This is a genomic window from Dawidia cretensis, from assembly GCF_018598175.1.
Lineage (GTDB): Bacteria > Bacteroidota > Bacteroidia > Cytophagales > Cyclobacteriaceae > Ohtaekwangia > Ohtaekwangia cretensis.
Genome location: NZ_JAHESE010000045.1, coordinates 1 through 42,252 on the forward strand (window position 1 = coordinate 1; position 42,252 = coordinate 42,252).

Genomic DNA, 42,252 nt, shown 5'->3' on the forward strand with positions numbered 1-42,252 from the left:
CAAGATCCGAGACCGGCGATGCGCATAACATCGTCGCGGTTGATGCGCATATTGTCCGCGAACTTTTTGCGGTTCCAGTGATAGAAGATCGAGATGTAGACAGCGAAATGCACGGATGTCATGTTGTCATCGTCTCCGAATACGTCACAGGCGCTTTTGAAGTGAAGGATAAAGTTTGGCATGGTTACGTGTGTAAGGTTTGTTATAGGCCAAAGCAACGGTACAGGCTTTTGAAAGTCCATGGTGTTTCGCAGGGGATTTCCCCGATTTCTCGGGGGATGGGTTTTGGCCGTTAAACCGAAGATTTTTCTTCATATTTTTTGATCTGGACTTTCAAGTGGCTCCCGAGCTTTTCCACATAGTGCAGAGCCTTGCGGCAGGCTTTCTCTTCGTTGAATGCACGGAGTATCGTTTCGGCCGAGACGCGTTTGCTGGGTGACGGGATCTGCGATATCCGTTCTGCCCGCTGTTTGTCATTGTCTCCCAGATGGATAACCCGCAACTCATGCGCAGCGTTGGCGATCGCGCCGAATACGGCCGGGTGCATGTAGTGCGTTAGCGCGTTCGCTACCGACATGCCGTCGGGTATATCGTAGTCTTCTGCATCTGAAGAACGCTGAAGAGCGCTAACAGCATTGTTTATCGGTAGCACGGGCGCCGTGGCGGCAATGAGCGCATCGAGCGATTCCATGATTTGTTGGCGCACGCTGTGTTGATGAGGATCGGGATGCCAGGCTAACCGGGTGCTAGAGAAAGAAAGCACCAGCCGGCTTTTGTATTCGCGCAACCGCAATAGGCGGGCTTCCGGTGACGTACAGGTTTCCAGTTGACCTTCCATCACCTCGAGACAATAGGTGACGAATGCCGGCTCATTGAAGTTATGGGCGACCAGCAGCCGCAATACGTCGCCATCACCCGTTGATTGCTGCTTTCCACCGGCAAGCGCTTGTAGTTCCTTTTTAAGCGCGCGCAGGTAGACAGCGTGATAGAATGTGATATAGTCTTTGTGCCGGAGTTCTTCAAACGGTTCGAGAACAATATCGATCAGGCGTGGACTGACATGCAAGGCTGCGAACCGATCGCGCAGGGCGACTAGGTCGCCTCCGAGCATCTGCTGGTACAGCATGCAGGCTGCCGGGGGTAAGAATAGTCCCGGATCGATCTGTCCATTAGCCAGGATCTCCACCGTATAATTCAACAGACTTTCCAGGCTTCGGTACAGATGCCGGCAAATGTCATCCGTCAACGTGCGGTGGGAGAGAGTACTATACAGCTGGATGGGCTGGGTATGTTCCAACAGGTGGCCTACCAGTTCCAGCACGGTGAGCTGGCGCAACGCGAGGTAGCGCGTGTGCGCATGCGCGTCGGCGTGGGCGAGATGTCCTTTATAAATCTCCTGACGGACCTGGTAGAAGCGCTCGTCTATGACGGTGGCGAGCGTATCCGCGGAGGGCGATTCTTTCAGTATGACCGGCACCTCTACTGCAATAAACTTTTGTAGTGCCGCCAGGTGCTTGCCTGGTTCTTCTATAGCGTGTTCCATCGTTGGCTGGCGATTAACGGTAAATCCAAACAACGGCGACCAGGCGGTTTAACTTCCGGGTGATCAGCCGGGTAAGACGTAAAAAGTAAAAGCGGTAACGATGGGGTTATGTGCGGCGGGGGTACGGTGTCAATGCCGCAAAGAGATCATTACGAAGAGAAGAGGGGACAACGAAATAAATAAAAAATGGCCTCATGGCGTCTATGATTGAAGTTTAGGTGTCAGGCAATCATAGAGGGGGTCTGTATACTATGTGAGGGGTAATATATAAAAAAAATTAAAATTTTTGGATGAAAGCACGAAAAACGTGCATGATTCAATAAACGACCGCGTCGTACCTCACCCCACGACACATCGTCAAGGATCGACTGCGCTGTTAAATTGCCCGCCTATGCCACGCGCTGATAAAAGTTTTTTTAAAAAAGTTTCCTGTTCATTTCCTGACAGTTTCCGAAACGCCCGAATCACGATTTAATGCCCCCGCTGACAACGCGCATATTCCACGCAGCTGCTATGCCCAACCGATGCGCTAAGACGTACCGCCGGCCCCGTAGCCAACGCTATACATATGTTTACTAGCTGCATGTTTAATCAGTCAAAGCATCCGTCTCCTCTTACGGTATGATTCCAAGCCCTTCCTGCAGTGGCTTAAGTTAACCGAACGTGAGCGCATCCTCATGATTTTACGAAACACTTTGCAGATAATGCGTGACAAGTTGATCTACGGTACAACGAAAATCGGTGACGTCCTCACTCGTTTTGGCGTAATCCCGGTCTTTTTTATTCCGAAAGACAAAATAATACGGCAATGTGAAGAAATTGTGATCATTTCTTTGCCCGAACACTTATACCACAATCTTAAATCATGCTCTCAGTATTATAGAAGCTACTTAACTGCATGGGCACTCCGTCGGATATGGTTCCTACACAACACCAAATCCTCGAAAGAGAGCTATGAATCCTAAAAGTGCCTGGTTAAGGCTTTTCTGCCGTACCTGATGGTTAAATACAGTTCGCGAAACCGAGACTACGAAAAGGCCGCAGCTTCAGGCTTTCGTCAGACAGATTTCATTTGTTTATCCAACCCTAATCCTATGCATTTACATTTTACTCATTCGCAGAGGCGATTGACAATTCGCATTTTTGCAGTTTTGGTACTATATCTTACGATGGGTTTACAATTACTAAACGCTAATGTCATCAGCACACCTATCGATATCGTAACCTTACAGCTAGCATCAGAACAACAGTTATTAATAATGCCTCTGAAGCTGATTAAAGATCAAAATAACATGATGTTTTTTTTTCCTTCGCAATTGACTGCAAAAAATAACAGTTTGGATCTAACAAGGCGGAGTGAATGTGTACCTGAGCTTTTTACGACTGCATCTGTGAGCGAAAACGCCGTCAACTTTGAGCGGTTTAAAGAGAATCGGACCCCAACCTCTTTGAACAATGGTAAAATTCAGTCGCAAATTGTGACAGGTAACGTGACAGATGCTGGGTCAAAAACTCCACTGGCGGGCGTGAGTGTTTTAATTAAGGGTACAGCAGATGGAACAACTACAGACGCAAACGGCGCCTTTTCTATTTCAGTGCAAAATACTGATGTGCTCATTTTTTCTTTTATCGGATTTACTACCGTTGCCGTTCCCGTCGTAAACAGAACAACAATTGATGTTTCTCTGGTAGAAACTGCTGAGGCACTGAAAGAAGTTGTGATTAATGCTGGATATTACGAAGTTACAGACCGCACCAAAACAAGCAACATTGGCAAAGTTAGTGCAGATGCTATCTCTAAGCAGCCGCTGAACAACATTATGGGTGGCTTGCAAGGCCGTCTTGCCGGCGTGTATGTGCAACAGCCTAGCGGCGTGCCAGGAGGTGGATTTAAAGTGGAGATTCGCGGTCGAAACAGTCTTAGGTTGAATGGAAATGACCCGCTTTACATTGTGGACGGCGTGCCCTACACATCAACATCTATCAATCAGGTATTAGGTGCGCTGACAGACGGTGTCAATCCCCTGAATTTTATAAATCCCGCCGATGTCGAAAGCATCGAGATATTAAAGGATGCAGATGCGACATCGATTTACGGATCAAGAGGTGCAAACGGTGTTGTGTTAATCACCACAAAAAAAGGCAAGCCGGGGCAGGTAAAGGTCGATGTGAATATGTACATTGGTTTCGGAACCGTGTCTCGCAAGATGGAATTACTGAACACGCAGCAATACCTAGAGCTAAGACGGGAAGCGTATCGAAATGACGGCACCACGCCAGCGGGTAATGCCGCCCGGGACCTATTGCGCTGGGATACAACTCGGTACACGGATTGGCAAGATGAGCTTCTGGGGGGAACAGCCAGAATGTCTAACGCACAGATATCCCTGTCGGGTGGTGCTAACAATACACAGTTTATGGTAGGGGTCGGTTATTTCAAAGAGACCACAGTGTTTCCTGGTGACTTTGACAACCGTAGGGTGTCGTCACACTTTACATTAAATCACGTTTCCGATAACAATAAGCTGAGGATTCAGTTCAAAGGGGAATACACCGAAGCGAAGAATACGCTTCCGGCAGATGACCTAACGGCGATTGCACTTTCATTGCCTCCGATTGCACCAAGTGTGTACAACGACGACGGTTCTCTGAATTGGCAGAGCAGTACTTGGACAAATCCGCTGAGGAACACGCAGATCACTTATATCAATAATTCTAATAATTTCCTGGCTAATCTGGTCTTAAGCTACGAATTGATTAGAGGGCTGACTGTTAAACTGAACGGTGGCGTTACCAATGCAACATCGGGTGATCTTCAGCTAGCACCGACTACAGCGACAGACCCGGCTTTCAGTCCAACAGGCAACTCCGTGCAAGGAAATGGGAGTTTAAAGACTTGGATAATTGAGCCGCAGCTTGAATTCAGAAAAAAAATCGACGAGTCAAACGTATCTTTTTTAATTGGTTCAACTTTTCAGGAAAATATCAATGCAATCAGCTCGGTAATGGGATATGGTTATACCAGCAACGCATCCTTAAGAAATTTGCTTGCGGCGCCCCAGATCTATGTGTTGGCGTCGGATGAGACTCAATACAAATATCAGGCATGGTTCGCCCGGGTTAACTACAATTTTAAAGACAAGTATTTCATCAACGGTACATTCAGGCGCGATGGGTCGAGTAGGTTTGGTCCCGACAAGCGCTACGCGAATTTTGGTGCAGTTGGTGCCGGATGGATTTTTTCTGATGAGAGCTTCTTTGAAGCGGTGTATCCGGTGGTTAGCTATGGTAAGATGCGTGCTAGTTATGGGACCACAGGTAGTGACCGCATTCCCGATTATGGTTATATGGATACATATTCGAACACTATGTACACCTATGACGGTGTTCCCGGCCTTATCCCAACACGCCTGGTAAACCCTGACTATGCTTGGGAGTTGAATAAGAAGTTTGAAGTTGCCCTTGAACTAGGCTTTCTTCGCGATCGAATTTTTCTGAATACCTCCTGGTATCAAAATCGCTCATCCAATCAATTGGTAGGCTACGATCTGTCGGTCGTTACCGGTCAGCCAAGTGTACAATATAACCTTCCAGCTACTGTTCAGAACACCGGATTAGAGATTGAGTTGAATACCAGCAATGTAAATCGAGGCATCGTGAGCTGGTCTACGGCATTCAACTTAACTATTCCAAGAAATAAGTTGATTGAGTATCCTAACATCGATGCCTCCAGCTATGCCTCTAGCTACGTGGTTGGACGTTCCTTGAATATCAGAAAAGTGTATAACTTTTTAGGCGTAGATCCAACGACCGGTGTTTATCAGTATGAGGACGTGGATGGGGACGGTCAGATCACAGCGGACAAAGACCGGAATACAATTGTGGAAGTAGGACAAAAATTTTATGGCGGTTTCCAAAACGTGTTGCGTGTCGGCAATATTGAGCTGGACTTTCTCTTTCAGTTCGTCAACCAACGAGGCGATAATGTTTTCTCTGCAGGCAACCTCGCGACGGCCCCTGGGCGTATAAACAATCAACCAGTTCAGGTGTTGGATCGCTGGCGCAATGAAGGAGATCGGACCGATATTCAAAAGTTTACTGCGTCCGGGAATTCTGCTGCGAGCGTTGCATATAGCAATGGGAAAAATTTCGGCGAGCAATCCATATCAGATGCGTCTTTTGTGCGCTTAAAGAATGTTTCTCTATCTTATAATTTGCCCACCTCGCTGCGCGATCGTCTGAAGTTGTCGAGTTGTCGATTTTATACACAATGTCAGAACGTGTTCACGATAACCAATTACAACGGCTTTGATCCTGAAAATATGAATATTAAACTGCCGTCTTTACGGGTATTTACCGTCGGTATTCAAGCAGCATTTTAGTTGTTGATGTTTAGCATGTATGTACATAAATAAAGTTTATGAAATTAAAATCGGCCGTATTTTTAGTGTTTTGTTTTGCATTTTCTTGCAATGATTTTTTGGAGGTAGATGAGCCTGCTTCGCAAATTACCAGCGATATTGTATATGATAGCGATGATACGGCGCTGTCGGCTCTGGCTGGTGTTTATAGCGAAATGATGGGCAATGCATTATTCGCTGGTGGCGGGTTGGCGGGTATCTCGCTTATTTCCGGTATGTCGTCAGACGAATTTATCAATCATAGTGATGATATAGATCGGTCAGAATTTTATACCAATTCGTTACAAGCAACCAATTCCTTAGTCAGTAGCTTTTTCTGGGAGCCAATGTATAAATACATCTATTATTCTAATTCGATTTTAACAGGCCTGGAAAATAGCAACGTTTCCAAGACCGTAAGTGATAGAATTGAAGGCGAGGCCAAGTTTATTCGTGCTTTTTGTTACTTTTATCTGGTCAATCTCTTTGGCGAAGTCCCGATAGTTACTTCCATTGATTACCGGCAGAATAACACCGTAAAACGAAGTGCGGTTTATGAAGTATACGATCAGATAATAGCTGATTTGTTGCAGGCCGAAAGTCTTCTTTCAGAGGACTATCCTACGGCGGAGCGGGTGCGCGCCAATAAATATACGGTAAAAGCTTTGCTGGCGCGTGTTTATTTGTATCAGCGAGATTGGGTGAAAGCAACTGAACAGTCTTCTGCCGTAATCGAGTCCGGCACTTATGCGCTTGATACTGATTTAGATGTCGTTTTCTTAAATACTAGTCAAGAGGCCATCTGGCAGCTAAAACCTGTTGTTGCCGGTTTTAATACACTTGATGGAAATGTGTTCATACTAGAGCAGACACCGTCCAATGTCTCCATTTCTGAATCACTAAAAAATGCCTTTGACGATGGTGATAGAAGGTTTGACCATTGGGTAGGTAGTTTTAATGATGGCCAGGATACATATTACTTTCCCTTTAAGTATAAAATCAAAGTGGGCGAAGAACCGTTTGTTGAATATTCTATGGTCTTGAGACTCGCTGAACAGTATTTGATCCGCGCTGAGGCAAGATGGCACGAAGGCGATATAGATGGAGCGATTGCTGATCTTGATGTAATTCGGGAGCGGGCCGGTCTTTTAACGGTCAAAGAGGCGTTCCCCGGAATTTTAGATGATCAAATAATAGACCTGATTGATAAGGAAAGACAGGTTGAGCTCTTTTCGGAGTGGGGCCATCGCTGGTTAGATCTCGGGAGACGTGAAACTATAGACGAAGTAATAGGGGCATACAAACCTGATGTGTGGCAGGTTACTGATAGGCTATACCCTATTCCTCAGTTAGAAAGAGAAAGAAATAGAAATTTGGGTCAGAATGACGGCTATTAGTCGACAATTAAAATATTGATAGTGAAAAAAAATACATATCTTTTTTTCTTTTTCTGCTTGTTTGTGACAAATGTTAACAGTCAGGATCATGGCCGTTTTAGCATTAAATTAGCAGAAGAATGTCCCGAATTCGTTTTGCAAGACGTAAATTTTTATGACAAAACTACTGTGAAAGTAAGCGAATTCAGAGGTGAATGGCTGGTGCTTGATTTCTTTACAGTGGGTTGTGCGTCCTGCTTTGAAAGCTTGCCGAAGATCAATAAATATCGATCAGACTACAAAGGCAAGGTTGAATTTATGATGATAGGCCTTGATGAACGGGGATTACGTCCGTTGTATGAAAAATTCAGAAAGAAACTCGATCTAAAATTGCCGGTGGCCTATGTTGAACGGGGCTTTTGGCAGAATTTTGATATCGTTGGTGTACCGCACGTCATCATCATTGATGAAAAAGGTCAAGTACGAGCGATCGTAAATGCAGTGTCAAAGGAGATCATCGATGCACTTATAGATGGCCACGATTTGGAGTTGATAAAAAAGAAGGGAGAGTATGAGCTGGAACGCGCTGATTCTCTGTATAACTATACGAGACCCATTTTGGTGAACGGAAACGGTGGGCAGGATGCCGATTTTTTGTTCCGCTCTTTACTTATGAAGTGGGATGGGCAATTTTTTAGCGGTTTTAATCCCGATTGGGTGGAGCGAATACCCTCAGATTCGAATTTCGCACGGTTTGAGGTGGTGGCCTATGATTTGGCGAGGCTTTATCAGATCGCATATGGTGACACGGTCTATACCGCTCCTTATGACGTCCCAAATAGTTATGGGCGGTTCTGGCGGCGGCCTTTACTTGAGGTAGAGGATTCATCTGCTTTTATGTTTAATTATAACTCAACAAGAAACCTTTATAATTACAGTGTATCAGTACCACTCAAAATAGGTACTCGAAAAAAAATACAATCCATCATGCGACGAGATCTCGATAGCTATTTTGGCTATGATGTGAGAGTGGAGGACAGGATGATGCCATTCTGGAAGCTTACTTGTGATGCGTCAGATGGTGAAAAATTGCGCGCGAGCGGTAAAAAATTCGAACACAAGCATCCAACCGCGCGAACGGATATTCGGCTGCTCAATGGTTCTATCGATGATCTGATTGGACGGATGTATATGTATTTTCCCTTTCAGTATCCCATTATTGACAGTACGGGGATTGACCATAAGATCGACGTGTACGTGGAAGGATTAAGGTCTGATTTTGAAGATATGAGGAGAGGTCTTAGTAAGCAAGGCTTGAATTTGATTAAAGGCTACAAAAATATGAAAGTCGTTGTTATCAGAGATCGAAAAGACGTTTAAGAGCATACAGTTTTGCTAAAACACTCGTGAATTGCAGTATAAGATCAATTGCACAATATGTTTGTCGTTGATTTAATCCCATTCGGCTCCAAGCGACTAGGGACGACCGAGGCGATTCGATACTTTTTGATCTTTAGCTTCGATTATCGTCGTATATAGAAAGTGATCTTTTTCATCAATTGTTACTGTACATGCGGTTTCGGGATATTTCCTACACTCATCGTATACTACAGATATAGCGGTAATTACTCCATCCACATTGGCATATGCAGTTTGGATATGGAAACTCTTGTAGGCGACGCCGCTTATAGCGGCTAGGGAAAATGCAAGAGTTGATAAAAGAACTTGGACTCTATTCATGGAGATATGCCGATATTCTGCTACTTAGAGAGGCTTAGTATTGTCTGGTAATCAAATATTAGCGGTCCCGTTATATCAACGGGACCGCTAAACAACATATTATCGACTAAGGATGTCTCAGCCGATTTGCAGGAAGGTTTGTTGTAGCTTCGGCTTGATTAATGTATACCGGGTAAGTAACTTCTTCGATTTCAACTTGGCAAAGTGTTCCAGCTGCTTTTACGCAGTTGTCAGCTACGGTTACGGGCGTGATAGTTCCGCTTACGTTAGCATATGCGGTTTTTACCAGCAGGTTGTTAGCAACAACACCACCGAAAGCGGCAACAGTGAACGCTGCGGCTGTCAAAATAACGCGTGTTTTTTTCATGATTGTTTGATTTTAATTTTAATTGATTGCTTACTTTTTTTCAGGTTTCAGCACCTCCTGTTTGTTCCAAATTTAAGGGTGCACCAGGATAGGAACAGTTTCTTCCATTTGTAGGACTCGAACGTATCGTGTCCCGTCCATTATGTTCTGGACCACATGGGTCCCGATGTTTTCCGTGATTCCAATTTATGAATGGTCATTGCAATGATGCCGAGTATGAGGAACACGATATTGAAGATGAAGTGTTGTGTCCAAGTCATGCTTTGCAGGACACCGGAACAAGCACATGGTATGTGACTGGCAAATTGAGTGATGATGATAATATAGAGCGTAAATATGATCATCAGGCTTGTGGCCATAAAAAGTCCACGTAGTTTCGCTTTTGGAATGGCAATCAGCACGGCTATACCAATTTCCAACAACGGTACTACGATGGCGACTGGCCAGCTAATGTCGCGCAATACAGGTGAGTCCTGAAGTTGTCGTTCAAAGTTCGGGATGTCAGTTAATTTTGCTACACCCGTGTAAACAAAAACGATGATAAAGAGATATCCAATGATGTCTACAATGGTTTCTTTTTTCATATCGTGTATTTTTGCGGTTATTGACGCATAGCATTCAGTGCATTTGCGAATATTTATGAGTCAAAAATACAAATGAACGTTTCCTAGATGTTGACAAAAGTTTACGTTTGCAGGAGCATTTTGTCATGTGTGAACTGAGGAATCAACCGACCACGACAGGCATCATGGGGTAATTATATTTCATTTGATGCAAATTAGTGTTACTAAAAACGGCCCCGTAGAAACTGCGGAGCCGTCGGCGTTTTATCTTGCGGGGCGCTTTAACCTGTTGGCGGGTAGAAGCGTTAGAGCTTCTGCTGGCGTCGCAAACGTGTAATAGTCAGAACCATCAAAGTGCACTAGACAGTATACCACTGAGCCCTTGACGCAAGAGTCGGAAACGGTTACAGGGGTAACTGAGCCCCCCACGTTGCAGTAAGCAGTTTTAAGAAGCAGGTTATTGGCAAAGACGCCTCCAATTATAGCGCCACCAAAAACAAGGGTTGTAAGAATGTGTCGCATTTTATTCATTGTTTTGTTGTTTTGGGTTATGACTTGCGTGATTAAATTTTCGCGGTTGTTTATTATACTTCAAGTTACAAAATGATATTTCCTAAAAGGGGACAATTATGTGGGAAACATATATTTACAAGAGGCGATAAACTGAAAATATAGGGAAATACTGTCCTATATCGCCCGAGGACATCTCACAGTGGAAGCACTTCCAATTCCCGGTCTCGATGATATACCACGTACCTACCAACACGCCTTCCATTTCCGCGAGATAACGCATGAAGTATTTGCTATCGCGCCCGGGTTGTCACCGTATTTGTTAGAGACAAAGGCAGATATGGACGCACACTTGGCGATATCCAATTACACGATGGGAAATTCTAAACCAAGAGCTCGTCCGAGGTGGTCTTGCATGGCACTACAAATACGATTCTTCAGATTCTACCTTGGCTGCGCTTGAGGCCGGCTCGATTGCTAGTAAACTATCCATTCGGTCTGAAAAAGGCCCGATGCCCCCATGGCAGGTAGCCAGCAGAAACGTATGCGCTTCGATACAAGTCAATTATCTTGCAACGATAGTTCGTAATTATCTTGATATATTATCATTAGTATAGTCCAGTTGTAAAGATCTGTGAATGACAAATGAAGAATAGGCACAGATATGCGCTACGCTAAATCGAATTCACCCTGAATTTCAAATAGCGTATGGCACGACGATTAATCGTCAAAATTGATGCGCTTGCTCACATTCTCAATGTGTATACGGTGATTTTTCTCTTCGTCCCGGAGCCTATTCCTGGCTCCCACGATGCGATTCCACTCCTGATTGGCCTGCTCAATGGCGATCTTTAATGTATCCTTGTGGTATTTTTCAACCTCCTCAATAGTGGTTTTGTTCAGGAAGATCGTGTTGCCAATAACAGAAGCAATACCAGGTCGGTGCATCGTTGAAAATGGTCTGGGGCGGTTCCCGCCTGAAAATACATCCGAAGGAACATATCATGTTTATAAAAGATGTAACTTAGCTACCGAGCCTATCTTGTTTCTCGGCGCATAAGTATGCAAGGGAAAGATGGGCTTTTTTATCGTCTAACCTATTTGATTTAAGAAGCTATGGCCAGCGACACCCCCGAGCGTGACCTTGTAAGAGTATTGTCGGCGCTTACCGACGGTACACCGAATTGTGTATCAGACATCCTGTTCGGCTTCCAAAGATATCCCATGTCGGGATCTGAGAATGATGCAAGAGTTCGCGACGTGGAGGAGAGTTTAATCAAACGCGGGTTTGTAACCGTCACGGAACCCAGGGGGACAAATAAAACCCATAACGGCTACGCCTATTTTGTCATTTCCCCACAAGGCAAACGGTATCTAAAAGATCATGAACGGTCTACGAGACCAAAATTTGCAATAACAAATAACCAGTTTGACGATAATCTTGAAGCAGAGGGATTATCGAATTGGGGGTTATTAGGCTATGTCGATAATGAGAAAGATAATGATACTTATCCACTTCGACAGTTCAAGGTCACGTTTCCAAGAGGTGAAGCATATTTCTATACCCTTGACGTAAGCAATGAAAAATTCCAAACAATTGCTCCGATTGACCTCGGTACGCTTGGCTACGCCAGGAAAGATCCTAAAGTAGGTTATCACAAACTATACCGTTTTTTTCACTTCAAGGATCAGTATCACGTTTTTATTACCAATCCCAATCTAAGTGAGCTTCCCCCCGATAAGTTTAAAGATGAATCCCAAGATAATCCAATATATATTCGTTCCTCCTCTGGAGAAAATGGCACGCCAATATTTTTATATTCCAACTCACCTACAATATATTCAACAACATTACCATTTACTGAAGACGACGATAGTGACAGTGATTCCGGTGACGAAACGCCATCCGATTTTTTTAAAAGGGCGTTAACAGTAGCTCTTGTTACAAGGGGGTTCATGTTGTCAGACTTTGTAATGATTTCAGAGGGGAATACCGATATTACTGTTTCAGTTAGGGATGCACTTCATAACTTTTATATAAATCAACAGGATAATAACGTTTATACAGTCCGAAGAAACCCTCCCCCTGATGGTGAGGCGGTAATAATGAAGGATTTAACTGACTGGAATTTTGTCTTTGATCTATTTGTACATTGGGCGAAAGGAATTAGGTCAAGAGATTTGTATTCAGATAAAGCTGTTCAACCCCCATCCCTTGTGTCCGAACGGAATTCAGATAATTCTGCAGAGGTGCCTAGTGTAATAGTCTACGATAACCATTCGATATATATCGGAGATAGTACTGACGTAGAAGCTGCTCTAAATGTGGATGCGATAGCGCAGGAGATCACAACGATCATTAGGAATTTAAAGCCAGACACAGGGAACATGATCGGGATATTTGCGCCTTGGGGCCGCGGAAAGACTCGACTAATGAAGGAAATCTGGAAACTCCTGTCGGATGAAGAAGCAAATGCCTGGGCACGTTTAAAGAAGAAGATTCGAATGCTTTTGCCATGGGGAAAAAAGCCGGTGAAATATTATCAAATAAAGTACCAGGCGTGGAGATACCAAGATACGCCGGCGGCCTGGGCATATTTATATGAGCAATTTTCTCTGGCTTTTTTAGGGAATAATAGAAAATTACAGAATATACCGAGGTATCATTTTCATTTACTTCGTCTGAATATTGAGCGCCATGGATGGTGGGGCTTTCTTGGTTTCGCGGCATTTCTTTTTCTCGCTACGATGGGAGTTTTGGTGTGGACACCTTTGAAAGAGGAGATTGTAGAGATTAGTAGTCGCATTTGGATTTCTATAGCTGGCGTTCTAGTTGGAATTTCGTTCAAAAACTTCCGCCTCGGATATTTTACTAAGGCTATCAATATCATAAACAAATACGGAATAAAGGTATCCTTTAGAAATACTCTGGGCGTACAGGCTGAAATTCAAAAGGAGCTTGTTCACATCATTAATGCATGGGCGCCCAATGGTGCGAAAAAGAAATTACTGCTTGTGGTGGACGACCTCGATCGTTGTAACGAAGAAAAAACTATAGAAATTATTGATGCGTTAAGGATAATACTTGATGATGATGATTTAAAAGACAAACTTTTTGTTCTCACGGCAATTGATGAACGCATACTTAGTTCAGCCGTAGGGCGAAAGTACCATGACGTAAAGGATGTCAAGCTGGACGAGCTTTCAAGGGAATACATTGACAAGCTTTTTATTTTTAGTATAAAGCTTGGGTGCTTAACCGAGTCCGAGACTATGGATTTCTTTGAAAAATTTATCCGAAGAGAAAAACTGACCTGGATAAAGGAGGAGGTCAGTGAGCCGTCAAAAACACAAAGTGCCAACAATGATATACGCACTGAAGCTAATATTAAGAATGCGCCGCCAATTAATCAACAACAAACGGCCTTTGCGGCTACACAGGGAACAGAGAATAAGAAAAAACCAAATCCCACAATAAAAAATCCATCTGACAAGGAACTTCATTTTATAGAGAAGAACCTCAGTAAGGTTGAAAATATTACACCTCGGAAAATTCGAATTTTGTACTACAGATACTTATTTGCTAGGAATCTCATTATTACAAGCAGCGATCAGAGAAGCACGGAAGACTATTGGCTCAACGAATCTCATCAAGAACATTTTGTCGAATTTCTAATTCATTTTAGTGAATCGCCAACGAGGAATATTACGCGAGAAATGGATCGGATAAAAGACCTAACTGGGGAAGGGACTCCGCACTTGAGTCTGTGAAAATTGATCGAAATAACTATTTTCGACTTCTCAGAATTTTAGAGATGACGATCGCCTATTAGAAAGCACCACCTAGACCTCGAAAAATCTTGACCATGGCAGTGCCGGAAGAGGACGTTGCAGCATGGAAGAGTAATTGGGGGTAAGATAGGACATCGCTTCGGTCCCAATATGTCGTTGAGGGGCCGGTTGATCGCGCGTGCCCCGAATAGCGCCAATGCCTCGCCGACGCACAATCCCGCCCTGTTCTGTGCCTCCTTCGCAGGCAACAAAGAAAAAGAACGGTTGCGCGTGGTTGGTTTTGGAGCCGGCACAAAAGCCCCACTCTGGCGTCTTCCCGCGGCACATAGCCTCATGTTTTAGTACACTCAATTTCGCCCTTGTCGTGCTTTTGTCCGACCCTGCTGATTGTTATTTATTGGCTCCTTTGCCCATGTAGCGCTTAGCTTTTTATAACCACCTGTCCTCGCGCGGTTTGGCGAGCCTTTGTGTTTGCTGCTGCGGAAGTAACGAGGCGGAATTATTGTCGTACAAGGGGAAGAAGATCTGAACTCGCGTATAAAATGCGATGGGTTGCGAGTTTTTTAATAGTTGTAATGTCCACCCGGACGGGCGGCCCGGGCATATTTTTTTAAGGCTTTTTAGCATGCCCGACTTGCAGCAGAAAATCGTGAAAGCAGAGCACCGTAGCGACGAGCTGCTCCACCAGAAGCAAATCATTGTATCCGACAACCAGGCGCAGGCCCAACGGTTTGCCGCCCTGCGGCAGGAGCACCAGGCATTGTTACGCCAACATGAAGCCCTGCAGCAAACGTTCGCCCGGGAAAGAAGCCGCCTGGCCGCCTTTCTGGGGAAGACAAACCCCGCCCAGTAGCCTAGATTCCCAAGCATTCGGTCTGTTTCGCACCATTGCCCTGAGGGTGAGGTGGATGGCCATTGCCTTTTTATAAAACGTTTGCGGGACCCAAACTGCAGTTTTGCCCTAATCAAATTCGGGTCACTACGCATTTTGTGAAATTTTGTTTAACAAAATGTTATGGAATACTTATACCCAAAGCGTTTTACTGACTCTTATTTGATAGAAACAAGCCGCTGTTAATTCCGTCAAATCGACAAATTTATACGGTAAGTTTTAGAATCATTTTAGATAAGCGTCATAAATTCTGAGCGTATGTGTAGTTGGAAAATGCCTCACGTGGTCGTCGTCGCCCGCCTGTTCCCCGAAAGACAACATCTAACCCTGGCCGTCCAACGTGCCGGCCAGAATCATAAAACCTTTACACACGGTCATGATCGGCGGTAGCCGGTCACCCCGTTGTGCCTACCTGTTTTTAGTACCTAACACCTAATCCTATACCTATGGACAATTCTACTTTGTGTCCCGATTTTGCTTGCCTTGACATCCCCCCGCCTATCGGCAATGATGGCTAATACATCTGGCCTCTGAGTTGCATTTTTTTGAAAGAAGCAGTGTTGCAGCATTGCTCAAGAAATTAACAATCTATCCAACCCTATGAAGCAGAACTTTACATATAAAGGGCTAGCAAGGCTTTATTTTATTATGCGAGTTTCCTTGGTGAACTTGATTTTACTGGTCACACCTTGTTTGCAGGTGTTGAATGCAAGTCCAGCTAACGGGCAGAATGTACATGATACATTTGTGAGTATCAATGTGGAACATGTCCCTTTGAAGAAGGTTTTTAAAATCATCGAAGATCAGACAGGGCTTTTGTTTGTCTATCCCCCAGACCTTGTGGAGGTTTATAATGACGTAAGCGTTAATGATTCACATATTTCTGTTTACGAGGTTCTCGAATCAACATTGACTAATCTACCCATAGCTTTCAAAGAGTCTGATAATAATATCTACTTTTTTTGGAAATCTAGTGTAGATAAAGATAATAGTGTTGTAGATGGGAAATTTCCTCAAACCATCACAGGTAAGGTTATAGAAATGAGTTCAGGTACAGGGCTTCCAGGTGTAAGCATTGTTATAAAAGGGACAACGAATGGCACAACCACAGACGCAGAAGGAAGATATGCAATTGAAGCCCGAGCTGATGATATTCTAGTCTTTTCTTCTGTTGGATTTAAGAATCAAGAGATACTCGTCGGCGGACGGTCTGTAGTAGATATTCAAATGGAAGAAGACGTGGCATCGTTAAATGAAGTTGTTATCAATGGAGGTTACTACACAACTACGAGTGAAGCAAAGACAGGTAGTATAGTTAAAATATCTGAAAAAGAAATTCGTGATCAACCTGTTACGAGCCCGCTGCTGTCGTTACAAGGACGCGCCGCAGGGGTGGATATATCGCCTAATAGCGGAGTGCCTGGCGGGGGAATAAATATCAAAATAAGAGGGCAGGGTAGTATTCGACTAGATGGCGGATATCCATTATATGTAATAGATGGAGTGCCAGTAGATTCTAGCCCATTGGAATCTGCGTCGTCAGTAATCATTGGCAAGTACGATCCTTTGAGCACTCTCAATCCTGCAAATATCCAATCGATCGAAGTGCTTAAGGATGCTGATGCAACTGCTATTTATGGTTCACGAGGAGCAAATGGTGTAGTACTAATCACGACTAAGAAAGCTAGTGGGGAAAGGACATCCGCTGATTTTAATATTTATCGAGGAGTGGGACAACTGTCGAAAAAAATGAAGATGCTAAATACTCAGCAGTATCTTGATCTTCGTCGAGAAGCTTTCCGAAATAATGACAATGAGATCATCTCTGAGTTTAATGCTCCGGATCTTCTAGTTTGGGATACGACAAGATTCACGGATTGGCAAGACGTCCTTATCGGAGGAACTTCAAATATTACTGACCTGCAGGGGGGGATTTCCGGAGGAACATCGAATACATCGTTTCGACTTGGCGGAGGATACCATAAAGAGACTACAATCTTTCCTGGTGATTTTTACTTTGAACGTTTGACGGGTAATTTATCGATTAATCATCGCTCTAAAGATGGTAAGTTTAACGCTACAGTGTCGAGCAATTATGGTGTTTCCAATAATTATTTTTTTGAATCACCTTCTGCTGCTATTGATGCTCTATCCCTGCCACCTAACGCTCCCAATTTATATAATGAAGGAAGCGGATTAAATTGGGAACTTGCGTCGTTTGGGACGAGCACATGGAATAATCCGTTGGCAGAGTATCGTAAAACAAATGATGCTGAGTCTGCAAGCCTTATATTTAATAGCACATTAAGTTATAATTTGTGGAAGGGAGTAATTGTTAAAACAAATTTGGGATACAATAATTTAGTCTCGTCGGAGATAATAAAAATACCGCTAAGCTCTTATAATCCTGATTGGGCAATGTACAACACACCAGAAAGCACGTTTGGAGACGGATTAAGACGCTCTTGGATAGTGGAACCTCAGATTCTGTTTTCTAGAATGATTAAATTTCATGGTATAGATGCCGTGCTTGGTAGCACTTTTCAAGAGGGAAGTAATAGATATAAGCAAATCACAGGAACAGGGTATGCGTCTGATGCCCTATTGGGCAGTCTGCAGGGCGCCGCTAGTAATCGTATAGTGGTTGATGATAATAGCCAATATAGATATACAGCATTGTTTGCGAGAATTGGATACAATTGGAAAGAAAAGTATTTTCTAAGTGTTACAGGGAGACGAGATGGATCATCTCGATTTGGTCCAGAAAATAGATTTGGAAATTTTGGTTCTCTCGGAGCGGCTTGGATTTTTTCGAAAGAAGATGTTTTTGATCGATTGCCGTTTGTCAGCTTTGGTAAAGTTAGAGCGAGCTTAGGTATTACCGGGAACGATCAGATTGGTGACTATAGGTATTTAGATACTTATAAAGTAACACCGGGCAAGTATCACGGAACAGTGGGACTTTATCCTACTAGTTTATATAATCCTGAGTATAAGTGGGAAGTCAATAAAAAGATAGAGGCAGCAATAGAACTTGGATTGATTAAAGATCGATTATTTATTGAGGTGGCGTGGTATAATAATCGTTCCTCAAATCAATTGACTAATTACCAACTTCCAGGAACGACCGGTTTAGGAGCTGTTTTTAGAAATTTAGATGCAACGGTTGAGAATACAGGTTGGGAGCTGACATCAAATGCGCATCTTTTTAACAGATCTAATTTTAAGTGGGATGTTTCGTTTAATATTTCTCTACCTAATAATAAGCTGATTGAGTTTTTCGATTTAGATCGATCTTCATACGCGAACACCTACGTTGTTGGGGAACCCGTCACGATTCAGAGATTTTATAAGTATACCGGCGTTGATCCCGGAACAGGTGTCTATACCTTTTTGGATGTTGATTCGAATGGCGTTTTGAATGGCGATGATAAAATTGTGACTAAGGATTTTTCCCCAAAATATTTTGGCGGTATTACTAATACTATATCGTATGGTAGCTTTGAGATGTCATTTTTATTTCAATTTGTGAAAAAAGTTGCAATGTCATACCTGCCCGCAAATGTGCCTGGTCAGGCTGTAAACGTTCCTGTAGATTTTTACAATAGTCGGTGGCGGCAGATAGGAGATATTACCGATGTTGAGAAATTATCCACAGGATTTGATTTGTTTTCCTCATTCAATAATAATTATAGTAGTAATAATAGTATACAAGATGCGTCTTTTTTTAGATTAAAGACGCTATCAATGTCGTACTCAGTTCCTGGATCGCTCCTAGACAGGGCTAAAATTAAACAGCTCAGGGTATACTTTCATGGGCAAAATATATTTACGGCTACAGATTTTTTTGGGTTAGATCCCGAAACAGGTACAACGGTAATTCCCGCTTTGAGAATGATGTCATTAGGTGTGCAAATAGGTATTTAACGAAAATCATACGAATATGAGATGTATAGTTTACATAGTTTTATGTTTTTTATTTGCAACGACATCTTGTCGAGACTTTGTAGATGTTGATCTTCGAGGATCACTAATAACTACTGATGTAGTATTTAGCGATGACAACACAGCAACTGCGGCGATGACGGGAGTTTACTATGAAATGGCGACAAATACCATTGCCATTGGTGAACTGAATAGTATGAGTAGGCTAGCGGGGCTTTCTTCGGATGAATTGGTTGATACGAAAGTCAGGGCGGTAACTTCCGAGTTTGAGCATAATTCGATTAGAAGCGATAATCCGGATGTCCTTAAATTATGGAATTCGCTTTTTAAGGTCATTTATGAAGCAAACGCAATGATGGAAGGTTTGGATCGGTCTTCTAATGTTTCGGATGCTACTAAGCGGCAACTATTGGGCGAAGCAAAGTTTATTCGTGCTTTTTGTAATTTTTACTTACTTAATTTTTTTTCCGATATACCATTGATATTGACAACTGACTATAGAAATAATTCTAGTGTTGTTAGGAAATCTAAAACAGAGATATATAATCAGATTGTTGACGATTTAAAGTTGGCTAAAGAACTTCTTGGAAAAGACTATGTGACGTCTGAGCGCATCCGGCCCAATTCGTCAGCAGCGTCCGCTTTACTGGCCAAAGTTTATCTTTTTTTGGAACAGTGGGATATGGCAGATGAGGAGTCTACTAGTGTTATTTCTAGCGAATTGTATGCTATTGTTTATGATATGCCTGGTATTTTTGTAAAAGAAAGTCAGGAAGCGATCTGGCAAATAGCACCGTTGGACAACGTTAGTAATACTGATGAGGCCGCTTATTACGTGATCACAAACGCACCAAAGTCCCTTATTCTTAGAAAAGAATTGGCTAAGGATTTTGAAGAAACAGATTTAAGATTGTTGAATTGGATTGGGAGATTTATTAATAATGGCGATACGGTTTACTATCCTCATAAATATCATGTCCAAGAGACCGGCACTCCAGCAAATGAATATTCTATAGTACTACGTTTATCTGAACAATACCTGATTCGGGCTGAGGCACGGGCAATGCAAGGTGATCGAAAAAATGCAATCGATGATTTGAATATTGTGAGGGAAAGGGCAGGGATAGAACTGGTGGATAGGGACGATACGTTGGTGGATGTACCAGAATTGATAGGAATGGAGCGGCGATTGGAGCTTTTTACGGAATGGGGGAACCGGTGGTTTGATTTAAACAGAACAGAGCAAACTGTCGATGTATTGAGCGATCTGAAAGAGGATATTACGGAAGACGATGCATTGTATCCAATACCACAAGTTGAGCGCGACAGAAATCCCGCCTTGGAGCCTCAAAATTCAGGTTATTGATATTTCTAGTTACGTTTTTTGTATTTAAATGCTATTATGAACTTGAGGGTATTTTGTAATCTACTTAGATTCTGTGGGAGCGTGCTGGCTTTCCTACTATTGGGTCACTCGACACTTGCTCAGAACGGCAAGAAGGTTGATGAAATATTATTACCCATTGATGAGGGTGTACGACATGGGACTTTGGAAAATGGTTTTTCGTACTATGTTAGAAAGAATGATATCCCAAGTAGTTACGCATTAGTATATCTCGCTGTGAAGGCAGGGTATTTGCAAGAGGATGATAGTCAGATTTCCCTTTCGCACTTGCTTGAGCATGTTGCCCTAAAAGGGACAAAGAATTTTCCTAAGGGGGCGAAATATTATCTAGACGAATTTGTCGAGGGCGGAGGAACGGCCGTTAATGGCCAAACGGGATATGACGTTACAATATTTGATATTTCGGTCCCTTTGGAAAAGAAGGGCGCTCTGGATCTAAGTCTGGATATTGGCTATGATTTGGCAACGCAAGTAGTTTTTGATTCAGACGATGTAGATATTGAACGGGAAGCTGTTATCGCCGAAGCAATAAGGTCTTCGGGACGAGAGCATCGGGAGATGGCGAATGTGGTTCCTAAAATGTTAGGAAAATCTTTTTTTTCCAAAAGAGGGATTGGTACGGATCAGGTTGAGACCGTAAGGGAAAGTAAATTGAGTGATCTCGTTAGATATTATCGAGATTGGTATAAGCCGGACTTGCAGGCAATTTTTGTTGTGGGTAATGTTAATGTGGATTCTGTAGTGACAAGAATTAAGAATGTATTTTCGAATATACCTCGTCGAGGTGACGCTCAATTGCGCAAAAAATATTCAGCATTTGCTCCTAGCAAGAATCAACTCATAGTTGTTCCTGACTCTGATCAGAAAGGTATATCTTTTAAGGTGTATGTTAAGTTTCCTAGCCAATCCGTTAGTTCAATTTCTGATATTAAAAGGGAGGTGACTATTGGATTGTATAATTCTATGGTTTTGGAGAGATTTAAAGAAATTGCTAGTCGCCCCCAACCGCCATTTCGGTTTGCACACCATTTTTTTCAAAAAAACGGCGTTTACGGAGTTAACGGAGTAGATGTTCTTGCGACCTTTTTAAGCGTGGATTCCGTTTCTAATCTCAAATCAGAATTAATTTCAGTTAGTAGAGAATTAGCTAGGATTGCAAAATATGGTTTCTCGGAAAAAGAACTTGTAAATGCAAAGGACGTCTTACGGAAGCAGATGTTAAAAAAAGGGAAGTCAGTTACTTCGAAAAAACTGATTGATTCCTACACAAAGCATTTTTTATATGGTTATTCTATGCTGGATCAAGCAGTGCTTTCCGATAAGATGCAAGATGCAATTGGAACCATTTCGTTAGGTGAGGTAAGTAAACAAGCTAATTCTTGGTTAAAGGGGGAGAATTTCGATTTTGTTGTTTTGGTTCCGGATAAAATTAAAGAAAAGCTTCCTAATTTTAGTGAATTGAAATCCATTTTCGAAGATATTCCGTTGCCGGATATTTCGGAATATAGGCCTGTTAATTATAATGAGTATAATATTGTTGGTGTGGAATCGTCCATGGCGCCATCAGTTAATTACAGGCGGAAAGTAAATGGCGTGACTGAAGTAATGCTGAATAACGGAATTAAGTTTGTATTGAAGCCGTTTCGGCCATCAAGTGGAAGAAGAGATGATAATTTGATTCTTGTCCATGGCTTCGCGAATGCTGGCGCAATGCAATATGGTGGTAATGAATATTTTTCGGCGATTGCATCTTTTGATTTTATCAGGAGAAGTGGACTGAGCAACTTAAATGATTTAGAGTTAAGTAAGTTTTTGGAAAAAAATGGTATTGAGCTTAGCCCATATATTACTGATTTTAGTACCGGTATAAAAGGCAGCTGTGATAGTTCGAGGATTGAATATTTGGTAGATATGGTGTGTAATTATTTTAATAATCCAATAAAGATCCGGTCGGCATTTGATAATTGGAAAAGTCTGATGTTGCAGCGTATCATGCAGAGGAATGTCGACGAAGTTTTTATGGATACGGTTTATAGCTGCACTCGCGAACAAGAATTGAGCTTGGGGTATGGGGATTTAGAAAAAGTAGATTTTGAAAGATCGTATGCGATTTTTAGAGAGCAGATGAATGCAAATAAGAATTACACGTTTGTGGTTACGGGTAATTTTAATGAAGATTTTGTTGATCGTATGCTTGTGAAATATTTTGGCAGTATTTCAAGCGTTAAGGCAGGGACTAATGACGTCGGTACCGTCGTCGTAAATACTGACATGGTTGGATGTATGTATGGCCGTGACATAAAAAGGGTATGTGCTTCAGTTGATGGGGCAACAGTACATTTGGCTATGTCCAATGCATTCGAATATAATAGTAGTAATTTATTTCGGGCTCGCGCATTGGAATGTATACTGCAGGATAGAATTACCTTTCGACTTCGCGAAGAGGAAAAAGGAGTTTATGCTGTCTCGGTTGGAATAAAGTGTATAAAATATCCTAATCCAAGATTTGTTTTCTCTATTAATTTCAAGTGTTCGTCTGAAAAAGCGGAATCTCTTATTAACGCATCCATACAGGAGGTTGAGAAATTAGGGAAAAACGGAATAGATGCTGATATATTTGGCCGATACGTTGGGGAGATGGAGCGAAATACAAGTCGACTGCTTAAGAGCAATTCCTTTTGGTCTGAATTATTGTATGACAGGTATTTCTATAATGTTGAAAGGTTCACCGAGGTTTCGAATTTGTCTGTCTCTGGGGTTAACCTATTTGTTAACCAATGGGTGAAACCCAACAAATTTGTTCAATTTTTGATGATTCCGACGGAGAATTGTGGTAAGTTGTGAGATTGCTTTTAATAGAAATGGCCGCATACAAATGAGCCGTTCCTGAGCTTATGATCTTGATAAATTGTTACATTTTTGTGGTGATTTGTGAATATTGAGCTATTCAAATTGTGCGGATATCGGGATTCCGTGAGTATCACCAGTTCTTACAAGACATGCAGGATCGTCATATGCGGGTAGGATTACCTGGGAAGTAGCATTCGTAATACGGACGAAGCAGAGATTTGGGGCGGCGACTTGACATGCGCTAGTAATGGCACGGCAGGTTGTCTCTTGTTTGGCATATTCTGCCGGAGCCATGAATGGTGTAGCTGTTGAGCTGGCGATGCCTGATATAATAGCTGCCAGGCCTACAATCAGATTTTTAGTTCTCATGGGAGGTTAGTCAAGGATTTTAGATGAGAAAAGGTACCCAAATCAACTAAGAGGACCGTGGGTATTGTGATTATTCAAATTGCCCGTTAATGGGAACCATTGAAGTAGTGTTTGTCCGGATCTGACAGGGATCATCATATACAGGTAGAATTACGTTCGGGGTGACATTCGTAATGCGTACCGAGCACAGGTATCCACCTGCGACGTCACACGTTGTGGTAATGGCACGACAGTTAACTCCTTGTTTTGCGTATTCTCCTGGAACCAGCAACGATGATGCGAATGAACTGCCGATAGCGAAAATGACGGCAACTGCGCCGAGAATTACATTTTTAGCTTTCATAGTTGAGTTTAATTATTTTCTAGTTGTTTACTGATAAGAGTATGCTGTGGTTGAATCTTGAAAAAGTCCCCATAGTTGATATGGGGACCGGGGGTATTATGATTATTCAAATTGCCCGTTAATGGGAACTTGTGAAGTAGTGTTTGTCCGGATCAAACAAGCAGGATCATCATATACAGGTAGGATTACATTCGGTGTGACATTGGTAATACGGACATTGCAGAGGTTTCCACCTGCTACGTCACATGTGGTAGTAATGGCACGACAGTTAACCCCTTGTTTTGCGTATTCTCCGGGAACCAGCAACGATGATGCGAATGAACCGCCGATAGCGAAAAGGACGGCAACTGTGCCGAGAATTACATTTTTGGATTTCATGATAGAGTTTGTTAAAAATATTTGTATTTGTTTCCTATATAGGAGGATGTTATGGTTGAATCATAAAATAAAGATCCCCATATTCTTGGGGATCTTTATTAAGATAATTACTCAAATTGTGCTGGTACTGGAATGGCCGAAGTTGTTGTCGTGCGGATCAGACACGCGGCGTCATCAAATGCAGGGTAGTTTACATTTGAAATGCGAACTGTACAAAGATTAGCGCCTGCTACATCGCAAGAAGTGGTGATAGGACGACAAGTAGCACCCTGTTTTGCAAATTCTGCAGGAACCAGTAAGGCTGATGCAAATGATCCGCCAATTGCGAATACTACGGCAATTGCTCCTAAAATCAAATTTTTAGTTTTCATGTTGTTAAAATGTTTATAGTTGTTTGATAATGCCTACTTTTTTTCAGGTGTTCGGCTTCCATTCCTGTTTCTACCGGTAAGAATATTTTAGCTGAATGATGCGAATATCGATCTTGTGTCTTAGTTGAGATCTCTTAATATGAGATATTTACTATAAATTGTTATTAGCTTTTTTCTCTTGACTCTGAATTCAGATAATGGGAGGTTTTCGTGATTGTATAGATTCATGCTGTATTCATATTTACCATTGCTAGTGTTATATACATCTAAGGTTGCTCCTTCGACGAATGATTTCGCATTTTCATTCTTAGCGAGAATGTTGGATTTTATATATAAATGATCGTCGTCAACAGAACTCAGAGAGTTAACTATCGTTGGTATTCCTGTTAGCATTTGGGATTGTGATGATTCTGTGTTTAATACCTTAATTCTGGGGTGCCTGAATGTGTCGATGGTGTTTGATCGGTATTTCAGATTTAAGCTGGTATCCATTACGATGTATTGGTTTCTGTATGTATATACGTATACTATTTCGTTTTTTGACTTATTGCTATGTAACATTCCTTCTACGCAGAATATACCATCATTTACCTTTTCTAAAATGTCATAGTTGTATTTTATACCAAGTGAAGTGCTAGTCTCTTTTGCTAGTTCTAGACTTTTGTTCTTTGTGCTATACGTCTTTAGGATAAAAGACGATTTACCTATTGGCTCTGCATCTGAGAAAAACGCTGAATCATTCATGAAACGGATTGCTTCTCTTTTATTTAGATCACCTCTATAAAGCGCTGGCATAGTACCATGTGTTAAATAAAAATACGGCGAGTCTACTTTTAGTTTGAATCTATCTATGTCTTTGAACGTGTCTTTGTTCTTGATTCTTAGTGTCACATGCTGAGAGTCAAGTGTTTCCGTATTAAGTACTATCATGTGGAAATGATTTGTCCAATTTCCCAAATAGATATTATGATTAGATACTCCTGCTATATAGTATGAGTTGTATGGAAGTTCTATGACTTTTTCGTTGACGGAACTTTGATTTTTAAATGTTCGGTCGAATCCACCTCTATATATGCCTTTGGTTAGCGGTGAAATGGCGTATAGACCGGCAAGCGTCAGTAACATTCCTGATGCGCAGCAGAGCAATATGAAGAAGTGTTTTTTGTTCATAATTTATGTGGTTGCGATCTGAACTCTGTCCTTTTGTTGGGATAAGTTTAAGTGTATTCCAACGACGGCTAGAAGGGTAAATATGATGTTAAATACTAGGTGTTCTGTCCATCCCATTTTATCTAATATGCCGCCGCAAGAACATGGTACATATGGACTGAAGGTTAAAATAAACCATATATAGGCCGAGAAAAGAAACATTAAAGAGAAGGCTGCATACAGCGCGATTAGTTGGAGCCTCACAATTAAAAGAGAGACTGCGATTGCAATTTCGATCAAAGGCACCAGAAAGGCTATCCAACTGGCATAATCCATAATTAACGGAGATTTTCCAATTTGCCCTTGAAAGGTTTCATATTCCCTTAGTTTAGAAAATGCTGCATATATGAAGAGCATAACAAATAGAAATATTATTACATCAATTATTTTTGAGTTTTTCATTTTTATGATTTTTAACGAAAATATTTGTTTATGCAATTTCGGTGTATATGTACCTTGTTTGTGTGATTCCTGTCATACGCTTCCATATTCTATAACTGCCATATTGGAAACTGCGGAATTTTCGATGCGTTTAATGATTTATGCTCAATAAGTTTCTTGGTGCTCTAACTTGATGTAAAGGTATGGATAGCCGTTTCCTAGATGTTTACAAAATTTTACGTTTGCCGTAGCATTTTTTTTTTTCGGGATATCGGCGTTGAATACGGATCAAAAATACAGCATGATATTTCCCAGATGTTGACAAAAGTTTATGCGAGCGGGAGCATTTTTTGTGTTTGCGGTTATTTCTTAAAATGTGATTTACAGTTTTCCTGGTGAATCGATAAGGTGCGGAAACGATCGATTCTGTGAACTGTGCGGGGCGTTTGTTGCTGTATCGTGGACTTGGAGACAGATGCACGACCTATGATTAAGCCGTACGCGCTAATAATCTATACCTCCGTATCTCATGTAAGAGATGGAAGAGATGGGGAACTGAGATATAGAGGTTGGAGGAAGTATTAAGGGCGAATGCGTGCGTCCCGATATATTGAGTGCTTTGATATCTTCTGCCGCGTATGCGCTAGGCGATGCCCTGACAAGATAAGCCTATTGGTGATCGATGCGGAAGGAAGTTTTATGGTTTCGGAATATGAGGACGGTGTGGCGTAGGTCGTGCTTGCGGAGTGTTCGCGCCCGCTCTATGGATTTCACTCCCTTAATTTTCAGGTCTGTGGGGATAATCTTTGCTTTGATGGAGCCGGCGATTACACCACTGATTTCATCACTCGCTCTACCTTCATGCCGAGCTTCGCCAACGCCTCCGCAATGCGAGCGATGTCTTTGATATGCGTATCGTAGATCGTAATAATGATTCCCATATTAAATCAGGAAGTAAACACGATGCCGACACCGGCGTCACTGGTCCGGAGGTCTAGCCCACGTGCACCGTCCACCAGCTTCTTCCAGATAGCGTCGCCTGTGACGTTCGGATACTTTTCCCACAACAACGCGGCCATGCCAGCGACAAAGGGTGTGGCCATCGATGTGCCCGAGAGCACATCATAGCCTTTCTTCGTGCAGCTGATGATATCGACGCCCGGTGCTGTAATGTTCACCTGGTTGCCTTTCTTGCGCGAGCCGCCACACGAGAAGTCCGCTACCTGGTACTGATGATCCACGGCGCTGACGGATAAAATCGAAGGACAGTTCGCAGGATGATTCACGGGCTTGATGACACCACGCTTGCGGCGGCTGTCGTTGCCTGCGGCGGCAATCAGCAACGTGCCGGATTTTAACGCGCGTCGCGCCACGGTCTCATAGCTTTCATAGTATGTTTCCCCATTCTTCACAGCAGACCCCAGCGACATAGAGATCACCTTGCATTTATTCTCCAATGCCCACTCGATGCCCGCGAGGACAAAGTTGTCTTCGCCCTCGCCGTTGTTCTTTAAAACCTTCGCGACAAACAACTGCGCCTGCGGTGCCACACCATACCGGAATCCATGCGAGTGGCTCACGTGCCCCGCCGCAACACCGGCACAATGCGTGCCGTGGCCATCCAGGTCGTTGGAGGACTTGCCGACAAAGGAGACGGCGCGGATCTTACGACCTTCGAAGTCGGGATGCTCGGCATAGATGCCGGTGTCGAGGATGGCGATGCGGACGCCTTTGCCGGTATACTTCGACTTGAGCACGTTGATGGCGTGGATGCCCCAGGTGGCGTGCTCGTCGTCGAGATAAGATGTCAGCGGCTTTTTGGTCGGGCGCTTGGCGAGGGCATACACGTAGCGTTCGCGTTCCTGGCCGAGGAAGATGCGGTCGCCGCTGCGGGCGGTGGTGAGGCGCTGTACTTGCTCGGTGTGCGGGGCGTTGACGACGGCGACTTTTAATTGATCGAAGACTACCCCGTCGGCTTCGGAGAGGGCTTTGGAAACGGCGGTGAGGGGCGAGGTAGCGCTTTTATAGTCGCGCAGGTTGGCCATGCGCAGGGAGGCGGTTTGGGCTTTGCGTTCGATGGCGGTGCTGCCGGCGGTGTCGTTTAATACCACAATATCACGGCCGGTGAAGCGGTGACTGCCGGCTTCTTTTTCGGCGGAGACGACGGGTTCACGTTTGGACGAGGAAGGGAGGAAGTTGGCCATGCGGAAAGATAATACTTGGCGGGAAAATGAAAAATAAAATTCCATCCAGCCAACTGGCTGATAGCGCTAAGGTTGCTTTTTTACTAAACTTGTATAATGCTCAAGCATATATGAAACTATTCGATGAACGTACACGAGAAATAGTAATGAGAAGTGGTTGGTTTGAGGGACGTCAAATAAACACAAGTGCATTTCAAGAGATGGCTTTAAACGAGGGGTATTTTTGGTTTGATAAGGCCGATCAGTTGCTTACTGAATTTGGAAATCTGAAGATTCTCTTCAATACTACGGTTGGCGTAGATGAAACCGCGCATTTTGATGCGATAAAGGCAATGAGAGATATTGATCCAAAATGGATAAAGGAGAGTTATTTTTTACGAATAGATAGTAAGCGTCTATGCCCGATTGGACAAGCCTACAGTAATCACATGACGTTGATGGTGGATACAGAAGGTGATATATATGGTGGGTATGACGATTTTCTTTGTCTTGTGGGGCGTGATGTTCAAGAAGCGCTGACAGCAATTTGCGCAAATAAAAAATTTCCGGAACTTCCTTGAGTTTAAGACAGAAACGTCTCCTGGAACACTAACCACGTGTCGAGCAACACCGGTATACCACGTTCCGCTCTTATCCGGCAGTGTCGTTCAATTGACTTCTCCTGCGCGTGCCACGGCATTATGTTGTTTCGCCCACTTTTCTAAAATATGTAGGCCATTTTTTATACCCCCACGGCCATCTCTTTTGTGACCAGATTTGTTTTTGTCGACGCCGCTCAAGTCTATCCTTCTCGTTCAATAAGTATAACTTCTTCCCGAGGTGATATAGCCTATTACTAAATCGATCTTTGTCTTGCACACGAGAACTTAGCAATTGTTGAGGGAAATCAGATTCGCAAATACTATTTGGAAGTTTATCAGCTGATAAAAATACAGAGTCAGTACTATTTCCTCTTCGTAATGTATCGTAAACGTCAATGAAAGAAAAATGGAGTGTTTTGCCAGAGAGTTTCCATTTGCCCATTGCCCAATTTTGGATTAAGTCAAATTTCCACTCAAACGTGAAGGTAGAATCTTTATTTAGTTCAAGACATGTCCCAAAATGATCGCAATATTTTCCAATGAGTCCTTGGGCATAGGTTGTTGTATAAAAGCAAAGGAACACTAATAATGAAATTACCTTTATCATATCAGGCAAAGATATAATAACCGCATTGATGGAAACGATAAAATTGTTTTATCAGGCAGAGGTCCCCCCGCATGGGGGCGCTCAGATCTGTGCCAATTGCTGTCGCAAGTTAGCTATAGCGGTCATTCCGCCACGGATAAGCCGTGTTCGAATACCCGCGCTCTTCCCAGAACCCAGGCTGATCGGCGGTTATAAACTGAATGCGTTTGATCCACTTGGCGCCCTTCCAGGCGTAGAGCTGTGGCGTAATCATGCGCACCGGCCCGCCATGTTCCTGGGGGAGGGGTTTGTCTTCGAAGGTGTGCACTAATAATACATCCGGCTTCAGGGCTTCTTCCAGAGATAGGTTGGTGACGTAGGTGTCGTAGCCATAGCAGAGGATATGCGTGGCTTTGTCGCGTGGATGGACCAGGGCAGCGAGGTCCATCAGACGGACGCCTTTCCACTGCATATTGAGTTTTGACCAGGTGGTGACACAGTGGAAGTCGGAGGTGTCGTCGGTTTGGGGCAGGGCCAGGAAGTCGTCCCACGTGAGGCGGACGGGGTTTTCAACGGCGCCGTCGACGATGAGGCGCCAGCGGGTCAGGTCTACGTCGGGTTGATAGCCGAGGTCGAGTACGGGCCACTTTTCGGTGATCGTTTGGCCGACGGGCACTTCGGGCATGCCGTGGCGATTGAGCTGGCCGCTGCCCTGGGGCTGCGTGTCGGCGACGGAGGGGGTGTGTCGGATCTTTTCTTCAAACCGCGCCTTCAGCTTCATGCGGGCTTCGACGATGCGGGTGAGCTTGTCGGGGTCTTCCATGTCCACGGGTGTTTGTGGACGCGAAGATACGAGGATGGATACTTAGTTCGAGCATTGCTCGCCATGGATGATGACGACCGATTCACGTCGGTCGTATTTCATCGTGCCGAGTGCCAGCGACACTGTTTGGAGGATGTTGTCCAGGGTGACCTGCTCGTTTTCAAATTCGGCGGTGATGGTGCATTTCTTGAGCTCGTCATTTTTAATGATGACAGTGGCGTGGAAGTGGCTGTCCAGGGTGCGGGCGATTTCTTCCAGCGTGGCGTTCTGGAAACTAAGTTTGGGGAAAGGCCAGCTTACCCGATTGGGATCAAAGGATTCGAGGCGGGTGGTTTGAGTACGGGTGTTCAGTGTGAGCTGGTGTCCGGGCGTGATTTCGATGTCCTCGTCGTGGAAGTGCACCACCACCAGGCCGTGTGCGACGGCGATGCGGGCGATGCCTTGCTCGGGATCGGCCGACACATTAAAGCCTGTACCTTTTACTTCGACGGTCGCGGCGCCCAGGGTGTTTACCAGGAATGGCTTGGTCGGATCGGGCGCTATTTCAAAATACGCGGATCCGCTTTGCAGGTTTACGACGCGGCGATGGTCTTTGTTGACCAAGGTGGGCGCGTAGCACAATACCGTGGCGGTAGAGGTGATGATAGAGCTTGCGTCGGGAAGATCGAGTAGGCGCTCTTGACTGACGACGACCTTGTCATCGCAGCTTTCCGCGCGATCGCCTTTCAGCCACACGAACAGGAAGGCCAGCAATGCGGCGCTGCAAAGGGCGATGAGTGATAGTACCGGAACGCGTGACACGGCAGGCGTTGGTTCTGCGTTTATCATGACAACTCAGGTTTTGGGGTTTGGAAGAGAAAGCTAACGGTTCTGTATACTTTTTCATACAGATCCTACACTAAAGACACCTGGGTTATGTGGCGGTATTAGACAAGTACGATAAAAAATGTCAAAAATGACAATAATTTCCGTTGTGATACCCGATGCAAGGTATCATAAGATTGAAATATAAGGTTGGATAAGTTTATTTCCCGTTACCCAGGTCGTCGACCGTGAAGGTTGTGACCGGCTTGATCTTTAGATTGTTGGTTTCATAGGATAGAAAATACTCCGCCAGTCGCCGCTGCTCTTTGTCCTTAGAGCGTTTCATGTCGGCGATTTTGAGCTCCAAATTTTCGAGCTTCGTAAAGTCTTCTTGGGTGCGGATCAGCACCGTTCTTCCTCCAATGGGTTCAAATACGGTGGACACACCTGAAAAGATGCCTTGCATCACAGGTGGTTGTTCGCGAAAACCGATTTTATAAACATGGTGGATCTCCTTTCCACCGGTAGCCCGCATGCAAATAAACAGGCATCCATTTTTTAGTAACATTTCGCCTGCATACAGCCATGTTGGTCCCTGAAGTTCAAACCAGATTGTATTGTTCTTTTCGATGATCCTTACCGGCGATCGCATGACGACGCCGATCTCTGCATTGCGGCGTACGTAACAGTAATAATTGCCGAGGCAACTCATGAGCACCGGGCTTCGCTCTTTATCCAGTTGATCGCATAATACGATGAAACTTTTTGCACCCAGATACTGCGCAAGCACGTCAAGTTTTGACTGGTTTAACGGCACCGTTTCAATGCCCGATTCCCGGGCTTTCTTTGTTTTCAGGTACATACTCTCATATAAATACTTCTTTGTAATACCCTCGCTGATTTCTATTTCCATCGCGATAAATCCTTTGTTGTCCAGTCGCTGCTTCGTTTTTGCGGCAAGCATTTCCATAAGGCGTTCGATGTAGGTGATATGTACGTCCATGTTGATAAGGGTATAACAATTAGTGGATAAAAAAGGAATAAAACAGGAAATCATCGGAAAGTCACGGGTAGGCTATCGTACGGCCTTTATTCACCTTTGAACTACGTTAACGCGATCGATCGATCAACGCTTGCGACGAGATGTTTACGCGGTGCTGCTTTCATGGAGGCAGCCACGGTAAAGATCTCCGGCAAGTCACACACTCCATGGCTTAAGTAAAGTTCCAGGCAACTGGCGAGAAATCCGCACGGGATTGAAATGACAGGTCCATCCAGACCTGCCCCGGGACTTCCATGCCTTTTCCGCCAGCCTTCTGGAGAATCTTCCGAAAACTAAAACTAGTAACAAAAATGAAAACCTTTAAATATCTATTGCTTGTCGTGTTTATTTCTATCACTGCTGTAAGCTGCACGGAGGAGTATGTTGCTCCTACGAATAACGAGGACATTCCGATCGTTATTCCGCCCCCGCCCAAACCGTAACGGGGCCTTTTATACGGTGGAGTCCTTGAGGACTTCACCGTTTTCTTTATCTTAGTATGATCTAACCAGCCTTGTGCTCTATCCGTATGCGTTTTATATCTATAGGATGTGTGGTATTTGTACTCACGTTTACTAGCGCCGGTGCTCAGGATCGAAAGCTGGACAGCCTCCGGCGCGCCGTGCAGACCGAGCAGGCTGCCGGTAATCGGTATCGGACGTCCTTTTCCTTGTCTCATATCGGATTCTACTATAATAGTCTCAAGCGCGATGACAGCGCTTTTTATTACTATAAATTGTCGCTTTCTCCACGGTTTAAGTCTGCCAACGATACCCTGAATGCTTCGTCGCTGAACGCGCTCGGTACGTTGTTACAGCGCAAGGGTATGCTGGACAGCGCTATTTATTACTTTAGCGATGCGCTTTACCTATACCAACAGCATGGTAAACGCGGCAACGCGATGGCCGTAGAGATCAACCTGGCAATGGTCTATAAAGAGATCGGTCTCTACGAAGAGGCACTTGATACGCTGTTAAACGCGCTCGACTATCTCGAACGCCGACCACCGGGTGCGTACCTGATCATCGGCTACAATACACAAGGCAATATTTGCCTGAAGACAAGAGACTATCAGGATGCCCTCGTTTCTTTTAATAATGCCGTACACGCGGCACGGGCGGCGGGTATCGACGCTTATATTGCGCCGCTACTCAACAACAAGGGCGAAACGTTTCTACGCCTGCATCGATACGATAGCGCCTTGAGCTGCTTGATCCGCGCTGAAAATATAAAACGGAATGCGCGTGATACCAAGGCATTGGGAAAGACGTTAAACCTGCTCGGAGAAACATATATGGCACTGGGAGATGAGCGCCGTGCAACATCGCTTTTGCAGGAAGCCCTCGCCATTCATACCGCAGCCGATTCCCGCATCGACGAGATTATTGTACTCCATAATTTGATTGAACTGCAGCTGCGCCAACGACGATATGCGGAGGCGGGTGAACTGCTGGACCGCGCCGAAAGGCTGGCGCGCGCAGGGCGTGCCCCCGATTACCTGCGCCAGTTATTGGAGCAACGACTGGCATTGTATCGCGCGATGCATCCAAACGACCTCACGGTAAAGATCGTGGAGGAATTGTTGATGGTTAAAGATAGTTTGCTGAACAAAGACAAGGCGCAGAGCCTTCAGGCCCTCAATATTCAGTATAAAACCCGGCAAAACCTGGAACAACTGGCGAAAATGGGCCAGGAGGCCATCCAGCATCAGCAATGGATCAATAGACTCATTGGGCTGGCCATGGGGGTTACCATTGTGGTTATTGTGATATACCTATTGTACAGGTCCAGCCAGCAAAACAAGAGAAAAGCAGAGACGCTGTTTAAGGAGCTGAACCATCGGGTTAAGAATAACCTGCAAATATTGTCGAGCGTGCTAAGCCTGCAGTCGCAGAATGTGAAGGATGAAGACGCGCTGCTTGCGATTAAAAGCAGCGAGAGCCGCGTCAACGCCATGGCGCTTATTCATAAGAAGCTTTACCGTGACGATAACAACCGCACCATCGATATGAAAGAGTATGTCGAAGAGCTGGGCGACTTCCTGGTGCATACCTATGGATTTACGACGGACCGACTGCAGCTGCGGATACAATGTGACGCGGTGTCCATCGATGTTGACAAGGCTATTCCCATCGGGTTGATCCTGAACGAGCTGGTCAGCAATGCGCTGAAGTATGCGTATGACAAGCATCCGGCACCCGCGCTGGAGATCCGCTTACAGGAGCCACGCGCAGGGGAGGTGCGGATCGATGTGCGCGACAACGGCGTGGGCATGGGTCCGCAGAAGACACGGGAGGGATCTGGCTCGTTTGGCCTGAAGATGGTGAATATGTTGATTAAAGAGTTGAAGGGAAAGGTCGATGTAGAAACCCAGGCCGGTACCGCCTATCGTATTGTATTACCCCTATAAAGTTATGACTGCTATAAACGTACTCATTGTGGAAGACAAAGCCCTGATTGCCGAGGACATTGCGGGCAAGCTACGCAAGCACGGACTGGAAGTTTCCGGCATATATGACTCCGGTGAAGCTGCCCTGGAGGCTGTGAAGACAACGCCGCCGGATCTTGTGCTGATGGACATTGAGCTGGCCGGCGCCATGGATGGTATTTCGGCGGCCCTTGTGCTGACACAAGAATACGACATACCGGTGATTTACCTGTCTGACTTTGCAGACCAAAAGACGCTGGAGCGCGCGAAGAAAACGCAACCCGCCGCCTATATTACCAAACCTTTTAACGAGGCTGACCTGGTACGGGCCATTGATATTGCTTTTACAAATGCCAATACGCATGCGGCCAGGCGCCCTGTTAAGAAAGACCATGTATTTTTACGCGAAGATAACCAGGTGTTCCGCCGGCTGAAGCTCGACGACATTTTATACCTCCAGGCGGATCGTGCCTATTGTAACATCGTGACGGAAACAAAGGAGTACACCTTTTCCACCAGTATGAATCACATTTGGGAGCAACTGGGACAGGAGGATTTTGTGCGTGCGCATCGCTCGTATGTGGTGAATTTAAATCGTATTGCGTCGCTCGATGGTAACGTCATTCATTTTGGTAAGAAGCAGGTGCAGATGAGCGATGGCTATCGGGAGGAAGTGCTGGGGAGACTGAAAATCATTCGGTAGACTTCGGAAAAGTACCCGTTGTACCCGGAAAGTGGGTTTGTGAGTTATTCCTGTTTAGTAGAGTATTAACGCTAAATACGAAAGGGATGGCTAAAGCTAAATACCGGTATGACGTCTTCATCTCGCACGCGGTGGAGGATAAGATGGCTATTGCCAACGAATTGTACGATGCGCTGGTGGCGAAGGGAGTAAAAGTATGGTATTCGGGCAAAGAGCTCAGTATCGGCGAGCGCTTAATTGACACCATCTTTCAGGGACTTGATAAATGCCGTTTCGGCGTCGTGATCTTAAGCCCGACCTATCTGACCAAGATCTGGGCATTGGGTGAGTTTTTCACCTTTTTGCGCCGGGAGCAACAGGAGAATAAAAATCTGATCCTTCCGGTACTATATGATATTACACCGGAAGAGCTGGCGGCACGGTATCCGCTGATGGCGGATATTGTTGCTGTACGGGCAACAAAAGGAATCGACTACGTCGCTACGGAGATCTGTCGGGCTGTGGGCATATGCCCGGAAACGCCGCCGCCACCGGTTTTCAACTGGAAACGAATCCTGCTGATAGCCTGTGCCTGTCTCCTGTTAACGCTGGCCGTGTACGGCATCATACCCTTCTTTTCTCAATATCCTAAAGCAGCCATCGTGACGGAAGCGATTGAACATCGCATCCATGATTTGCAACGGGCGACAGATCAGAATTTGCAAGGGCTTATCCGCCGGCAGCAGATGAATCCTGAGGGGTTGTCGCGTGCCGTCGTTTTATATGATAGCTTTTTGAATACGAATTCGTACTACCGAAACGAATATACTGTGGTCTGGCCCGGCAAAGAAGTTTCCGGGCGACATAACGTCGAGATGACACTGAAACGACCCATGAAGGAGTTCACGCCGGCTAATCAGTATGGCATGGTTAATCCACAAGTGTATGCAAGCGCTTCCTCCTGGGTGTTTTATAACCCGCAGTCGGTCACGTATACAACTATCGTTGCGCCCGAGCAGGGGGAAGGTTACGCCGTGACGGTGACGTATTCCGAGGGAGTACGCATGGTATACACCACGCTCGACTTTCCGAAGTCTGCGAGCGACACCAAACGCCATCAGGTCACGATCACCGCCTTGCCCCCTACGGAGACCTACACGTTTGTACAAGCGGGCGATGCCTGGGTGCTGCAGGGCGTGAAATAGTGTGGAAAGCTTATTTTGTCCAAGGGAAAAAATAGCGTTTCGTCCGGAAAGTTGGGTAGCACGAATTGCGGCGGTAAAGCAGTTTTAGCGCATAGTTAACCCCTATGTGTTATGAGCTTAAGTAAAGTATTAGAGGACTGGTCCGATTATGATAACCGGAAACAAAAGAAGGAGGACTCACACTTCTTTTCCTGCACCGAAAAATGGGAAATAGATTACCTTGTCGACAAGATCCACGAAGCTTTTGGCTACCTCGACCGGCTGGCCATTCGCGATGCGATAACCCATTTCTGCAACCGCAGCAACGCCCCGCACCCCCGAAAGATCTTTGTCACGAGTGTACTGATGCGGTTAGGAGTCGTCGCCTCATGAAAAAGCTAACGTTGTTTATCTGGTGTCTGTGGCTGTTGGCTTGCACCGCGCCACCGGTCGAGGCCCAGACGGTATATGTTACGAAGACAGGCAAGAAGTATCACGACGACTACTGCCAGTACCTGCGTACCAGTAAGATCGAGATCACATTGTCGAAGGCGCTGGAGCTTGGCTACGACGCCTGCAGCGTCTGCAATCCCGCGGTGGAGGTGGACGACGCTGCTGAGGCTGACGAGGCGACCCCTGCATCAGAGAAATCTGACGATCGTAATACGCCGGCCCCTTCATCAAAACCAGCTCGCCCGGCACCGGCGAAGAAAGCGACGACTTCATCGCAGTGTAGTGCGTTGACAAAAGCCGGTGCGCGTTGTAAGCGTGCCGCCAGCGCCAATGGTCGTTGCTGGCAACATCAGTGACGATCGGAAAGCTCTCAGCCAGGGCAGGAAGACGCGTGATAGGGTTGGGAAAGTACGTTGTTCGAAAGCCCGCCGCCATCGCGTACTTCATATCGTCAACGCACCAACACCATGTATCGCGCTATCTTCCTGTTCCTGCTGTTATTTACGCACTGTAGCACCGCGGATACTCCGCTATGCCCCGATAAGACCTGTGATGACTACGCCACGCAGGCTGAAGCGCAAGCCGCTTTCGACGCCGATCCATCGTGCCTGGGCGAACTTGATAATGACAACGACGGCAAAGCCTGCGAGCATCTCACAGATGGTACCACGCCTGGTACGAACTGCCCATCCACGTCATCTTGTGGTTGTTCAGGGAAGAAAAAAGACAACTGCGGCGGGCCGTGTTGTGAGTGGACGACAGGAAGCGGCTGTGGATGTAAATAGTAATATCAAGAATCACCTATTAAATACTATAACCATGAACAATCCCAAATTCGAAATCTTCAAAGCTAAGAATGGCGAGTTCTACTTCCGCTTTAAGGCCGGAAACGGCAAAATCATTATAATTAGTGAAGGATATGTTGGCAAACCTTCCTGCGTCAATGGCATCGACTCTGTGAAGCGCAACGCTCCGAATGACAATCGTTATGAACGGACCGATAAGACAGATGATTATCGGTTTAATTTGAAAGCAGAGAATGGCCAGGTGATTGCACGTAGCAGCGAGGGATATACTACTAAAGTAAATCGTGAGAACGCTATTGACGTTGTCAAGAAAGAGGCCCCGAACGCTCCTACCGAGGATCAGACTGTCTAACCATCTTTTGTATATGGCTTGGTCTTTCAGAAAGTCGAAATCTTTTGGCCCATTTCGTTTTTCATTCTCCAATCGAGGGGTGGGTATGTCGATGGGTGTGAAGGGTGCGCGGATCGGGGTGAACAGTCGGGGTACGCATGTTACGCTTGGTGCTAACGGCATTTATTATCGAAAGAATATTCGTGGTAAATCGCGTATTTCTGCCGTAGATACCTGGTCGGTCAAACAAGCCGAGTTTGAAGCAAAGGTACGCGACGTGGAAGACGATGCTGCGATGAACAGTCTGACGGATGTGGACTCGCAGGATTTTGTATCCGAATTGGAATCAAAGGCTGGCCAATTTGCATTTTATAAACCGGTTCTTATTGCTGGCTTGATCGGAATGATGCTGTATGTTGGATTCTGCCAGTCTCGGTCAGCGGATATGCCGATATTTCTGGTGTTGGGCATCGTGTTGATGGCCGGGTGGGTAACGTCTCTTGTCTGGATTCGACGATGGGATGAGCGACGAAGAACGATGTTTGTGGACTATACCATGGAGGAAGGACATCGTGAATTGTACGATAAATTCATTCTGTCTTTTCAGGAATTCGCCACGACATCCCGGATTTGGCATAATGTAGCTACCGAGACCCTTGAGGATCGCCGTCGCCATGGTGGCGCCAATCAATCGGTGGATCGTACTCTGATCAAGGAGATTTCGTCCCACCGCCTTCCATCACCGCACCTGGTCATGAACGTGTCGGTGCCTTACATGCACCTGGCTGATAAAGAGGTATACTTTTTTCCCGAAAGGATTATTTTCCGAAGGGGGCGGCAGCTTGGGGCGGTGTTTTATAAAAACATTCAGATCAAGCGGGAGGACGTTCGGTTTCAGGAGAGCGAAAGTTTACTGGCGGACGCGACCGTAGTCGATCAACGGTGGCAATACCTAAACAAAGATGGTGAGCCGGACCGACGCTTTAAAGGCAATCGGCTATTATCAATCTGCCTATATACGGAATACACCTTTACGTCCGGGCAAGGATGGAACGACACGATCATGACCTCGCGCACCGGCGCCATGGATCGGTTTGCCGAGTTTATCAGATTGATAGGTGAATACCAGCGAAAAGCTACATAATATGGAAAGTCGGTTTCATGTCGGTAAGATCCGGAACAGCTCGCTGACCCGGTCGCGTTTTGGCGACTATGATTTTAAAGATCAGATCGTGGCGCAGATTGAGATTGAATTGCCAGAAAAGGGTCACGGTAGTTATGGGAAACTATTGTTTGACAAGCGCTGGTTTGCCCGCCGGGCTGAAATTCTGGAGCGCGATAATAGTTGCTGCGTGCTCTGTGCCAGTGGTGACAAGCTGCAGATACATCACCGCCAATATCACTACATCGTTTCTCTGCGACAGTTTAAGGCCCCGTGGGATTATGCCGACAATTTGATGATCACGCTCTGTGAGCGTTGCCACGGTCGGGGCCATGCCCAATATCACGTACCTATTATCTACCTGTAATCTACTTGTAATATGAGCTTATTTAATTTTACTAGAAGTTCCAACGGTGCCGGCACTGTTGAAGAAGTAAAAACGGAAAAAGTGTTGACCCTGCACGGCATCGCCTCCGAGCCGGTTACCAGGACGGCCACGCCGGAGGTGCCGGAGCATGTGTTTGTCGAGGCTTCTAAAAGCAAGCCAGCCAAGACATCGCCGGAGCAGCCACAAGCACGCGCGGCTAACGACATTCACACCTTGTACCAATACCTGGAGCAAAACCTGGAAAAGCGAGGATATGAGGATGCTCTCATTAATCCGGATACCAGTTATATGGAAGAGAACGTGCTGTACATCAATAACGACCTTCAACTGTTGATTGCCCGGGTGAAGATGTATTACACCGGATACCTGCGTACGATCGATTTTCACATTGATTCCCGCAGCCGGAGCGGTATGCTGGAGACTGTCGACGAGCTCGTGACATTCAAGAAAACAGTCGAACAGGAAATGAAAGAAGTGGAAACCATTGGTAATGATGCTGACACGGGCAAAGGGTTGTGTCAGAACCTGGTACTGGGATACAAAAAAGGATTTCGCAATGGGTTTGCGGCAATCACATACAACGCAATCTTTGGAAGAAGACCTAATCCTTAATAGATATGAGAAACGGATGGCTTAAGTTTGGGTGTTTTCTTACGGGTATCAATTATAAGATACTCAGCTCTTGCAGCGAACTGTCGAAGAAGCGGTTGTTGAAATATACTTCAGCGTTGCTGATCATCTGTTTGTTATGGATGTTTATCGGGTATGCTTTTACGGAGCGCTATTTGAAGGGAACCTGGTATATGTGTCTGGCGGGTTCGATCTTGATGATATTCTTAATTGTGCAGATTGAGCGTCAGGTGATTCTGGCTTCAAAGAGTAGTTGGTTGATGGGTGGGTTTCGTACGTTGATTGCACTCTCCATGGCCATGATTGGAACCGTTATTATAGACCAGAATATGTTTAAGGACGACATCGAAAAACGGAAGATAATGACAATAGGAGATGAGGTAAAGAGGGTCTTTCCAATACGCGCGGAGGAATATCGGCGCCAGTTGGCAGAGATTGATTCTACGATCGTTTCTAAAGAGAAGGAGAAAAGGCAGATTATCGATGAAATCTCAAAAAATCCCTTTGTTAAAATCGTGGAACAAGATATATCGTATGACACAGCCAAGCGGAAAAGTACAAACGTGTCGATACGAAAGTTGCCGAATCCCCAGGCAAGCCTGCTTGAGCCTATGGATAAAATGATCCTGGCATTACATAAGGAAAAAGCAAAGAGGGATAGCTCATTGATCGGACTGCGTCAACAAATTGAGGGGGAAATTAAGGCCAACGTTGGTTTTTTAGATGAGTTAGAAGTGATGTTTTCGCTACTGTCCGAATCTGGTATTTCATTTGGTGCCTGGCTGATCTGGTTTATTTTTCTCCTGGCGCTGGAGCTGTTTATTCTCGTGAGTAAAATCGGGGAGTTGGAAACCGACTATGACCGCCGCATGCAGCAGCAGATGGAGCTCCATTACAGACGTATAGCCTTGTTAAAACAGCAGGCTGAATAGGGTATACGTTTTTCTGGTACAGATATTGTTACTTTCAGGATACACCTATCTAACCTACCTGCGTATGGGCATCTTTCTACAGGCGCACCCGGTGAGCTCGCTACTCACGTTGTTATTTTTGTTGTTCTGTATTCCGGCGGTCAGTGCCCAGCTTGAAAAAGTTGATACGACCGATTTTACGCCGATGCAATTGGAAACCCTGCAGGTACTGCGAAACAGCCAGGAATCGCGGCCACGCGGTTGGCGATTGTCGCGCGACCGCATACGGCCTATCGGCACGCCACGCGGTGCCGACATACACCTGAAACGTATGGTGTTGTTGCCGACGTTCGCCGCGCCTTCGCTCAATGGTAGTTCCAGAGAAACGCGATCGGGCGGCTCATCTTCATCTTCGTACCAATTTAGTTTGATCGTGGGTGTTGGCGCGCATGTACGGTGGGAACGTGTCGGCTATGATGGTTATTCGGTGGAGGTGAAGAAGCCCATTGGTGTAGAGCCGCAAATGTTGTTCTACCAAAGGAGCCGTAAAGACGCCCGGGTATTTGAGAGGGTGTATGCGTTGTCGTTCACTTTTTTGGGATATGCTTCGATTGGGTATGGATACTCGACAAATAATACGTTGAACGATAAGAACCGGCACATGCTATTGGCCGGTGTTACCGTCCCGCTGGAAGATTTTTTCCACTATAGATAGAACGAAAACGTATCTGGCGCAAGGTACTGTCATAAGGACCAAGTGTCAGGTTAAGATTTTTTACTAATTTTATCGTCTTAAAGAGGAC

The 42,252-nt window shown here is 45.0% G+C and carries 36 protein-coding genes; 20 read left to right on the plus strand and 16 right to left on the minus strand.

The genetic code is table 11. The features are described from left to right. A partial coding sequence (locus tag KK062_RS26990) for a hypothetical protein (RefSeq protein ID WP_254087500.1) occupies window positions 1–182 on the minus strand: 182 nt, incomplete at its 3' end. Window positions 183–292: 110 nt separating this feature from the next. Then, complete coding sequence (locus KK062_RS26995) at window positions 293–1,543, minus strand: hypothetical protein (RefSeq protein ID WP_254087501.1); 1,251 nt, start codon at window positions 1,541–1,543, stop codon at window positions 293–295. 1,094 nt (window positions 1,544–2,637) lie between these two features. Between KK062_RS26995 and KK062_RS27000 the strand changes: the two genes are divergently transcribed. The 3 genes from KK062_RS27000 to KK062_RS27010 are packed head-to-tail and all read left to right on the plus strand — an operon-like array spanning window position 2,638 to window position 8,699. Then, window positions 2,638–5,925, plus strand: a complete 3,288-nt coding sequence (locus tag KK062_RS27000) for a SusC/RagA family TonB-linked outer membrane protein (protein WP_254087502.1) — start codon at window positions 2,638–2,640, stop codon at window positions 5,923–5,925. A 38-nt stretch (window positions 5,926–5,963) separates the two neighbouring features. Continuing rightward, a complete protein-coding gene (locus KK062_RS27005; protein ID WP_254087503.1) occupies window positions 5,964–7,340 on the plus strand; it encodes a RagB/SusD family nutrient uptake outer membrane protein in 1,377 nt (458 codons plus the stop codon). 21 nt (window positions 7,341–7,361) lie between these two features. Next, window positions 7,362–8,699, plus strand: a complete 1,338-nt coding sequence (locus tag KK062_RS27010) for a TlpA family protein disulfide reductase (protein WP_254087504.1) — start codon at window positions 7,362–7,364, stop codon at window positions 8,697–8,699. Between the two features lie 466 nt (window positions 8,700–9,165). Here KK062_RS27010 and KK062_RS27015 read toward each other — a convergent pair whose 3' ends face one another. From KK062_RS27015 to KK062_RS27025, 3 genes are all read right to left on the minus strand, one after another. Next, entirely contained in the window at window positions 9,166–9,426 is a 261-nt protein-coding gene (locus KK062_RS27015) for a DUF6520 family protein (protein ID WP_254087505.1), read from the minus strand. A 140-nt stretch (window positions 9,427–9,566) separates the two neighbouring features. Beyond that, window positions 9,567–10,010 carry a MauE/DoxX family redox-associated membrane protein gene (locus tag KK062_RS27020; RefSeq protein ID WP_254087506.1) on the minus strand — a complete coding sequence of 148 codons (444 nt, stop codon included), beginning with the start codon at window positions 10,008–10,010 and terminating at the stop codon, window positions 9,567–9,569. Between the two features lie 1,209 nt (window positions 10,011–11,219). Further along, a complete protein-coding gene (locus KK062_RS27025) occupies window positions 11,220–11,447 on the minus strand; it encodes a hypothetical protein (protein WP_254087507.1) in 228 nt (75 codons plus the stop codon). Window positions 11,448–11,615: 168 nt separating this feature from the next. On the opposite strand from KK062_RS27025, the gene KK062_RS27030 reads away from it, so the two are divergent. The 5 genes from KK062_RS27030 (at window position 11,616) to KK062_RS27050 (ending at window position 23,377) form a co-directional block, all read left to right on the plus strand. Beyond that, entirely contained in the window at window positions 11,616–14,270 is a 2,655-nt protein-coding gene (locus KK062_RS27030; protein ID WP_254087508.1) for a P-loop NTPase fold protein, read from the plus strand. A gap of 646 nt (window positions 14,271–14,916) precedes the next feature. Further along, window positions 14,917–15,144: a hypothetical protein gene (locus KK062_RS27035; protein WP_254087509.1), complete on the plus strand. Its 228-nt coding sequence runs from the start codon at window positions 14,917–14,919 to the stop codon at window positions 15,142–15,144. 639 nt (window positions 15,145–15,783) lie between these two features. After that, window positions 15,784–19,110 carry a SusC/RagA family TonB-linked outer membrane protein gene (locus KK062_RS27040; protein ID WP_254087510.1) on the plus strand — a complete coding sequence of 1,109 codons (3,327 nt, stop codon included), beginning with the start codon at window positions 15,784–15,786 and terminating at the stop codon, window positions 19,108–19,110. A 16-nt stretch (window positions 19,111–19,126) separates the two neighbouring features. Further along, complete coding sequence (locus tag KK062_RS27045; RefSeq protein WP_254087511.1) at window positions 19,127–20,494, plus strand: RagB/SusD family nutrient uptake outer membrane protein; 1,368 nt, start codon at window positions 19,127–19,129, stop codon at window positions 20,492–20,494. Between the two features lie 36 nt (window positions 20,495–20,530). Continuing rightward, a complete protein-coding gene (locus KK062_RS27050) occupies window positions 20,531–23,377 on the plus strand; it encodes a M16 family metallopeptidase (protein ID WP_254087512.1) in 2,847 nt (948 codons plus the stop codon). Window positions 23,378–23,822: 445 nt separating this feature from the next. On the opposite strand, the gene KK062_RS31130 is transcribed toward KK062_RS27050, so the two are convergent. From KK062_RS31130 to KK062_RS27075, 6 genes are all read right to left on the minus strand, one after another. Next, entirely contained in the window at window positions 23,823–24,095 is a 273-nt protein-coding gene (locus tag KK062_RS31130; protein WP_369075189.1) for a DUF6520 family protein, read from the minus strand. A gap of 102 nt (window positions 24,096–24,197) precedes the next feature. Then, window positions 24,198–24,473 carry a DUF6520 family protein gene (locus KK062_RS27055; protein ID WP_254087513.1) on the minus strand — a complete coding sequence of 92 codons (276 nt, stop codon included), beginning with the start codon at window positions 24,471–24,473 and terminating at the stop codon, window positions 24,198–24,200. Window positions 24,474–24,580: 107 nt separating this feature from the next. Then, a complete protein-coding gene (locus tag KK062_RS27060) occupies window positions 24,581–24,844 on the minus strand; it encodes a DUF6520 family protein (protein ID WP_254087514.1) in 264 nt (87 codons plus the stop codon). A gap of 120 nt (window positions 24,845–24,964) precedes the next feature. Next, window positions 24,965–26,014 carry a hypothetical protein gene (locus KK062_RS27065; RefSeq protein ID WP_254087515.1) on the minus strand — a complete coding sequence of 350 codons (1,050 nt, stop codon included), beginning with the start codon at window positions 26,012–26,014 and terminating at the stop codon, window positions 24,965–24,967. A gap of 3 nt (window positions 26,015–26,017) precedes the next feature. Next, complete coding sequence (locus tag KK062_RS27070; RefSeq protein WP_254087516.1) at window positions 26,018–26,455, minus strand: MauE/DoxX family redox-associated membrane protein; 438 nt, start codon at window positions 26,453–26,455, stop codon at window positions 26,018–26,020. A 926-nt stretch (window positions 26,456–27,381) separates the two neighbouring features. After that, the gene (locus tag KK062_RS27075) at window positions 27,382–28,638 is read right to left on the minus strand and encodes a S8 family serine peptidase (protein WP_254087517.1); all 1,257 of its coding nucleotides are present in this window, start codon (window positions 28,636–28,638) and stop codon (window positions 27,382–27,384) included. Window positions 28,639–28,664: 26 nt separating this feature from the next. Here KK062_RS27075 and KK062_RS27080 point away from each other — a divergent pair, with 26 nt between their 5' ends. Then, a complete protein-coding gene (locus tag KK062_RS27080; RefSeq protein WP_254087518.1) occupies window positions 28,665–29,198 on the plus strand; it encodes an SUKH-3 domain-containing protein in 534 nt (177 codons plus the stop codon). A gap of 118 nt (window positions 29,199–29,316) precedes the next feature. Here KK062_RS27080 and KK062_RS27085 read toward each other — a convergent pair whose 3' ends face one another. The 4 genes from KK062_RS27085 to KK062_RS27100 form a co-directional block, all read right to left on the minus strand. Continuing rightward, the gene (locus tag KK062_RS27085; protein ID WP_254087519.1) at window positions 29,317–29,826 is read right to left on the minus strand and encodes a hypothetical protein; all 510 of its coding nucleotides are present in this window, start codon (window positions 29,824–29,826) and stop codon (window positions 29,317–29,319) included. A gap of 109 nt (window positions 29,827–29,935) precedes the next feature. After that, window positions 29,936–30,628, minus strand: a complete 693-nt coding sequence (locus tag KK062_RS27090; protein ID WP_254087520.1) for a sulfite oxidase-like oxidoreductase — start codon at window positions 30,626–30,628, stop codon at window positions 29,936–29,938. Window positions 30,629–30,670: 42 nt separating this feature from the next. Then, a complete protein-coding gene (locus KK062_RS27095) occupies window positions 30,671–31,456 on the minus strand; it encodes a FecR family protein (RefSeq protein ID WP_254087521.1) in 786 nt (261 codons plus the stop codon). Window positions 31,457–31,652: 196 nt separating this feature from the next. After that, the gene (locus tag KK062_RS27100; RefSeq protein ID WP_254087522.1) at window positions 31,653–32,435 is read right to left on the minus strand and encodes a hypothetical protein; all 783 of its coding nucleotides are present in this window, start codon (window positions 32,433–32,435) and stop codon (window positions 31,653–31,655) included. A 592-nt stretch (window positions 32,436–33,027) separates the two neighbouring features. On the opposite strand from KK062_RS27100, the gene KK062_RS27105 reads away from it, so the two are divergent. The 5 genes from KK062_RS27105 (at window position 33,028) to KK062_RS27125 (ending at window position 37,577) form a co-directional block, all read left to right on the plus strand. Continuing rightward, entirely contained in the window at window positions 33,028–34,884 is a 1,857-nt protein-coding gene (locus KK062_RS27105) for a tetratricopeptide repeat-containing sensor histidine kinase (protein WP_254087523.1), read from the plus strand. Between the two features lie 4 nt (window positions 34,885–34,888). Further along, the gene (locus tag KK062_RS27110; RefSeq protein ID WP_254087524.1) at window positions 34,889–35,605 is read left to right on the plus strand and encodes a response regulator; all 717 of its coding nucleotides are present in this window, start codon (window positions 34,889–34,891) and stop codon (window positions 35,603–35,605) included. A gap of 86 nt (window positions 35,606–35,691) precedes the next feature. Further along, window positions 35,692–36,789, plus strand: coding sequence for a toll/interleukin-1 receptor domain-containing protein (locus tag KK062_RS27115; protein WP_254087525.1), 1,098 nt, complete (start codon window positions 35,692–35,694; stop codon window positions 36,787–36,789). Between the two features lie 111 nt (window positions 36,790–36,900). Further along, window positions 36,901–37,161 carry a hypothetical protein gene (locus KK062_RS27120; RefSeq protein WP_254087526.1) on the plus strand — a complete coding sequence of 87 codons (261 nt, stop codon included), beginning with the start codon at window positions 36,901–36,903 and terminating at the stop codon, window positions 37,159–37,161. Further along, window positions 37,158–37,577 (plus strand): DUF5763 domain-containing protein, encoded by a 420-nt coding sequence (locus KK062_RS27125; protein ID WP_254087527.1) that lies wholly within the window; start codon window positions 37,158–37,160, stop codon window positions 37,575–37,577. The genes KK062_RS27120 and KK062_RS27125 overlap by 4 nt, the downstream gene beginning before the upstream one ends. A gap of 174 nt (window positions 37,578–37,751) precedes the next feature. On the opposite strand, the gene KK062_RS30845 is transcribed toward KK062_RS27125, so the two are convergent. Beyond that, complete coding sequence (locus KK062_RS30845) at window positions 37,752–37,874, minus strand: hypothetical protein (RefSeq protein ID WP_262899329.1); 123 nt, start codon at window positions 37,872–37,874, stop codon at window positions 37,752–37,754. A gap of 166 nt (window positions 37,875–38,040) precedes the next feature. Between KK062_RS30845 and KK062_RS27130 the strand changes: the two genes are divergently transcribed. From KK062_RS27130 to KK062_RS27155, 6 genes are all read left to right on the plus strand, one after another. Beyond that, window positions 38,041–38,379: a YegP family protein gene (locus tag KK062_RS27130; RefSeq protein WP_254087528.1), complete on the plus strand. Its 339-nt coding sequence runs from the start codon at window positions 38,041–38,043 to the stop codon at window positions 38,377–38,379. Between the two features lie 13 nt (window positions 38,380–38,392). Continuing rightward, window positions 38,393–39,502, plus strand: coding sequence for a DUF4236 domain-containing protein (locus KK062_RS27135; RefSeq protein ID WP_254087529.1), 1,110 nt, complete (start codon window positions 38,393–38,395; stop codon window positions 39,500–39,502). Window position 39,503: 1 nt separating this feature from the next. Further along, entirely contained in the window at window positions 39,504–39,887 is a 384-nt protein-coding gene (locus KK062_RS27140) for an HNH endonuclease (protein ID WP_254087530.1), read from the plus strand. Between the two features lie 12 nt (window positions 39,888–39,899). Further along, window positions 39,900–40,520 (plus strand): hypothetical protein, encoded by a 621-nt coding sequence (locus KK062_RS27145; RefSeq protein WP_254087531.1) that lies wholly within the window; start codon window positions 39,900–39,902, stop codon window positions 40,518–40,520. A gap of 5 nt (window positions 40,521–40,525) precedes the next feature. Beyond that, window positions 40,526–41,470: a DUF4407 domain-containing protein gene (locus tag KK062_RS27150; protein ID WP_254087532.1), complete on the plus strand. Its 945-nt coding sequence runs from the start codon at window positions 40,526–40,528 to the stop codon at window positions 41,468–41,470. A 64-nt stretch (window positions 41,471–41,534) separates the two neighbouring features. Then, window positions 41,535–42,164 carry a hypothetical protein gene (locus KK062_RS27155; RefSeq protein ID WP_254087533.1) on the plus strand — a complete coding sequence of 210 codons (630 nt, stop codon included), beginning with the start codon at window positions 41,535–41,537 and terminating at the stop codon, window positions 42,162–42,164. Window positions 42,165–42,252 lie beyond the last annotated feature (88 nt).

What these genes read in the sequence shown, in the direction of transcription:
- KK062_RS26995 (WP_254087501.1), bottom strand. Translation starts at nt 1,543, where the DNA reads ATGGAACACGCTATAGAAGAACCAGGCAAGCACCTGGCGGCACTACAA.
- KK062_RS27000 (WP_254087502.1), top strand. Translation starts at nt 2,638, where the DNA reads ATGCATTTACATTTTACTCATTCGCAGAGGCGATTGACAATTCGCATT.
- KK062_RS27005 (WP_254087503.1), top strand. Translation starts at nt 5,964, where the DNA reads ATGAAATTAAAATCGGCCGTATTTTTAGTGTTTTGTTTTGCATTTTCT.
- KK062_RS27015 (WP_254087505.1), bottom strand. Translation starts at nt 9,426, where the DNA reads ATGAAAAAAACACGCGTTATTTTGACAGCCGCAGCGTTCACTGTTGCC.
- KK062_RS27020 (WP_254087506.1), bottom strand. Translation starts at nt 10,010, where the DNA reads ATGAAAAAAGAAACCATTGTAGACATCATTGGATATCTCTTTATCATC.
- KK062_RS27025 (WP_254087507.1), bottom strand. Translation starts at nt 11,447, where the DNA reads ATGCACCGACCTGGTATTGCTTCTGTTATTGGCAACACGATCTTCCTG.
- KK062_RS27030 (WP_254087508.1), top strand. Translation starts at nt 11,616, where the DNA reads ATGGCCAGCGACACCCCCGAGCGTGACCTTGTAAGAGTATTGTCGGCG.
- KK062_RS27035 (WP_254087509.1), top strand. Translation starts at nt 14,917, where the DNA reads ATGCCCGACTTGCAGCAGAAAATCGTGAAAGCAGAGCACCGTAGCGAC.
- KK062_RS27040 (WP_254087510.1), top strand. Translation starts at nt 15,784, where the DNA reads ATGAAGCAGAACTTTACATATAAAGGGCTAGCAAGGCTTTATTTTATT.
- KK062_RS27045 (WP_254087511.1), top strand. Translation starts at nt 19,127, where the DNA reads ATGAGATGTATAGTTTACATAGTTTTATGTTTTTTATTTGCAACGACA.
- KK062_RS27050 (WP_254087512.1), top strand. Translation starts at nt 20,531, where the DNA reads ATGAACTTGAGGGTATTTTGTAATCTACTTAGATTCTGTGGGAGCGTG.
- KK062_RS31130 (WP_369075189.1), bottom strand. Translation starts at nt 24,095, where the DNA reads ATGAAAGCTAAAAATGTAATTCTCGGCGCAGTTGCCGTCATTTTCGCT.
- KK062_RS27055 (WP_254087513.1), bottom strand. Translation starts at nt 24,473, where the DNA reads ATGAAATCCAAAAATGTAATTCTCGGCACAGTTGCCGTCCTTTTCGCT.
- KK062_RS27060 (WP_254087514.1), bottom strand. Translation starts at nt 24,844, where the DNA reads ATGAAAACTAAAAATTTGATTTTAGGAGCAATTGCCGTAGTATTCGCA.
- KK062_RS27065 (WP_254087515.1), bottom strand. Translation starts at nt 26,014, where the DNA reads ATGAACAAAAAACACTTCTTCATATTGCTCTGCTGCGCATCAGGAATG.
- KK062_RS27070 (WP_254087516.1), bottom strand. Translation starts at nt 26,455, where the DNA reads ATGAAAAACTCAAAAATAATTGATGTAATAATATTTCTATTTGTTATG.
- KK062_RS27075 (WP_254087517.1), bottom strand. Translation starts at nt 28,638, where the DNA reads ATGGCCAACTTCCTCCCTTCCTCGTCCAAACGTGAACCCGTCGTCTCC.
- KK062_RS27080 (WP_254087518.1), top strand. Translation starts at nt 28,665, where the DNA reads ATGAAAAATAAAATTCCATCCAGCCAACTGGCTGATAGCGCTAAGGTT.
- KK062_RS27085 (WP_254087519.1), bottom strand. Translation starts at nt 29,826, where the DNA reads ATGATAAAGGTAATTTCATTATTAGTGTTCCTTTGCTTTTATACAACA.
- KK062_RS27090 (WP_254087520.1), bottom strand. Translation starts at nt 30,628, where the DNA reads ATGGAAGACCCCGACAAGCTCACCCGCATCGTCGAAGCCCGCATGAAG.
- KK062_RS27095 (WP_254087521.1), bottom strand. Translation starts at nt 31,456, where the DNA reads ATGATAAACGCAGAACCAACGCCTGCCGTGTCACGCGTTCCGGTACTA.
- KK062_RS27100 (WP_254087522.1), bottom strand. Translation starts at nt 32,435, where the DNA reads ATGGACGTACATATCACCTACATCGAACGCCTTATGGAAATGCTTGCC.
- KK062_RS27110 (WP_254087524.1), top strand. Translation starts at nt 34,889, where the DNA reads ATGACTGCTATAAACGTACTCATTGTGGAAGACAAAGCCCTGATTGCC.
- KK062_RS27115 (WP_254087525.1), top strand. Translation starts at nt 35,692, where the DNA reads ATGGCTAAAGCTAAATACCGGTATGACGTCTTCATCTCGCACGCGGTG.
- KK062_RS27120 (WP_254087526.1), top strand. Translation starts at nt 36,901, where the DNA reads ATGAGCTTAAGTAAAGTATTAGAGGACTGGTCCGATTATGATAACCGG.
- KK062_RS27125 (WP_254087527.1), top strand. Translation starts at nt 37,158, where the DNA reads ATGAAAAAGCTAACGTTGTTTATCTGGTGTCTGTGGCTGTTGGCTTGC.
- KK062_RS30845 (WP_262899329.1), bottom strand. Translation starts at nt 37,874, where the DNA reads ATGCTCGCAGGCTTTGCCGTCGTTGTCATTATCAAGTTCGCCCAGGCA.
- KK062_RS27130 (WP_254087528.1), top strand. Translation starts at nt 38,041, where the DNA reads ATGAACAATCCCAAATTCGAAATCTTCAAAGCTAAGAATGGCGAGTTC.
- KK062_RS27135 (WP_254087529.1), top strand. Translation starts at nt 38,393, where the DNA reads ATGGCTTGGTCTTTCAGAAAGTCGAAATCTTTTGGCCCATTTCGTTTT.
- KK062_RS27140 (WP_254087530.1), top strand. Translation starts at nt 39,504, where the DNA reads ATGGAAAGTCGGTTTCATGTCGGTAAGATCCGGAACAGCTCGCTGACC.
- KK062_RS27145 (WP_254087531.1), top strand. Translation starts at nt 39,900, where the DNA reads ATGAGCTTATTTAATTTTACTAGAAGTTCCAACGGTGCCGGCACTGTT.
- KK062_RS27150 (WP_254087532.1), top strand. Translation starts at nt 40,526, where the DNA reads ATGAGAAACGGATGGCTTAAGTTTGGGTGTTTTCTTACGGGTATCAAT.
- KK062_RS27155 (WP_254087533.1), top strand. Translation starts at nt 41,535, where the DNA reads ATGGGCATCTTTCTACAGGCGCACCCGGTGAGCTCGCTACTCACGTTG.